This window comes from Pseudoroseicyclus sp. CXY001 (assembly GCF_041714655.1).
Classification (GTDB): domain Bacteria; phylum Pseudomonadota; class Alphaproteobacteria; order Rhodobacterales; family Rhodobacteraceae; genus Pseudoroseicyclus_A.
Map to the genome: position 1 here is coordinate 2036267 of NZ_CP168219.1, position 53726 is coordinate 2089992.

At 70.0% G+C, this 53726-nt stretch carries 58 protein-coding genes and 2 tRNA genes (1 of these 60 cut by a window edge); 21 read left to right on the forward strand and 39 right to left on the reverse strand.

Going from position 1 to position 53726, the window contains the following annotated elements; genetic code table 11:
* Positions 1–29 precede the first annotated feature (29 nt).
* The 5 genes from pdhA to ACAZ03_RS09945 are packed head-to-tail and all read left to right on the forward strand — an operon-like array spanning position 30 to position 4969.
* Positions 30–1052, forward strand: coding sequence for a pyruvate dehydrogenase (acetyl-transferring) E1 component subunit alpha (pdhA, locus tag ACAZ03_RS09925; protein WP_373353189.1), 1023 nt, complete (start codon positions 30–32; stop codon positions 1050–1052).
* Positions 1049–1627, forward strand: a complete 579-nt coding sequence (locus tag ACAZ03_RS09930) for a hypothetical protein (RefSeq protein WP_373353191.1) — start codon at positions 1049–1051, stop codon at positions 1625–1627. The genes pdhA and ACAZ03_RS09930 overlap by 4 nt, the downstream gene beginning before the upstream one ends.
* 4 nt (positions 1628–1631) lie before the next feature.
* On the forward strand, positions 1632–2225 hold the full coding sequence (locus tag ACAZ03_RS09935; protein ID WP_373353193.1) for a hypothetical protein: 594 nt from the start codon (positions 1632–1634) through the stop codon (positions 2223–2225).
* Complete coding sequence (locus ACAZ03_RS09940) at positions 2215–3609, forward strand: pyruvate dehydrogenase complex E1 component subunit beta (RefSeq protein ID WP_373353195.1); 1395 nt, start codon at positions 2215–2217, stop codon at positions 3607–3609. Before ACAZ03_RS09935 ends, ACAZ03_RS09940 begins: the two co-directional genes overlap by 11 nt.
* Before the next feature lie 13 nt (positions 3610–3622).
* Positions 3623–4969 carry a pyruvate dehydrogenase complex dihydrolipoamide acetyltransferase gene (locus tag ACAZ03_RS09945; RefSeq protein WP_373353196.1) on the forward strand — a complete coding sequence of 449 codons (1347 nt, stop codon included), beginning with the start codon at positions 3623–3625 and terminating at the stop codon, positions 4967–4969.
* A 94-nt stretch (positions 4970–5063) separates the two neighbouring features.
* Here ACAZ03_RS09945 and ACAZ03_RS09950 read toward each other — a convergent pair whose 3' ends face one another.
* Complete coding sequence (locus ACAZ03_RS09950) at positions 5064–5498, reverse strand: MarR family winged helix-turn-helix transcriptional regulator (RefSeq protein ID WP_373353198.1); 435 nt, start codon at positions 5496–5498, stop codon at positions 5064–5066.
* A gap of 116 nt (positions 5499–5614) precedes the next feature.
* Here ACAZ03_RS09950 and ACAZ03_RS09955 point away from each other — a divergent pair, with 116 nt between their 5' ends.
* Positions 5615–6046, forward strand: coding sequence for an organic hydroperoxide resistance protein (locus ACAZ03_RS09955; protein ID WP_373353200.1), 432 nt, complete (start codon positions 5615–5617; stop codon positions 6044–6046).
* Positions 6047–6106: 60 nt separating this feature from the next.
* Here ACAZ03_RS09955 and cysE read toward each other — a convergent pair whose 3' ends face one another.
* The 25 genes from cysE to ACAZ03_RS10080 all read right to left on the reverse strand — a co-directional run bounded on the left by cysE (position 6107) and on the right by ACAZ03_RS10080 (position 26962).
* Entirely contained in the window at positions 6107–6910 is an 804-nt protein-coding gene (gene cysE, locus ACAZ03_RS09960; RefSeq protein ID WP_373353202.1) for a serine O-acetyltransferase, read from the reverse strand.
* A gap of 78 nt (positions 6911–6988) precedes the next feature.
* Positions 6989–7267, reverse strand: a complete 279-nt coding sequence (locus tag ACAZ03_RS09965) for a hypothetical protein (protein ID WP_373353204.1) — start codon at positions 7265–7267, stop codon at positions 6989–6991.
* 11 nt (positions 7268–7278) lie between these two features.
* Positions 7279–11163 carry a glycoside hydrolase/phage tail family protein gene (locus ACAZ03_RS09970; RefSeq protein WP_373353206.1) on the reverse strand — a complete coding sequence of 1295 codons (3885 nt, stop codon included), beginning with the start codon at positions 11161–11163 and terminating at the stop codon, positions 7279–7281.
* Between the two features lie 4 nt (positions 11164–11167).
* On the reverse strand, positions 11168–11593 hold the full coding sequence (locus ACAZ03_RS09975; protein ID WP_373353208.1) for an NlpC/P60 family protein: 426 nt from the start codon (positions 11591–11593) through the stop codon (positions 11168–11170).
* Entirely contained in the window at positions 11590–12477 is an 888-nt protein-coding gene (locus ACAZ03_RS09980; RefSeq protein ID WP_373353210.1) for a DUF2163 domain-containing protein, read from the reverse strand. Before ACAZ03_RS09980 ends, ACAZ03_RS09975 begins: the two co-directional genes overlap by 4 nt.
* Positions 12474–13103 carry a TIGR02217 family protein gene (locus ACAZ03_RS09985; RefSeq protein WP_373353212.1) on the reverse strand — a complete coding sequence of 210 codons (630 nt, stop codon included), beginning with the start codon at positions 13101–13103 and terminating at the stop codon, positions 12474–12476. The genes ACAZ03_RS09980 and ACAZ03_RS09985 overlap by 4 nt, the downstream gene beginning before the upstream one ends.
* Positions 13104–13114: 11 nt before the next feature.
* The gene (locus tag ACAZ03_RS09990; protein WP_373353214.1) at positions 13115–13768 is read right to left on the reverse strand and encodes a phage tail tape measure protein; all 654 of its coding nucleotides are present in this window, start codon (positions 13766–13768) and stop codon (positions 13115–13117) included.
* Positions 13755–14018, reverse strand: coding sequence for a phage tail assembly chaperone (locus ACAZ03_RS09995; protein WP_373353215.1), 264 nt, complete (start codon positions 14016–14018; stop codon positions 13755–13757). Before ACAZ03_RS09995 ends, ACAZ03_RS09990 begins: the two co-directional genes overlap by 14 nt.
* On the reverse strand, positions 14015–14329 hold the full coding sequence (locus ACAZ03_RS10000) for a gene transfer agent family protein (RefSeq protein WP_373353216.1): 315 nt from the start codon (positions 14327–14329) through the stop codon (positions 14015–14017). The genes ACAZ03_RS09995 and ACAZ03_RS10000 overlap by 4 nt, the downstream gene beginning before the upstream one ends.
* Entirely contained in the window at positions 14329–14745 is a 417-nt protein-coding gene (locus ACAZ03_RS10005; protein WP_373353218.1) for a phage major tail protein, TP901-1 family, read from the reverse strand. Before ACAZ03_RS10005 ends, ACAZ03_RS10000 begins: the two co-directional genes overlap by 1 nt.
* A 26-nt stretch (positions 14746–14771) precedes the next feature.
* Positions 14772–15176: a DUF3168 domain-containing protein gene (locus ACAZ03_RS10010; RefSeq protein ID WP_373353219.1), complete on the reverse strand. Its 405-nt coding sequence runs from the start codon at positions 15174–15176 to the stop codon at positions 14772–14774.
* Positions 15173–15508 carry a head-tail adaptor protein gene (locus tag ACAZ03_RS10015; RefSeq protein ID WP_373353221.1) on the reverse strand — a complete coding sequence of 112 codons (336 nt, stop codon included), beginning with the start codon at positions 15506–15508 and terminating at the stop codon, positions 15173–15175. The genes ACAZ03_RS10010 and ACAZ03_RS10015 overlap by 4 nt, the downstream gene beginning before the upstream one ends.
* A complete protein-coding gene (locus ACAZ03_RS10020) occupies positions 15505–16095 on the reverse strand; it encodes a hypothetical protein (protein ID WP_373353223.1) in 591 nt (196 codons plus the stop codon). Before ACAZ03_RS10020 ends, ACAZ03_RS10015 begins: the two co-directional genes overlap by 4 nt.
* 66 nt (positions 16096–16161) lie before the next feature.
* Positions 16162–17334 (reverse strand): phage major capsid protein, encoded by a 1173-nt coding sequence (locus tag ACAZ03_RS10025; protein WP_373353225.1) that lies wholly within the window; start codon positions 17332–17334, stop codon positions 16162–16164.
* Between the two features lie 27 nt (positions 17335–17361).
* The gene (locus ACAZ03_RS10030; RefSeq protein ID WP_373353227.1) at positions 17362–17904 is read right to left on the reverse strand and encodes an HK97 family phage prohead protease; all 543 of its coding nucleotides are present in this window, start codon (positions 17902–17904) and stop codon (positions 17362–17364) included.
* A complete protein-coding gene (locus tag ACAZ03_RS10035; RefSeq protein ID WP_373353229.1) occupies positions 17904–18143 on the reverse strand; it encodes a hypothetical protein in 240 nt (79 codons plus the stop codon). The genes ACAZ03_RS10030 and ACAZ03_RS10035 overlap by 1 nt, the downstream gene beginning before the upstream one ends.
* Positions 18133–19332, reverse strand: coding sequence for a phage portal protein (locus ACAZ03_RS10040; RefSeq protein ID WP_373353231.1), 1200 nt, complete (start codon positions 19330–19332; stop codon positions 18133–18135). Before ACAZ03_RS10040 ends, ACAZ03_RS10035 begins: the two co-directional genes overlap by 11 nt.
* A gap of 260 nt (positions 19333–19592) precedes the next feature.
* Positions 19593–20936, reverse strand: a complete 1344-nt coding sequence (locus ACAZ03_RS10045; RefSeq protein ID WP_373357068.1) for a DNA-packaging protein — start codon at positions 20934–20936, stop codon at positions 19593–19595.
* A complete protein-coding gene (locus ACAZ03_RS10050; RefSeq protein ID WP_373353233.1) occupies positions 20884–21219 on the reverse strand; it encodes a hypothetical protein in 336 nt (111 codons plus the stop codon). The genes ACAZ03_RS10045 and ACAZ03_RS10050 overlap by 53 nt, the downstream gene beginning before the upstream one ends.
* Positions 21220–21403: 184 nt before the next feature.
* Positions 21404–22561 (reverse strand): endolytic transglycosylase MltG, encoded by a 1158-nt coding sequence (gene mltG, locus ACAZ03_RS10055; RefSeq protein ID WP_373353235.1) that lies wholly within the window; start codon positions 22559–22561, stop codon positions 21404–21406.
* A complete protein-coding gene (fabF, locus tag ACAZ03_RS10060; RefSeq protein WP_373353236.1) occupies positions 22561–23820 on the reverse strand; it encodes a beta-ketoacyl-ACP synthase II in 1260 nt (419 codons plus the stop codon). The genes mltG and fabF overlap by 1 nt, the downstream gene beginning before the upstream one ends.
* Positions 23821–24009: 189 nt before the next feature.
* Positions 24010–24243 carry an acyl carrier protein gene (locus ACAZ03_RS10065; RefSeq protein WP_163891702.1) on the reverse strand — a complete coding sequence of 78 codons (234 nt, stop codon included), beginning with the start codon at positions 24241–24243 and terminating at the stop codon, positions 24010–24012.
* A 223-nt stretch (positions 24244–24466) separates the two neighbouring features.
* Positions 24467–25204, reverse strand: coding sequence for a 3-oxoacyl-[acyl-carrier-protein] reductase (gene fabG / locus ACAZ03_RS10070; RefSeq protein WP_373353239.1), 738 nt, complete (start codon positions 25202–25204; stop codon positions 24467–24469).
* Between the two features lie 5 nt (positions 25205–25209).
* Positions 25210–26151 (reverse strand): ACP S-malonyltransferase, encoded by a 942-nt coding sequence (gene fabD / locus ACAZ03_RS10075; protein ID WP_373353241.1) that lies wholly within the window; start codon positions 26149–26151, stop codon positions 25210–25212.
* Between the two features lie 151 nt (positions 26152–26302).
* The gene (locus ACAZ03_RS10080) at positions 26303–26962 is read right to left on the reverse strand and encodes a hypothetical protein (protein WP_373353243.1); all 660 of its coding nucleotides are present in this window, start codon (positions 26960–26962) and stop codon (positions 26303–26305) included.
* Positions 26963–27208: 246 nt separating this feature from the next.
* Here ACAZ03_RS10080 and rpsF point away from each other — a divergent pair, with 246 nt between their 5' ends.
* The 4 genes from rpsF (at position 27209) to ACAZ03_RS10100 (ending at position 29857) form a co-directional block, all read left to right on the forward strand.
* A complete protein-coding gene (rpsF, locus tag ACAZ03_RS10085; protein ID WP_373353244.1) occupies positions 27209–27568 on the forward strand; it encodes a 30S ribosomal protein S6 in 360 nt (119 codons plus the stop codon).
* Positions 27569–27591: 23 nt separating this feature from the next.
* On the forward strand, positions 27592–27819 hold the full coding sequence (gene rpsR, locus ACAZ03_RS10090; protein ID WP_018301115.1) for a 30S ribosomal protein S18: 228 nt from the start codon (positions 27592–27594) through the stop codon (positions 27817–27819).
* A 10-nt stretch (positions 27820–27829) separates the two neighbouring features.
* The gene (gene rplI, locus ACAZ03_RS10095; protein ID WP_373353247.1) at positions 27830–28450 is read left to right on the forward strand and encodes a 50S ribosomal protein L9; all 621 of its coding nucleotides are present in this window, start codon (positions 27830–27832) and stop codon (positions 28448–28450) included.
* Between the two features lie 339 nt (positions 28451–28789).
* The gene (locus ACAZ03_RS10100) at positions 28790–29857 is read left to right on the forward strand and encodes an HWE histidine kinase domain-containing protein (protein ID WP_373353248.1); all 1068 of its coding nucleotides are present in this window, start codon (positions 28790–28792) and stop codon (positions 29855–29857) included.
* Positions 29858–30025: 168 nt separating this feature from the next.
* Here the strand turns inward: ACAZ03_RS10100 and ACAZ03_RS10105 are convergent, their stop codons facing one another.
* Positions 30026–31288, reverse strand: coding sequence for an Hsp70 family protein (locus ACAZ03_RS10105; RefSeq protein WP_373353250.1), 1263 nt, complete (start codon positions 31286–31288; stop codon positions 30026–30028).
* A gap of 142 nt (positions 31289–31430) precedes the next feature.
* Here ACAZ03_RS10105 and ACAZ03_RS10110 point away from each other — a divergent pair, with 142 nt between their 5' ends.
* Positions 31431–33392 (forward strand): bifunctional 2',3'-cyclic-nucleotide 2'-phosphodiesterase/3'-nucleotidase, encoded by a 1962-nt coding sequence (locus ACAZ03_RS10110; RefSeq protein ID WP_373353252.1) that lies wholly within the window; start codon positions 31431–31433, stop codon positions 33390–33392.
* A gap of 241 nt (positions 33393–33633) precedes the next feature.
* Here the strand turns inward: ACAZ03_RS10110 and tig are convergent, their stop codons facing one another.
* Positions 33634–34968, reverse strand: a complete 1335-nt coding sequence (gene tig / locus ACAZ03_RS10115) for a trigger factor (RefSeq protein WP_373353253.1) — start codon at positions 34966–34968, stop codon at positions 33634–33636.
* A 26-nt stretch (positions 34969–34994) separates the two neighbouring features.
* A tRNA-Leu gene (locus tag ACAZ03_RS10120) sits at positions 34995–35079 on the reverse strand.
* Positions 35080–35299: 220 nt separating this feature from the next.
* Here ACAZ03_RS10120 and ACAZ03_RS10125 point away from each other — a divergent pair.
* On the forward strand, positions 35300–35776 hold the full coding sequence (locus ACAZ03_RS10125) for a Hint domain-containing protein (protein ID WP_373353254.1): 477 nt from the start codon (positions 35300–35302) through the stop codon (positions 35774–35776).
* On the opposite strand, the gene ACAZ03_RS10130 is transcribed toward ACAZ03_RS10125, so the two are convergent.
* A complete protein-coding gene (locus ACAZ03_RS10130) occupies positions 35777–37264 on the reverse strand; it encodes an NAD(P)H-hydrate dehydratase (protein WP_373353255.1) in 1488 nt (495 codons plus the stop codon).
* A gap of 181 nt (positions 37265–37445) precedes the next feature.
* Between ACAZ03_RS10130 and ACAZ03_RS10135 the strand changes: the two genes are divergently transcribed.
* From ACAZ03_RS10135 to ACAZ03_RS10145, 3 genes are all read left to right on the forward strand, one after another.
* Entirely contained in the window at positions 37446–37784 is a 339-nt protein-coding gene (locus tag ACAZ03_RS10135) for a P-II family nitrogen regulator (RefSeq protein WP_373353256.1), read from the forward strand.
* A 57-nt stretch (positions 37785–37841) separates the two neighbouring features.
* Complete coding sequence (gene glnA / locus ACAZ03_RS10140; RefSeq protein WP_373353258.1) at positions 37842–39248, forward strand: type I glutamate--ammonia ligase; 1407 nt, start codon at positions 37842–37844, stop codon at positions 39246–39248.
* Between the two features lie 307 nt (positions 39249–39555).
* Positions 39556–40401 carry a hypothetical protein gene (locus ACAZ03_RS10145; RefSeq protein WP_373353259.1) on the forward strand — a complete coding sequence of 282 codons (846 nt, stop codon included), beginning with the start codon at positions 39556–39558 and terminating at the stop codon, positions 40399–40401.
* Here ACAZ03_RS10145 and ACAZ03_RS10150 read toward each other — a convergent pair.
* Positions 40398–41108: a DUF3445 domain-containing protein gene (locus tag ACAZ03_RS10150; RefSeq protein ID WP_373353260.1), complete on the reverse strand. Its 711-nt coding sequence runs from the start codon at positions 41106–41108 to the stop codon at positions 40398–40400. The two genes, ACAZ03_RS10145 and ACAZ03_RS10150, sit on opposite strands and share 4 nt — an antisense overlap.
* A gap of 115 nt (positions 41109–41223) precedes the next feature.
* Between ACAZ03_RS10150 and dddP the strand changes: the two genes are divergently transcribed.
* Positions 41224–42582, forward strand: a complete 1359-nt coding sequence (dddP, locus tag ACAZ03_RS10155) for a dimethylsulfonioproprionate lyase DddP (protein WP_373353262.1) — start codon at positions 41224–41226, stop codon at positions 42580–42582.
* Between the two features lie 311 nt (positions 42583–42893).
* Here the strand turns inward: dddP and ACAZ03_RS10160 are convergent, their stop codons facing one another.
* Complete coding sequence (locus ACAZ03_RS10160; protein ID WP_373353264.1) at positions 42894–43502, reverse strand: biotin transporter BioY; 609 nt, start codon at positions 43500–43502, stop codon at positions 42894–42896.
* A gap of 65 nt (positions 43503–43567) precedes the next feature.
* Positions 43568–43978: a DUF6314 family protein gene (locus ACAZ03_RS10165; RefSeq protein ID WP_373353266.1), complete on the reverse strand. Its 411-nt coding sequence runs from the start codon at positions 43976–43978 to the stop codon at positions 43568–43570.
* 85 nt (positions 43979–44063) lie between these two features.
* On the opposite strand from ACAZ03_RS10165, the gene purB reads away from it, so the two are divergent.
* Positions 44064–45365, forward strand: a complete 1302-nt coding sequence (purB, locus tag ACAZ03_RS10170) for an adenylosuccinate lyase (protein WP_373353268.1) — start codon at positions 44064–44066, stop codon at positions 45363–45365.
* Positions 45366–45514: 149 nt separating this feature from the next.
* Here the strand turns inward: purB and ACAZ03_RS10175 are convergent.
* Positions 45515–45590, reverse strand: a tRNA-Thr gene (locus tag ACAZ03_RS10175).
* Positions 45591–45758: 168 nt separating this feature from the next.
* Positions 45759–47417 (reverse strand): ABC transporter permease, encoded by a 1659-nt coding sequence (locus ACAZ03_RS10180; RefSeq protein ID WP_373353269.1) that lies wholly within the window; start codon positions 47415–47417, stop codon positions 45759–45761.
* Positions 47418–47520: 103 nt separating this feature from the next.
* On the opposite strand from ACAZ03_RS10180, the gene ACAZ03_RS10185 reads away from it, so the two are divergent.
* Positions 47521–48393, forward strand: a complete 873-nt coding sequence (locus tag ACAZ03_RS10185) for a hypothetical protein (protein ID WP_373353271.1) — start codon at positions 47521–47523, stop codon at positions 48391–48393.
* A 39-nt stretch (positions 48394–48432) separates the two neighbouring features.
* Here ACAZ03_RS10185 and ACAZ03_RS10190 read toward each other — a convergent pair whose 3' ends face one another.
* A complete protein-coding gene (locus tag ACAZ03_RS10190; RefSeq protein ID WP_373353273.1) occupies positions 48433–49533 on the reverse strand; it encodes a GGDEF domain-containing protein in 1101 nt (366 codons plus the stop codon).
* Positions 49534–49748: 215 nt separating this feature from the next.
* On the opposite strand from ACAZ03_RS10190, the gene ACAZ03_RS10195 reads away from it, so the two are divergent.
* Positions 49749–51923, forward strand: a complete 2175-nt coding sequence (locus tag ACAZ03_RS10195; protein WP_373353275.1) for an RNA degradosome polyphosphate kinase — start codon at positions 49749–49751, stop codon at positions 51921–51923.
* Positions 51924–52100: 177 nt separating this feature from the next.
* On the opposite strand, the gene ACAZ03_RS10200 is transcribed toward ACAZ03_RS10195, so the two are convergent.
* Positions 52101–52388, reverse strand: coding sequence for a DUF2312 domain-containing protein (locus ACAZ03_RS10200; protein WP_373353276.1), 288 nt, complete (start codon positions 52386–52388; stop codon positions 52101–52103).
* Between the two features lie 173 nt (positions 52389–52561).
* Here ACAZ03_RS10200 and ACAZ03_RS10205 point away from each other — a divergent pair, with 173 nt between their 5' ends.
* A complete protein-coding gene (locus tag ACAZ03_RS10205; RefSeq protein ID WP_373353277.1) occupies positions 52562–52777 on the forward strand; it encodes a hypothetical protein in 216 nt (71 codons plus the stop codon).
* A 7-nt stretch (positions 52778–52784) separates the two neighbouring features.
* Here ACAZ03_RS10205 and ACAZ03_RS10210 read toward each other — a convergent pair whose 3' ends face one another.
* Positions 52785–53132 carry an ArsR/SmtB family transcription factor gene (locus ACAZ03_RS10210; RefSeq protein WP_373353278.1) on the reverse strand — a complete coding sequence of 116 codons (348 nt, stop codon included), beginning with the start codon at positions 53130–53132 and terminating at the stop codon, positions 52785–52787.
* A gap of 95 nt (positions 53133–53227) precedes the next feature.
* On the opposite strand from ACAZ03_RS10210, the gene ACAZ03_RS10215 reads away from it, so the two are divergent.
* The gene (locus ACAZ03_RS10215; RefSeq protein WP_373353280.1) at positions 53228–53641 is read left to right on the forward strand and encodes a TIGR01244 family sulfur transferase; all 414 of its coding nucleotides are present in this window, start codon (positions 53228–53230) and stop codon (positions 53639–53641) included.
* A gap of 75 nt (positions 53642–53716) precedes the next feature.
* On the opposite strand, the gene ACAZ03_RS10220 is transcribed toward ACAZ03_RS10215, so the two are convergent.
* A protein-coding gene (locus ACAZ03_RS10220; RefSeq protein WP_373353282.1) for a FliM/FliN family flagellar motor switch protein crosses the window boundary here: on the reverse strand, positions 53717–53726 show its 3' end. Its footprint extends 1169 nt past the window's final position; the window shows 10 of its 1179 coding nt (coding positions 1170–1179); the start codon falls outside the window, past its right edge; it ends in the stop codon at positions 53717–53719.

Below are 53726 nucleotides of genomic sequence, written 5' to 3' on the forward strand. Positions count from 1 at the left end.
TAAACTATGTGTTAACGGGAGGAGCCACGATGGCGACACGCAAGGCGGCCGCCAGGCCCAACGTCTCCGCCGAGGAGCTTCTGCATCACTACCGCGAGATGCTGCTCATCCGCCGCTTCGAAGAGAAGGCCGGCCAGCTCTACGGCATGGGCCTCATCGGCGGCTTCTGTCACCTCTACATCGGCCAGGAGGCCGTCGTCGTCGGGCTCGAGGCCGCGGCCGACGAGGGCGACAAGCGCGTCACCTCCTACCGCGACCATGGCCATATGCTGGCCTGCGGCATGGACCCCAAGGGCGTCATGGCCGAGCTGACCGGCCGCGAGGGCGGCTATTCCGCCGGCAAGGGCGGCTCGATGCACATGTTCAGCCGCGAAAAGCATTTCTACGGCGGCCACGGCATCGTCGGCGCCCAGGTGCCGATCGGCGCCGGCCTCGCGATGGCCGACAAGTATCTCGGCAACGACCGGGTGACCTTCGTCTATTTCGGCGACGGCGCCGCCAACCAGGGCCAGGTCTACGAGACCTACAACATGGCCGAGCTCTGGGACCTTCCGGTCGTCTTCGTGATCGAGAACAACCAGTACGCCATGGGCACCTCCACCAAGCGCTCGACCAAGTCGAAGAGCTACTGGGAGCGCGGCGTCGCCTACGGGATCGAGGGCGAGGAGGTCGATGGCATGGATGTGCTCGCCGTCCAGGCCGCCGGCAAGAAGGCCGTCGAATACTGCCGCTCCGGCAAGGGCCCATACATCCTCGAGGTGAAGACCTATCGCTACCGCGGTCATTCGATGTCCGACCCGGCGAAGTACCGCACCCGCGAAGAGGTGCAGAAGATGCGCGACGAGCGCGACCCGATCGAGAACGTCCGGCAGCTTCTGCTCACCGGCAAGCACGCCTCCGAAGATGACCTCAAGGCCATCGACAAGGAGATCAAGGACGTCGTCAACGAGGCGGCCGAATTCGCTAAGGACAGCCCCGAGCCCTCCACCGACGAGCTCTGGACGGACATCTACGCGAAGGAGATCCCGCAAGGCGAGGCGATCGAGGCGTGATCGGCCCGGGCCGCCCCTCCGCGATGCTGCTGGCCGGCGGGGCGATGGCCCTCGCCGGGGCGGGTGCCGCGCAGGATCTGCCCGGTCTTGCGGGCACGGCGGCGTATATCGACAGCTTCGCGCTGGAAGCGGACAGCGTCGAGCTTGGCTCCGGCTATGGCGCCCTGTCGAACAGCAGTTTCGCGATCAACCCCGAGAGCTGCCTCTTCACGTCCACGCGCTTCCATTCCGGTGCGTTCGTCACATCCCAGGCCTTCGGCGCGGATCTGGATCTCAGCCGCGTTGAGGCTGTGGCGTCGCCGGCCAGCGGCTATCAGGCAATTTTCGCCTACCCGGTGCCGGGCCGAAGCCGCCCGCATGAATCGAACATCGTCCTCCCGGAGGCGCCGGGCTTCGCTGAACTGCAGCCGGGCCCGGGTGTCACCTGCACGTCTGAAAGTTGCATGATCGAAATGGATGCGCCGGTCTTCACTTTCTTCATGCGCGGTGACGAGGAGGATGCCGCCCGCGCCGTCCGGGCTCTTGAGCACGCCATTTCTCTCTGCGGCGGCATCGCCGACCCCTTTGCCGGGTGAAGCCATGCAGATGACGCTTCCCTCCGCCGCGTTCCCCTCCGCCATCCTGGCCGGTCTCGCGCTCGCCCATCCGGCGCTGGCGCAGCAGAGCGCCGAGGAGGTCGCCGCCTACGAGCTGCTCGACCGCATGCTCAACCGCGCCGATGCCGAGGGGCCCTATGGCACCGGCTTCCGCCCGCTCGGGCCCTGCCGCGTCGAGCTGCGCCTGTCGCAGCGCTATGCGCCCGGCACCGCCGTCGATGTCTTCACCGAGGTCGATCTCGGCGATCTCGACATGGCGGCAAGGAATGTGGAAACCGCGCATCCGCTGATCCACGCGCTTGCCGTGCCGCTGCGCGCCGGCGCGCCGGATATGACGAACACGCTCGAGCTCTTCGACCTCTCCGGCGAGGGGCGCGGCCCCTTCACCGAGAAATACGACGCCACCTGCGACGAGGCCGGCTGCTCCGCCAGCCAGCCCGCGCGCGAGGCGATCTTTGCCACCGTCGGGGCCACCGCCGCCGCCGACATGAAACTGGTCGAGCCGGCGCTTGTGGCGCTGGCCGCCGCCTGTGCCCCACAAGACGACAACAAGGGAGATGCCTCCGATGGCGAGTGAAATCCTGATGCCGGCCCTCTCCCCCACGATGGAGGAGGGCACGCTGGCCAAATGGCTGGTGAAGGAGGGCGACACCGTCTCCTCCGGCGACATCCTGGCCGAGATCGAGACCGACAAGGCGACGATGGAATTCGAGGCCGTGGACGAGGGCGTGATCGGCAAGATCCTCATCGCGGAGGGCACCGAGGGCGTGAAGGTCAACACCGCCATCGCCGTGCTTCTGGAAGAGGGCGAAGATGCCTCCGCCGCCGACGAGGTGTCGAGCGCGCCGGCCGAGGAGAAGAGCGAAGACACATCCGAAGAGAAGAGCGAGGAGGCGCCGAAGGAGAAGGCCCCCGCAGAAGCGAAGGCCCCCGAGACGCCGAAGCCCGACCGCTCCCCCGACTGGCCCAAGGGGACGGAGGTGAAGAGCACCACCGTTCGCGAGGCGCTCCGCGATGCGATGGCGGAGGAGATGCGCGCCGACGAGAACGTGCTCGTCATGGGCGAGGAGGTCGCCGAATACCAGGGCGCCTACAAGATCACGCAAGGCCTGCTCGACGAATTCTCCGCCAAGCGGGTGATCGACACGCCGATCACCGAGCATGGCTTCGCCGGCATCGGCGTCGGCGCAGCGTTTGGCGGGCTGCGGCCCATCGTGGAGTTCATGACCTTCAATTTCGCCATGCAGGCGATGGACCAGATCATCAACTCCGCCGCCAAGACGCTCTACATGTCCGGCGGGCAGATGGGCTGCCCCATCGTCTTCCGCGGCCCCAACGGCGCCGCGGCGCGCGTCGGCGCCCAGCACAGCCAGGATTACGCCGCCTGGTACATGCAGGTCCCGGGGCTCAAGGTGGTGATGCCCTATACGGCAGCGGACGCGAAGGGCCTCCTCAAGAGCGCCATCCGCGACCCCAACCCGGTGATCTTCCTCGAGAACGAGATCCTCTACGGCCGGTCGTTCGACGTGCCGGTGATGGATGACTTCACCATCCCCCTCGGCAAGGCCCGCATCGCCCGCGAGGGCAGCGACGTGACCATCGTCAGCTTCGGCATCGGCATGACCTATGCGCTCGAGGCCGCAGAGAAGCTGGCCGAGGACGGCATCGATGCCGAGGTGATCGACCTCCGCACGCTCCGCCCGATGGACCTGCCGGCGGTGATCGAGAGCGTCAAGAAGACCAACCGCTGCGTGACGGTGGAGGAAGGCTGGCCCCAGCCCTCCGTCGGCTCCTATATCGGCAGCCAGGTGATGCAGCAGGCCTTCGACTATCTCGACGCGCCCGTCATCTCCTGCACCGGCAAGGACGTGCCGATGCCCTATGCCGCCAATCTCGAGAAGCTGGCGCTGGTGACCACCGACGAGGTGGTGCAGGCTGTCCACGACGTGACCTACCGCTGAGAGGGGACTTCAGATGCCGACAGAAATCCTGATGCCCGCGCTCTCGCCAACCATGGAAGAGGGCACGCTGGCCAAGTGGCTCGTGAAGGAGGGCGACACCGTGTCGTCCGGTGACCTTCTGGCCGAGATCGAGACCGACAAGGCGACGATGGAATTCGAGGCCGTCGACGAGGGGGTGATCGGCAAGATCCTGGTCGCCGAGGGCACCGAGAGCGTGAAGGTCAACCAGCCCATCGCCGTGCTTCTGGCCGAAGGCGAGAGCGCCGACGATATCGGCAAGAGCTCCGCCCCGAAGGAGGAGCCGAAGGACGCGCCGAAGGAAGAGCCCAAGGCCGAGGAGGCCGAGGCGGCTCCCGAGACGCCCCCGCAAGGGGGCGGTGAGAAGGCCCCTGCCCCGGCGCCAGAGAAGGACGGCGAGCGCGTCTTCGCCTCCCCCCTCGCCCGGCGCATCGCGGCCGACAAGGGGCTCGACCTCACGCAGGTCAAGGGCTCCGGGCCCCGCGGACGGATCGTCAAGGCCGATGTCGAGAAGGCCGAGCCCGGCAAGGCCCCGGCCGCCGAGGCGAGCACCGCTGGGGCAAAGGCCCCCGCCGCCGACAAGGCCCCGGTTGCGGCCGCCGCCCCGGCCGGCGCCTCCGCCGACGCCGTCAAGAAGATGTACGAGGGCCGCGCCTATCAGGAGATCAAGCTGGACGGCATGCGCCGGACCATCGCCGCCCGCCTCACCGAGGCGAAGCAGACGATCCCGCATTTCTACCTCCGCCGCGACATCAAGCTGGACGCGCTCCTCAAGCTCCGCTCGGAGCTCAACAATCAGCTCGAGGGAAGGGGCGTGAAGCTTTCGGTCAATGACTTCATCATCAAGGCCTGCGCCCTGGCGCTGCAGAAGGTGCCCGCCGCCAATGCCGTCTGGGCCGGCGACCGGGTGCTGCAGCTCGAACCCTCCGACGTCGCCGTGGCCGTCGCCATCGAGGGCGGGCTCTTCACGCCGGTCCTGAAGGATGCCGAGGTCAAGACCCTCTCCACCCTCTCGGCGGAGATGAAGGACCTCGCCACCCGCGCCCGCGACAAGAAGCTCGCCCCGCATGAATATCAGGGCGGCAGCTTCGCGGTGTCCAACCTCGGCATGTTTGGCATCGACAATTTCGATGCCGTCATCAACCCGCCGCATGGCGCGATCCTCGCGGTCGGCGCCGGGGTGAAGAAGCCGGTGGTCGGCGCCGATGGCGAGCTGACGGTCGCGACTGTGATGAGCGTAACGCTCAGCGTCGATCACCGGGTCATCGACGGCGCGCTCGGGGCGGAGCTTCTGGCCGCCATCGTCGACGGGCTCGAGAACCCGATGCTCATGCTGGCCTGAGAGGACAGCGGGGGGCGCTCGCGCCCCCCGTCGGCCCTGAAGGGCCGACTCCCCCCGAGGGTTTTCGGGAGCAAAGACTGGGGGGGCGCCGCGCTCAGGCGGCCTTGCCAAGGAGCTTGCCCAGAAGCGCGTGGAGCGTGGTGAGCTCGCCGATGTCGAGGCCGGTGCCCTCGACGATGCATTGCCCGAAGCCCGCGGTCTGCCCCTCCATCGCCCGGCCGGCCTCGGTGAGGCTGACCCGCACCCGCCGCTCGTCGGCGCCGTCGCGGGCGCGGGCCACGAGGCCGCGGGCCTCCAGCCGCTTGACCAGAGGCGTCAGCGTCGAGCTCTCGAGCCCGAGCGCGCTGCCGATGGCGCCGAGCGAGCGGCCGTCCTCCTCCCAGAGCGCCTTCAGGACGAGAAACTGCGGATAGGTCAGGCCGAGCGGGTCGAGGAGCGGCTTGTAGAGCCGGTGCATGGCCAGATTGGCGGCGTAGATCTCGAAGCAGACAAGCTGGTCGAGCGTCGGCTCGGGCAGAGCGGCGGGCATGGGGGCCTCCTGACGTGGCGTGCAAGAGAAGTATATCGCGCGCGATGGGATCGCAAGGCTTGCAAAATTTCTATCGCGCGATATCTGATCGCTAACGATACAAAAGGAGAGACGATATGCCTGCCAGCAAGGTCCTTTATGCCGCCCATGCCACCGCGACCGGCGGCCGCGACGGCCATTCCGCCACCGATGACGGCGCGCTTGATGTGCGCATGGTCACGCCGAAAGAGCTCGGCGGCGCCGGCGGCGACGGGGTGAACCCCGAGCAGCTCTTCGCCACGGGCTATGCCGCCTGCTTCCTCGGCGCGCTCAAGGCCTATGCGCGCGGCAAGAAGATCGCCGTCCCCGATGACGCGTCGGTGAAGACGACGGTCGGCATCGGCCCGCGCGAGGATGGCGGCTTCGGCCTTCAGGTCGAGATCGAGGTGTCGCTGCCGGGCGTCGAGCCGGAGGTGGCCGACGACCTGATCGCCGGCGCGCACCATGTCTGCCCCTATTCGGATGCGACGCGCAATTCGCTGGAGATCACGCCGACCCGCGCGGCCTGATCCAGCGCCTCCCTGGCCCTTTGCGTAACGAGTGCGGCCCGCCCTTCGGGGCGGGCCTTTTCACATGCCGAGAAGCTGGTCCATGGCGACGGAGGGCTGGTCGCAGCCCGCCTCGCCCACGATCTTCGCCGGCACGCCGGCGACCGTCTTGCAGGGCGGCACGTCGCGCAGCACCACCGAGCCGGCGGCGATTCGGCTGCAATTGCCGACATGGATATTGCCGAGCACATGCGCGCCGGCGCCGATGAGGACGCCATTGCCGATCTTGGGGTGACGGTCCTCCGTCTCCTTGCCCGTGCCGCCGAGCGTGACGGAATGGAGCATCGAGCAATTGTCGCCGACCACCGCCGTCTCGCCGATGACGATGGAATGCGCATGGTCGATCATCAGCCCCCGGCCGATGCGGGCCGCGGGGTGGATGTCGACGCCGAAGGCCTCCGACGTGCGCATCTGGATGAAGAAGGCGAGGTCCTTCCGGCCCTGGGTGAAGAGCCAGTGGCCGACGCGATACGCCTGCAGCGCCTGGAACCCCTTGAAGTAGAGGAGCGGCTGCATCAGCCGGTGGCAGGCCGGGTCGCGCTCGTAGACGGCGGCGATGTCGGCGCGGGCGGCGGCGCCGAGGTCGGGGGCGGCGGCATAGGCCTCCTCCGCGATCTCGCGCAGGATCTGCTCGCCCATCTCTCCTGAGGCCAGCTTCAGGGCGATGCGGTGCGACAAAGCCCGCTCCAGCGTCGCGTGGTGCAGGACGGAGGTGTGGATCATGCCGCCGAGAAGCGGCTCGGCGGCGATCGCCTTCTCGGCCTCGTCGCGGATACGGCTCCAGACCGGATCGATCTCGGCGAGTTTCGGCAGGGTCTTGGGCATCGGGCCGCTCCTTCGGTGCTGCCCCTGAGGTAGGACGGGCGGCGGGCCTTGCCAAGAAGAAAGCTCTGATGCCGCCTATCAGCCGCCGCGATGAGTCCGCCGGGCCGCAATGGCGGTGAGGAGCGTTTGCAGCGCCGCGAGGTAGGGGCCGGCATCGAGCGCCGGCCCCGGGGCGCGCGGGCGGCGAAGCGCGGCATCGGCCAATGTGCCGGCGCCGAAGGTATGGCGCCGGCCGAGGCGCTTGGAATAGCGGTCGGCCAGCGCCGCCTCGGCGAGGAGCGTTTCGGCGAGGGGCGCGCGCTCCGGCGGGGGGACCGCGAGGAGCGCGCGGGTGGCGAGGTCGAGATCGCCCGGCATGATCGGCCTCATCAGGGCACCAGCTTCGCCGCCGGGCCCCAGCCCCAGAGGTCGGACTTCTGCTGCACCTCGACCTGATAGCCGGCCCCTGCCCCGTCAGCCGCCTGTGCGGCGGCGCCATAGGTGAAGGCCGGGGTGGTGACCTCGGCAATGCGCACGGGGTCGCCCCCGGTGAGCAGCCGGATTCGCACCCGGTAGCGCTCATAGGCCTCGCCGAGCGGGATCTCCTCCGCCTCCCAGGGGTCGCCGCCGACGCGCGCGCGGCGGATCCAGGTGATCTCGGTCGCGCCCCCGGCGCCCGGCCGGGCGCGGAGCTGGCAGGGGGCGTAGGGGCGCAGGCCCAGCCCCGAGACAGACAGGTCTGTCTCGCGGTAGCTGGCGTGATCCAGCGGCTTGGCGGCCGGTCCCCAGCGGTAGCTGCGGGTGAGGCCACGCTCGGCCAGCGTCATCGGCAGCTGCTCGGGCCGCCCGTCGAGGAGGACGAAGAAGCTCCCCTCCGGCCAGACCTCCGGGATCTCGCCCTCGGTGCCGGCCTGCCCGCGGAGGCGCAGGCCAAGGTCATAGGTCCGGGGCCCGGAGAGCACGGCATCGCGGAACTGGATGACCTCCCACCCCGCGCCATGGCCGGAGCCGATGGCGGCGAGATTGGCGCCGCTCAGAAGCGCCCTTTCGGTGACGGAGGAGAGCTGGCCGTTGACCAGCTTGACCCGCACCGGTGCGGCCCTGTCCCAGCGGCCGGGGGCGGCGGCGGCCAGCGGCGTGACCAGCCGGCCGATGAAGGCCGGGCGGCGGAGGATCTGGGCGGGGCCGAACGCGTCCCCCTCCCCCACATGCACCGCGATATGGCCCGGCCAGGGGCGGGCGCAGGTGGCGATGTAGGGGCTCTGGGGGGATTCGCCGCCGGTCAGGAGCGGCAGGTCGAGCACCAGCCCCTCCACCGGCACGGGCACCACGGGGGCGGCGGAGCCCGGCAGATCGTCGGCCGCCTCCTGGCCGCGATAGCTCTCGGGCTCGATGCGCTGCGCCTCGGCGCGGAGGAACCCCACATCCTCCAGCCGGTCGAGCCGGAAGCGGCGGGGCCCGAGCTTCACCACGTCGCCCGGCCCCAGCCCGGTGACGGAAGGCGGCAGGGCGAAGCTCACCCGCTCGCGCGTCAGCCGCGCCTCGGCCAGCCAGCGCTCGGCCATGTTCCGCGCCTCGCCTCTGGTGAGCGCCAGCGGCAGCTCGCTTTCGGCGGCGTTGAGCGAGGGATCATCGGCGAAGACCGCCTCGGCCGCGCCGGCCTGATAGTCGCCCTCGCCCTCGATGAAGCCGAGCCGCACCCGGCCGAGCCGCTCGGCTTCGCCGAGGCGGATGTCCTCTCGCGAGGCCTCCGCCTCGGGGTCGAAGACGAAGCGCTCGGGGTCGAGCTCCACCGCGCCGGTGCCCGTCCGGGTGATGAAGGCCAGCGTGCCGCCCCGCTCGACCGCGTCGAAACCATAGGCCAGCATCAGCACCTGAAGCGCGGCGCGGGCGGTCGTTTCCTCGCCGATGTGATAGCCGCGCACGAGCCCGTGGAGGCGCGAGGTATCGACCTCCGTCACCCCGGCGCGGGCGCAGATCTCGCGGACGACGGCCGAGAGCGGCCGGGCGGAGCTGCGCCCCGTCAGCCAGTGGCCGCGGGCGTAATTGCCGCCATCCGTCCAGAGATCGCCGCGCTGCGGGAAGGCCGGGAAGGGCCGGGCGTCCCAGGCCCAGACATGGGCGCGCGACCAGTCGACCATCGGCCCGCCGTAGATATGGCTCACCGGATTGTTGGCCGGGTTTCGCCAGTGGCGGTCATGGGCGCGGAGGTATTGCAGTTGGATATACTCGTCCCGCCGCCCGTCGGAGAAATAGGGGATCGCGCTTTCCGAGCTCTTGGGGTCGCGGAACTTGTTCGGCTGGTTGGTGCCCTTGTCCACCGCCGCGCAGCCGAGCTCGGTGAAGCGGATCTGCTTGGCGCGGGGCTGCCAGAGGTTGGGCTGCGCCTGGCGCACGCCCTCGATCCGCTCGTAATGCAGCGTCGACCACCAGGAGCGAAGGTCCTTCGGCCGCCAGACCCAAGGCTCCGCCTCGCCATCGGTGACGGGGGTGCGCAGTTGCGCGGCGCGGTCGGCCTCGCTGGCATAGTACCAGTCGTAGAGCTCGCCGCCGGAGACGTTGGCCTCGAGGTAGTCGAGGTCATAGATCGACCCGGCCCCGGCATCGGCATGGCTCTCGCCATCCCGCCAGTCGGAGAGCGGCATGTAATTGTCGATGCCGATGAAGTCGATATTCGGGTCCATCCAGAGCGGGTCGAGATGGAAGTAGCGGTCGGCCGTGCCGGCCGGCTGGTAGCCGAAATATTCGCTCCAGTCGGCGGCATAGGTCAGCTCTGTCCCGGCCCCGAGGATCGTGCGCACTTCCGCCGCAAGCGCGATGAGGCGGGTCACCGCGGGAAAGCTGTGCCCCGGCCCCCGGATCGTCGTCAGCCCCACCATCTCGGAGCCGATGCAGAAGGCATCGACGCCGCCCGCCGCCACGCAGAGCATCGCCTGATGGAGGATGTAGCGGTTGAAGCCCCAATCCTCCGGATCGCCGGTATAGGAGACCTCGCCGCCCGCCAGCCCGAAATCCGCCGCCGTGGCGCTGCCGAAGAAGGCGGCGACCTGAGCCTCGGCCGTGCCGGTGCCGTCGGGCGAGCCGGGGCGGCCCGGCGCCTCCGACAGGGTGATCCGGCCGCGCCAGGGCAGGACGGCCTGGCCGGTCTCGGCAGAATAGGGGTCGGGCAGGCTGTTGCCCGCCATCTGATCCATGAGGATGAAGGGATAATACATCACCTCCACCCCCGCGGCCTTCAGCGCCGTGATCGCCTCGATCACCGAGGCGTCGCAGGGCGTGCCGCCATAGACCGGGCTGCCGTCCTTCTTCGGCACCTCCAGCGCCTCGGCGCGGGTGAGCGGGCCGACCGTCCAGGGCATCGCCTCGGCATCCTCCCCGGTCTGCTCGACCTTGGGGCGGATGCTGCACTGCCCGCAGCGGAGGTCGTCGCCGAACCAGCTCACCACGAGGCTGACGCTCTTCAGCGCCGGCAGCTCGCCGGTCAGCGCCTCGAGCGAGGCGGAAAAGTCCGTGCCGCCGCCGGCGGTGGAGAGGTTGACGGGCCGCGCCTCGCCATAGTCTCCACCGAGCCAGACGGGGCTGGTGGCGAGCGCGTATTCTCCGGTGCCGGGGATGAGCGCGACGCCCGTGGTCAGGCGCGCGAAGTCGTCGGCCTCCGAGGGCGGGCCGGGGCGGAAGACCTCGAAGGAGAATTGCGGCACCCGGTTGCCGTAGGGCCCGAGCGGCAGATCCTCGAAGACCACATAGGCCGTGCCGCGATAGGCCGGCGCCGCGCCCTCGACGGCGGCGATCTTCGGGTCGGGGCCCTGTGCCTCGTCGCCCAGATAGGTGCGTATCGTGAGGGTGGTACGGTCCACCTCCTCGCCATCCGCCCAGATGCGGCCGACATGGGTGATCGGCCCCTCGCAGAGCGCCACGGCGAGCGAGACAGTATAGGCATAGCCCTCCGGCGCGGCGCGGTTGCCGCCCTTGCCGCCGGTCTCGCCCGCGACCTCCGTCTCGAGGAAGCGCGAGGCCCAGATGACCTGGCCGCCGATGCGCATCCGCCCGTGCACCTGCCCGATGGGCGCGCCGAGGCTGGCGCCGGTGACGCGGAAGCGGTCGATGCGCCCCGTGGGCGCGGGGGCGGAGCCGCCGAGGAGCCGCTCGTCGATCAGCCGCCCGGCCGTGGCGCCAACCGCCTGGCCGATGGTGGCGGCGGAGAGGCCGAGAACCGTGCCGCCGACAGAGCCGCCGATGGCCGCGCCGGCGGCGGAGAGAAGGAGGGTGGCCATGGCGTCAGTCTCCTGCTGGAAAGGCGAAGCGCGCCGCGATGCGCCGCGCCCAGGGGGCGGTCAGCGCGCTCTCAACGACGCCGTGGCCCTGGTAGGAATGGATGAAGGTCGGCGCCGCGCCCGTTTCCGCCGCGAGGCCCACATGCTTGGCGATGCTCCCCGCCCGCATCCGGAAGAGGAGCACGTCGCCGGGCGCCGGCGTGGTGGCCGGCCTCAGGTGGCGGAGCGCCGCCTGAAGGAGCAGCTCCTCGCCCCGGACCTCGCCCCAGTCGGGCCGATAGGCGGGGACGGCCTCGGGGAGCTCCCCATGGATCTCGCGCCAGAGCCCGAGGAGCAGGCCGAGGCAATCGGCCCCCGCACCCCGGCAGCTCGCCTGATGGCCATAGGGCGTGCCGATCCAGGCCCGCGCGCGGGTCACCACCTCGCTCATGCCGACCCGCCGGTCAGCGAGCCGCCGTCCTCACGGCCGCCGCCCTTCGGCACGGCCATCATCCAGTCTTCACCCGGGATCTGAGGAAAGCCCCGGAAGTTGTTGAAGTTGGAGAATTTGTTGCGGCAGGTCTCCGCCCTCTTGTCGCAGCCGGCGGTGACCCGCAGGCTGTCGCCCGGCAGCACCTGCGCGGCCAGCGGCGCCCAGAGCTCCAGCTTGCGCATGCTCCCCGGCGCCGGGCTGTCACGCTTGACGACGCCGGCAAGGCCGGCGGCCGCGCCGTCCAGCATCTCCAGCCGGCCCTTGGCGAACCAGCCCTCCTCATAGCCCGGCGGCTCGTCGATCAGGAAGACCTGCGCGGCGTTCACCGCCGTCACCTCCGCCTCCACCCGATAGGCGCCGAGGCCGAGGTTCACCTTGCAGCGCCCGTCGCCCAGCACCGCCGGGCAATCGCGCTGGAAGCTGCGGGTCTGCACCTGCCCCAGCCGGTCGGTCAGCCCCCTGAGTTCGGCATGGAAGGCCCCCGCCCCGGCGCGCACCTCGCCGATGCGCCCCGCGAAGCGCAGGGCGCGCTCGCCGGGCGTCGCCCAGTTGACGACCCAGGCCCGCACCATGGCGCCGTCATAGCGGCCGGCCAGCAGATCCTCCTCCGAGATCGCGGCATCGCTGAGCGCCCCCAAAGCCTCGGCATTGTCGGTGGCGAGGCCCGTCGCCTGCACGAGTGCCCCAGCCCCGAGGCCGGAGGCGGCGCGGTAGGTCCGCCCGCCGAAGCTTAGGTCGGCGTCATGGTCGGTGAAGGCGAGCGCCGTGCCATCGGCGCGCGTGATGTCCCAGCAGCGGCAGAGCGTCGTCGTGCCGCTGGCGAGGTGGCTCTCGAAGCTCACAGGCGCAGCTCCACCACCGGCACCGAGGGCAGCTCCCCCGCCCGGAAGGAGGCGACGGAGACGGCGATCCGGTCGGTGTCGAAGCGCACCGGCACGTCGAACTCGAAGCCGGCGGTGATCTGCGCGTCCGCCGCCGGTGGCACCGCGAAGGTCACGAGGCCGGTGGCGGTGTCGACCTCCCAGTCGACGCCCTCCAGGAGCTCGTCGCCGGAGAGGCCGATGCGCACGCTCCCCGCCACCGGCTTGCGGATCGGGCGGAGGTATTCCGCCGGCCCCGAGCGATAGGCCTTCACCAGCTGAAAGCTGGCCGTCGCATGGTCGCCCACCGCGATCAGCTGGTCGCCCGGCCCCACCGCCGCCGCCTGCGCGGCGGAGCGGTAATCGGCCCAATCCTTCCAGCGAAAGCCGTGGAGCTGCCCCTGCCGCGCCTCGAAGAAGGCGATGAGAGCTTCCAGGTCATCGAGGCTCCTCAGCCCCATGCCGGCGTCGTAGCGACGGCGAGCGTGGGCCCAGGGCGCGTTGCGCTCCTCGAACCCGTTGGCGAGCGTGACGATCTCCGTCCGCCGCTCGGGGCCGCCGACCGAGCCGAAGCTCAGCGAGGCGGGAAATCTGACGTCATGGAACATGGGGGTCCCCTTCAGCGGTTGCGCTGGCCGCGCTCGAGCGCGCGGGCCATCTCTGCGGCGATCTGCGTGCGGGAGCGGCGGAAGCCGGCGACATCGGGCGTGGTGACGTGGATCGACACCTGCACCGGCCGGCCCCCCTGCCCGGCCCGCACCCCGAGCCGCCCGTCGGCGCCGCGGGCGAGCGGCAGGATCGCCTCCGGCCCCGCCTCGCCCATCAGCCCGGTGCCCCCCCGCATCGGAAAGGTCGTCGGCGCCGTGACCACGCCGCCGCGCGCGAAGGGCATGACCCGCCCGCCGGCAAAGCCGTTGCCGAGCGCGCTGGCGGTCACCCCGCCGAAGAGCCTTGCGACCCCATCGGCCACGAGCCCGCCGAGCCCGTCCGTCACCGGCTTCAGGGCCGCGTCATAGGCGGTATCGGCAATCGACCGCCCGAGGCCGCGGAGCGCCTCCCCCAGCCGGTCGCCGTCGAAGATCACCCCGTCGAAGGCCCGCCGGATGCCCGTTGAGAAACCCGAGGCCAGCCGCCCCACCTCCCCGCCGGTGAGCCTCAGCCCCTCCTGCATCCGCCCGAGCTCGGCGGAAAACGCCGCCCCCATCTCGCGGGCCGTGCCCAGGGCAGCGGCCAGCTCGTCCATCTGGGGCTCCAGCCCCTCAAACTCGTCCATCTGCCTCTGCCCCTTTCAAAATACCGTCGGGGGGTCCGGGGGGCAGACGGCTCCCCGGCCTCTCCGCCTGCGCCACGTCCGGGAAGCGTGCGGCGAGATCGGCCAGCCGCTCCCGCCCCATGGCGCCCCCGCCCTCGATGCCCAGCATCACCATCAGCTCCGCCGGGCTCAGCGCCCAGAACTCGGCCGGCTTCAGCCGGAGCCGCCCGAGCCCGAGCCGCATCAGCCCCGGCCAGTCGAGTGCGCTCACTCCGGCACCCGGAAGGCCAACGCCAGCATCCGCGCTGCAGCCTCGGCCGCGCCCACCGGGCCGCCCTCGATCTCGGCGGTCAGAAGGTCCTCCGCCCGGCCCTGCCACCCGCCGCCGCGGAGCCCCGCGGTGATGAGCAGCATGAGGTCGCGGCCGGAGAAGGCGCCGCTCTCGAAACGCCCGACGAGCTCCGCCAGCGTCCCGGTGCCCAGCCCCGCCTCCAGCTCGGCGAGCGCGCCGAGCGTGAGTTTCGCGGGCAGCCGCGCGCCATCGACGCAAAGCTCCACCTCTCCGGCGAACGGGTTCGCCATCAGACCAGCGGCTCGAAGGTCAGCGCCCCGGCGGAGGCCATGGCCATCTCGTAGCTCGCCTCGCCATTGTAGCTGCCGGCATATTCGATGGCGGTGATCTGGAACGCGCCCTCCACCGTGCCGAAGCCCGGGATGATCACCTGGAACTCGGGCACCAGCCCGTCGAAGAAGATCTGCCGGCAGCGCTCGTCCGTCGCCTCGTCCTTGAAGACGCCGGAGCCGGAGATCGTGGCGCTCTTGACGCCCGCGCCGCCGAGAAGCTCGCGCCAGCCGCCGGCGCTTTCGAGCGAGGTGACATCGACACTCTCGGCGTTGAAGGCGATGCGCGTCGCGCGCAGGCCCGCGACGGTCTCGAAAGCGCCGCTGCCGTCCATGTCGATCTTGATGAGAAGGTCCTTGCCGTTCTGGGCCGCCATGTTTGTCACTCCTTGAGGATTAGGGCTCAGTCGTCTTCCAGACGGGCCCGGAAGATCAGGTCGATGCGGCGGCGGTCGTCGGTTTCCACCCGTGCCGCCCTGGCCTTGTGGAAGGTCAGGTAGACGATCCGGCCCCGCGCCAGCGCCGGCGGCGTGCCGCCGATCGCATCGCAGATCGCTGCCGCCAGCGCCTTGGCGCCGCCGAAGCCGGGCTGCCGCGCGAGGATCGAGATCGTGAGCTCGTGCTCCGCCCCGGTGCCGGTCTGGTCCGACCGGTCGCGCACCTGCTCGGGGCCGATCAGCGCATAGAGCTCCGGCTCGTCGCCGGGTGGCAGCGCGTCATGGACCTCGGCGAGGGCAGAGACGCCCGCATCCGCCGAAAGGAGCCCGTAGAGCGCCGCCTGCAGTTCCGCCGCCATCACATAGCTCATGCCAGCCGCTCCTCTTCGGTCAGAAGGGTCAGATACCGTTGGGCATTCTCCGCCTCGGCGACGGAGAGGATGCGGAAGACCCGTGCCCCCTCGCGCAGCCGCTGGCCAGGCTCCGGCCGGCTCGGCGCCCCGAAGGGCGCGGCGCGCACGGTGATCTTCACCCGGCGCCGCGCCAAGGGCGCCCCGCCGCCCGCGGCCGCGCCGAGGCTGCCGGAAGCGATCTCGGCCCAGAGCGTGCCGCGCACGGCCCAGCCCTCGGTGTAGCCGCCGGCGCCGTCGGAGGCGCGCTCGGGCGCCTCCAGCACCAGCGAACGATTGAGGCGGGGCGTCATGTCCGGCCCCCGAAGAGGCGGACATTGCGGTAGCGCTCGATCAGGGTCGAGACGCCGAAGGGCATGCAGCCGGCGCCCAGCGTCGTGTCATGCCGGAATTCGTAGAAATGCGCCGCCAGCATCAGGACGGCCTGGGCGAGATCCGCCGGCAGGTCGGTGATCTCCGCCCCGAAGCCGGCGCGGAGCCGGATCGCCACATGGCCGCCCGAGGGGATGGCGGGCAGCGCCCCGCCCCGCGCCTCGAGCACCGGGCGCGAGGCATCCTCGATCAGCCGGTAGCTGCCGGGAGAAACGGTGACGCCCGCGCCCGCGCCGTCCACCAGCTCGACCGAGAGGATCTCGCTCACCGGCGCCACCGGCAGCGGCTGGCGGCCGTAGTCGCCCCAGTTCTCTCGCTGCCACAGGAACTCGCGCTTGAGCAGCACCTTGCCCGTCCGCGCCTCGATGGCCGCGAGCGCGGCGCGCAGGAACCCTTCGAGCACAACGTCCTGCAGCCCGTCATCGGCAAAGCCCGTCCCCAGGCGCAGATGCTCCTTCAGCGCCGCCACCGGCACCTCGGCCACGCCCGTCTCTTCCACCAAAATCATCGCCGCTCTCCGCACCAGGGCCTCGGGGTCGGACCGGCCCGAAGGCCGGCCCGGTCACATGCCGCCTCAGGCGGTGCCGAACTTCAGCAGCTTGATCGCCGCGAAGTCGGAGACGCCACCGCCCACGCGCTTGGTCGCGTAGAAGAGCACATGCGGCTTGGCCGAGAAGGGATCGCGCAGGACCCGCAGGTCCGGCCGCTCGGCGATGGTGTAGCCGGAGTGGAAATTGCCGAAGGCGATGGCGCAGGCATCGGAGCCGATGTCGGGCATGTCCTCGGCGACCAGCACCGGATAGCCCATCAGCCGCGCCGGCTCGCCGGCGGCGAGCCCGTCGGACCACAGGAACCGGCCGTCATTGTCCTTCAGCTTGCGCACCGCGCCTGTGGTGCGCGAGTTCATCACGAAAGTCGCCCCGGCCCGGTATTCGGCGCCGAGCGCGTAGACGAGATCGACGATGGCGTCGGAGGCGTTGGTGGAGGCGAAGGCGCCATCCGCCCCCGTCATCACATAGCCGAGCTCGCCCCAGACGGCGCCGGCATTCACCTCGCGCGGGTAGTCGAGGATGCCGCGCGGCATGTCCTCGCCATCGCCGTTGATGAAGGCCGCCGCTTCGGAGCGGGCGAACTTCTCGGCGATGCGGGCGGCGAGCCAGCCCTCGATATCGAAGGCGCTGTCGTCCAAGAGGCGCTGCGAGGCCTTCGGCATGGCTGAAAGCTCGTGCAGGTCGATGGAGATCCGGTCGATCGACGGCGTCGCCGTATCGGCGATGGTCGAGGTCTCGGTCGTCCAGCCGGCGCCGAGCTCGGTGTGATCCACGAGCACGTCGTAGGAGGTCGCCTCGACATGCACCACATTGGCGATGGCGCGGATCGAGGCGGTGGCGTTGAGCACGCTCATCACCGTCGCCGAGGTCTGCGGATCGACGAGATAGCCGCCGTCGCCGGTGGTGGCGAGCGCCTTGCCCTCGATCTCGAGATGGCGGAGGCCGTCGTCGTCGCCGGAGCGCAGATAGGCGTTGAACGCCTTCTGGTGCGGCGCCTCGAGATCGTCGCCCCGGGCGAGCGCCGGGCGGCGCCCCGGCAGGGTCATCTTGCGGTCGAGCTTGGTCATGCGGTCATCCTGCTCTTGAAGTTTTGCGTGAATGTCGTCGGCGAAGCTCTGGAATTCACTCAGGAACCCGGCCACCTCGCCCTTCAGGTCCACCTCGGCGGCCAGCGCCTTGGTCTCGTCGTCGCTCATCTCATCCCCTCTCGATGATCGGCCGGGTCAGTCCCGGGCCAAGGCCTCGCGGGCGCCCCGGAAGGCCTCCGCCAGATCGCGCAGTGCCCGCGCCTCGGGCGCCTCGCCCTTGGCCCCGACCCGCGCCTCGGGGAGCATCGGGAAGGTGACGAGCGACACCTCCCAGAGCTCCAGCTCCGCCAGGCGGCGCCGGCCGCTCTGATCCTTGGTGGCGCGGAGCGTCCGGTAGCCGATGGAGAGCCCGTCGATGGCCCCCGCCTCAATCAGCGCCGCCGCCTCGCGGCCCCGGGAGACGTCGGTGAGCAGGCGCCCCTTGACCCTCAGGCCCTTGCCGTCCTCCACCACCTCGTCCCAGATGCCGATCACCTCGCGCGGGTCGTGCTGCCAGAGCATCCGCACCCGGCCGCCGGCGGCGCCGAGGCGCTTCAGCGAGGCCGCATAGGCCCCGGGCTCGACGACATCGCCGCCCTTGTCGGTCTGGCCGAAGAACGAGGCATAGCCCTCGATCCGGTGCCCCTCGGTGAGGGACACACTGGCCCCCGCCCCTGCGAATTTCCGTTCCAGTTCCATCACCCTGTCCGCTCCATGATCGACAGAAAGGCCTGCGCGAGGACCGTGCCGAGGACGCCGAAGACCGTCAGCCAGAGCCGCCGCTCCAGCCGCTCGATGCTCGCCTCGATGCGCGCGAGATGCTCGGCCACCTGGCCGAACTGCACCGCCGAGAGCCGCTCCAGCGCATCGACGCGGAGGCCCGGCGCGCAGGCGAAGGGCTCGGCCCAGCTCCGCTCCGTCATCCGGTCATCCGCCAAGGCTCGCCTCCCGCGGCGGCAGGCCGAGGAGCCGCCGCTTCTCGTCCTCGGAAAGGAAATCCGCCGCCGCGATGCGCTTCCACTGGCTCTCGCGCTCGGCGCTGAGCGCCGCGATCTGGTCGAGATCGGGGCGGAGCTCGAAGCGCTCGCCCGCATGGTCGCCCAGCCAGTCGGCAAGCGCCGCGAGGAGCTTGGCGGCGAGCGGTAGGACCGTCAGCCGGTAGAAGGCGCGGTTGGCCTCCTGGTAATTGGCGTAGGTGGCGTCGCCGGGGATGCCGAGGATCATCGGCGGCACGCCGAAGGCGACGGAGATCTCGCGCGCCGCGGCCTCCTTGGTCTTCTGGAACTCCATGTCCGAGGGGCTGAACCCCATCGGCTTCCAGTCGAGCCCGCCTTCCAGCAGCATCGGCCGCCCGGCGTTCCGCGCGCCCTGGTGCTGCGATTCCATCTCGAAGAGCAGCCGGTCGTACTGATCCTGGCTGAGCGCCGCCTGCCCGTCTGCGCCCCGGTAGACGATGGCGCCCGAGGGCCGCGCGGCATTGTCGAGAAGCCCCTTCGACCAGCGCGAGGCGGCGTTGTGCACGTCGATGGCGGTAGCGGCGGCCTGCAAGGGCGAGAGCCCGTAGTGATCGTCCTGCGGATGGAAGCTCTTCACATGGCAGATCGCCGCCGGCCCCTCGCCGAGGGTGAAGCGGTGTTTCTTGCCGCCGACGGCATAATCATAGGCCACCGGCCAGCCATCGGCGCCGGGCAGCAGCGACATGCGGTCGGAGCGCAGCACATGCAGCTCCTCCGGCAGGCCGCCGGGGCCGACCGCCTCCAGATAGGCGTTGCCGGTGAGGAGGAGCTGCCCATAGGCCGCCTCGAGGAATTCCGCCCGCCCCTGGGCGGCGTTCGGCCGGGCGAGGAGGCTGAGGGCGGGATGGGCCTCGAAGCGCTGCGCCGCGTCCTGCAGAACGAGCGGCAGGGCGGCGGCGGCCTCGGCGATGAGCTTCACGGCGCGGAAGCCGACGGGGTTGGCGGTGAAGCCGGTCTTCGTCAGCGAAACGGTGTCGCGCGGGCTCCAGGCCACGCGCCCGCCCCCGGCCCAGGCGATGAGTCCGCCGGCGGCGGATGCCTTGGCCTCGAAGCCGCCGGGCGCCTTGGCCGCCGGCACGTCCTTCGCCACGCGCTTCTTCTGTCCGAACATCGCCCGCTCCTCGCTTGCTTGGGGGCAATCTGGGGCGGAAAGATTTCGGCCTCTCTGCGGCACCGCGCGCTCGGGCGGCGGGGCGCAACGGCCCCCTGAGGATGTCCCTGGAGCAAAGACGACAAAGCGGCGCGCCCTCGCTGGAGAGCGCGCCGCCTGCATGTCTTTGCTCCCAAAAAATCCTCAGGGGGGATCTCGGGGGGCGCGAGCGCCCCCCGAGGCAGGGGGACCGGGGGGCGGCAGCCCCCCGCACGCCCCCCTCAGAGCGCCCGCAGCCTCGGCCGCCGCCACGCCGCCGCCGGCACGAGGATCGCCTCGGTCAGCGCCCAGACCAGCGCATCGACCCGGTCCGGCGAGCCGCGGCCCTCGAAGCCCGTGCGCGTCATGAGCGCCATCTGGTCCTCGAGGCCGGAGAGCCCGGCCAAGTGCTTCACCCGCCCCTGCTCGTAGAGCGTCGCGACGGGTTCGGCGCGGGCGGCCTTGCCGGCGTGGGCGCGGACGGCGCGGTAAGGGATGAGCGGGTCGATCTGCCGCAGGATCGTCTCCACCATCTGGCCGCCCTGGTTCACCTCCGCGACGATGCGCTCCGCCCCGTGCCGCTCCCGCGCGGCAATGGCGGCGCGCGCCCAGTCCAAAGGCGAGGCGCCGGAGAGGGAGGCATCCTCCAGCACATAGGCGCGCCAGTCCTGCGGGGGGCCGTCGGTCACCGCGCCGACCACGACGATGCCGCATTCGTCCGACCCCGCATGCGCCGTCACCGGCGGGTCCACCGCCACGACGATGCGGCTCATCGCCGGCGCCTCCGCCACCCGCGCCCCCTCGATCAGCTCTGTCGGCCAGAGCGCGCCCTCGGCCTCGGCCAGCATCTCGCCCTCGATCTCCTCCCGCCCCCGCCGCGTGCCGGCATAGCGGCGCTGGACCTCCTCAAGGAAGCCGGCGGCGAGGTTGGCGCGGTTGGCCATGGTCGGCGCATGGGTGCGCCGGGTCGTCGGCTGGGCGAGGAGCGCCTTCAGCGCCTGCGAATTGCGCGGCGTCGTCGTCACGCAGACCCGCGGGTCATCGCCGAGGCGGAGGCAGAACTGCAGCATGTCCCACGCCTCCTCGCCCTTCTTCCATTTCGCCAGCTCGTCCACCCAGGCGGCGTCGAACTGGGGGCCGCGGAGCGCCTCGGGCTCATGCGCCGAGAAGAGCCGCGCCTCGGCGCCGTTCGGCCAGCGGAGCATCCGGCGGGTGGCGATCCAGTCCGGCCGCCGGTCGGGCGGGGCGCAGGCCATGATGCCGCTCTCGCCGAAGACCATCACCTCGCGCGCCTGGTCGATGGTCTCGCCCACCAGCGCCACGCGGCGGGCGCGGCCAGGGCTGTCGGCTCGCGGCCCCTCGACCATGGAGCGCACCCATTCGGCGCCGGCGCGGGTCTTGCCCGCCCCCCGCCCACCGAGGATCACCCAGCCCCGCCAGTCGCCCTCGGGCGGCAACTGATGCTCCATCGCCCAGAAGTCGAAGAGCCAGGGCAGCGCCCGGAGCTCGGCCTCGCTCAGCCCGTCGAGGAACTCAGCCTGCACCGCCGCAGGTTCTGAGGCGAGCCAGGCGGCAGCCGATCTGATGGCGGATGTCGGCGAGATCGAGGGCGCCGTCGGCCCCGGCGCCGGTCTGTTTGGCAAGCCAGTCATCGAATTTCTGCTCCGTTCTGAAAGCCCGGTCGATGGCGTCCATGAGGCGGGCATGTTCCGCCGCCAGCGCCTTCGTACCGTCCGTGTCACCGTGATCGACGCTCTCGAGGAGATCGCAGAGCACGGACCGCACCCTGCCCATCACCCGGATCGCATCGGCGAATTCCTTCGCGACGCCGCCCTCCTTTTGGAGATGCGGCGGAAGTGCCTTGTCCATGCTGCCTCTCGTCCGGGCGTGACCCGGGTCAGCCTCAATGAGCGAAGGGGGCTGTGGCCCCCTCCCCGATCTTGTTGTTTTGCCCGGCAGTCTTGGCCCCAAACGCAAAGATACCGCCCCCGCCGCGCGCGGGCGCGGCAGGGGTGGTTAACCAGTCGTGAGGAAAGTGGGCGCGGCGGGCGGCCTACTGGCCGCCGCTCTCCGCCTCGATCTGCCGCCAGCGGGCGACATTCTCGTTATGCTCGTCGAGGGTCTCGGCGAAGGCATGGCCGCCCGTGCCGTCGGCCACGAAGAAGAGGTAATCGCTCTCCGCCGGGTTGAGCACCGCCTCGATGGCGAGGCGGCCGGGGTTGGCGATGGGCGTCGGCGGCAGGCCGTCGATCACATAGGTGTTGTAGGGCGTCTCGCCGCGAAGCTCGCTCTGGCGGAGCCCCCGGCCGAGGACGCCGCGCCCCTCCGTCACCCCGTAGATCACCGTCGGGTCGGTCTGCAGGCGCATGCCCTGCCGCAGCCGGTTCTCGAAGACGGAGGCGACGAGCGGCCGCTCTTCGGGCACGCCGGTTTCCTTCTCGACGATGGAGGCGAGGATCAGCGCCTCCTCCGGCGTCTCGATCGGCAGCCCGTCCCGGCGTTCGGCCCAGGCTTCGGCGAGGATCGCAGCCTGCGCGCTTTCCATGCGGCCAAGGACGCTCTCGACCGTGTCGCCGGGGACGACCTCGTAGCTGTCTGGCGCGAGCGTGCCCTCGGCGGGGATCTCGGTCACCGGCCCCTCGAGCACCTCCACTGCGTTCAGCCCCTCGACCACCTGCCAGGAGGTCAGCCCCTCGGCCAGCGCGATGCGGTAGCGCGTGTCGGCGGCGGCGCGGACCTCGGCATAGGCCTCCGGTGCCTCGGGCTCGACGCCCGGGTCCCATTCCGCCAGCTCGACGAAGCGGTTGGTCTCGGGATCGAGCGCGCGCACCTCGGCGAGCAGCCGGCCCAGCCCGACGCGATAGACGATCTCAGTCCCGCAGGTGGACTGGCCCCCGCGGGTGACGATGTCGAGGATCTCCTCCATCGACGCGCCGGCGGGGATGAGGAAGGCGCCGGCCTTCAGCTGCGCATCCTTCTCGGTGTAGTCGGAGGCGATGCCGTAGACCATCGGCGAGGAGATCGCCCCCTGCTCCGCCAGATCGTCGCGCACCCGGCGCATGTTGCTGCCCGCGGGCACCCGCAGGCAGATCGCCGTCTCAAGCGGCCCCTCGGCGCTGTATTCGCGGCTGCCCCAGGCGACGATGCCGCCGAGAAGGAAGAGGATGACGATGAAGAGCGTCAGGGCGTTGGACGCGATGGCCTTCCACATCAGGGCGCTTTCCCGAAGATGACGCTGGCATTGGTGCCGCCGAAGCCGAAGGAGTTCGACAGCGCATAGTCGATCTTCCGCTCGACCTTGGCATTGGGGGCGAGGTCGACCTTCGCCTCCACCGCCGGATTGTCGAGGTTGATCGTCGGCGGCGCCACCTGGTCGCGGATGGCGAGGATAGAGAAGATCGCCTCGATGGCCCCCGCGGCGCCAAGGAGGTGCCCGGTCATCGACTTGGTGGAGGACATGGTGACCTGGCTCGCCGCATCGCCGAGCATCCGCTCGACGGCGCCGAGCTCGATCGTGTCGGCCATGGTCGAGGTGCCATGGGCGTTGATGTAGTCGATCTGATGGGGCTCAAGCCCGGCATCGGCCAGCGCGGCGAGCATCGAGCGCTCGCCGCCGTCACCGTCCTCCGAGGGGGCGGTGATGTGATAGGCGTCGCCGGAAAGGCCGTAGCCCTTCACCTCGGCATAGATCTTGGCGCCCCGCGCAACCGCGTGCTCGTATTCCTCGAGGATCACCATGCCGGCGCCCTCACCCATGACGAAGCCGTCGCGATCCGTGTCCCAGGGGCGGGAGGCGGCCTTCGGGTCGTCCTCGCGCTTGGTGGAGAGCGCCTTGCAGGCGTTGAACCCCGCGATGCCGATCTCGCAGATCGCCGCCTCGGCGCCGCCGGCGACCATGACGTCGGCGCGGCCGAGCTGGATCATCGTCGCCGCATCGCCGATGGCATGGGCGCCGGTCGAGCAGGCGGTGACCACCGCATGGTTCGGCCCCTTGAAGCCGTAGCGGATCGAGACCTGACCGGAGATGAGGTTGATGAGCGAGCCGGGGATGAAGAAGGGCGATACGCGCCGCGCCCCCTTCTCCTTGATCTGCACGGCCGTCTGCGCGATCCAGTTCAGCCCGCCGATGCCGGAGCCGATGAGCACGCCGGTGCGCAGCCGGTCTTCCTCGGCCTCCGGCATCCAGCCGGAATCCTCGACCGCCTGCTGCGCGGCGGCCATGCCGAAGAGGATGAAATCGTCGACCTTGCGCTGGTCCTTCGGCTCCATGTAGCGGTCGGGATTGAACGTGCCGTCACTCCCGTCGCCGCGGGGAACCTCGCAGGCGTATTTCGTGGTGACGCCCGAGGCGTCGAAGCGCGTGATGGGCCCGGCGCCGGACTGGCCGGCCAGAAGCCGCTCCCAGCTCTTTTCCACGCCATCTGCAAGCGGGGTGACAAGGCCCAATCCGGTGACCACGACACGGCGCATCTGCTCTCTCCCACGTCTTCTTCGTTGGCCGACCTCTACCTCAGGGGCAAAGAGCGGGGCAAGAGCCGGTGGCCCATGCTCCTTTCGGGGGCCGGTCGCCGCCCGCCCCCGTCACCTGAATGGCGGCAGGCCCAAAAGCAAAACGGCGCCCCGGGGGGCGCCGCTCACCAATCGACCTTCGAGAGGCGCTTACTGCGCGCCCTCGATGAACTTCACGGCATCGCCGAAGGTCTGGATCGTTTCGGCGGCATCGTCCGGGATCTCGATCCCGAATTCTTCCTCGAAAGCCATGACCAGTTCGACGGTGTCCAGAGAGTCGGCGCCCAGATCGTCGATGAAGGAGGCATTCTCGGTCACTTTGTCTTCTTCGACACCGAGATGCTCCACCACAATCTTGCGCACGCGGTCAGCGACGTCGCTCATATCTATCCCTCACGTTTCGGGCTATCGCCCTGCTCTATAGCCCCTGTCGGGCGGTTTCGACAGCCCCCCAAAGGGCTTCCCCTCACGGGGCGGCGGGAACCGCCCCGGCAAATCTCGTCGGCCTATACCAGAGTTTCAAGGGCAGGCAAACGCTTTCCCTCGGGCTCTTTCGGGCCGTTTTCGCGGCCGGCCGGGCGGGCGGAAATGGCCCGCCCGATCGGCGTCAGAGCATTGCCATTCCGCCGTTCACATGCAGCGTGGCGCCGGTCACATAGGCCGCTTCCTCGCTGGCGAGATAAAGGACGGCGGCGGCAATATCCTCGGGCGAGCCCATGCGGCCGAGGGGGATCTGCCCCATGATCGCCTCCTGCTGCGCCTCGCTCAGCTTGTCGGTCATCGGCGTCGCGATGAAGCCGGGCGCCACCGCGTTGACGGTGATGCCGCGGCTCGCCACCTCCTGCGCCAGCGCCTTGCCGAAGCCGATCATGCCGGCCTTGGCGGCGGCGTAATTCGCCTGCCCCGGATTGCCGGTGGCGCCGACGATGGACGAGATGTTGACGATCCGCCCCCAGCGGGACTTCATCATCCCCCGGATGGCGCCCCGGCAAAGCTTGACCGTGGCGTTGAGGTTCACTTCCAGCACCTCCGACCATTCCTCGTCGCTCATGCGCATGAAGATGTTGTCGCGGGTGATGCCGGCGTTGTTGACGAGGATGTCGAGGCTGCCCATCGCCTCCGCCGCCTCTTTCGGCAGCGCGGCCACGGCCACGGGATCGGAGAGGTTGCAGGGCAGCACATGCGCCCGCTCGCCGAGCTCGCCCGCGAGCGCCTGCAGCGGCGCCTCGCGGGTGCCGGACAGCCCGACGGTGGCGCCGGCGCCGTGCAGCGCGCGGGCGATGGCGGCGCCGATGCCGCCCGAGGCGCCTGTGACGAGGGCGGTCTTGCCGGTGAGGTCGAACATCGGGATCACTCCTTGAGGCTTTGCGCGGCCGCGGCCGCCTCGTCGGGCGTGCCGACGGTCTTGGTCTCGATCTCCTTGGCGATCCGGCGGATCATGCCGGTCAGCGCCTTGCCGGCGCCGATCTCCCAGGTCTCCGTCACGCCGGCCTCGGCCATGTGCATGACCGATTCCCGCCAGCGGACCGACCCGGTGACCTGCGCGACGAGAAGGTCGCGGATCTCGGCCGGCTCGGTCACGGGCCGCGCCGTGACATTGGCGACGAGCGGCACATTCGGCGCCAGGATCTCCACCTCCGCCAGCGCCTCGGCCATCCGCTCGGCGGCGGGCTGCATGAGCGCGGAGTGGAAGGGGGCGGAGACGGGCAGCGGCAGCGCCCGCTTGGCCCCCGCCTCCTTGCAGAGCGCCATGGCCCGCTCGACGGCGGGCGCGTGGCCGGAAAGGACGACCTGCGCGGGGTCGTTGTCATTGGCGGCCTGCACGATCTCTTCGGGGCTGGTCGCCTTGGCAGCGATTTCCGCCACCTGCTCGAAGGACAGGCCGAGAATGGCGGCCATGGCGCCGACCCCGGCGGGGACGGCCTCCTGCATGGCATCGCCGCGGATGCGCAGAAGCCGGGCGGTGTCTTTCAGGCTGAGCGCGCCCGCGGCGGCGAGCGCCGAATATTCGCCAAGCGAATGGCCGGCGACGAGCCCGGCGTCGGAGATGTCGACGCCCTCGGCCTCGAGCGCGCGGAAGGCGGCAAGCGAGGTGGCCATGAGCGCCGGCTGGGCGTTGCGGGTGAGGGTCAGCGTCTCGATCTCGCCCTCCCAGATGAGGGCGGAGAGCGGCTCGCCGAGCGTGTCGTCGACCTCGTCGAAGACGGCGCGGGCCTCGGGATAGGCCTCGGCCAGGGCCTTGCCCATGCCGATCACCTGGGCCCCCTGCCCCGGAAACACGAATGCCCGCATCATCTTCTCCCGTTTGCCACGACTGCCCGCCGGTCTAGCGAAAGCCGGGATGGGCGACAAGGAAAGGGAGCGCGGATGATCCGCGCCGCAGGTGGAGGTCGATCTGGAAATCTCAGGCGGAGACCTTTGGTCCCCGATCCGGCGTGAGCCCTCAGGCGGCCGGCTGGGCCAGCGGCGGCAGGCGGGCGGGCCGCGGGCTGCCGGGCGCATTGGCGGGCTCGGGCCGGCTCTGCCGGGGGCGGACCATCAGGTCCCGCCCGATCCGGTCGCGCAGCGCCAGAAGCGCATCCTCCGGCCCCTGCGCCACATGGATGAGCCGCGTCGAATTGCCGAGCCGCAGCACCAGCGTCGCCCGCTGATCGCCCCGCTCGGGCCGGCGGGTCAGGAAGACGCCGCCGACATCGGCAAAGGCCACGCGCCCCGCCAGCGTCGGCAGGCCGGCGCGGTTGCGCAGCACCTCGCGCACCTCGCCCTGGGCGATGTCGATCTGCACCTCGGCCCGCGTGCCGCGGCTGCCGACCCACAGGAGCGTCGCCCCGAACCCGGCGAGCACGACGGAGGCGATGAGCCGGAAGGCCACCAGGGTCGCGCTGTCGCCGCCCATCGGCATGAGCCAGAGCCCCGCCGTCAGCGCCAGCCCCAGGATGCCGCCGCTCGTCGCCAGCACCTGCAGGGCCGCCATCAGCTCCGTCATCGGCGTGACCTTGCGGATCACATAGCCCCAATAGGCCTCCTCCACCCGATGCCGGGCGGCGGGGGCGCGCGCCGCCTTGCGGCGGCTGCGGGCGACGGGTTGCAGGACAGTGGTCATGAGACGCGGCCTCTCTTCGCGGTCGATGCCGCATCTGACGCAGCGAATGGGGCCGAAACCGGGCAGGCTCGTGGTGAGGGCAGGGAAAATGGGCCGGGCGCGCGGCCTTGCCACGCCGGCCCTGATCTGTATAAGGCCGCATTCCTTCCGCGAGACGTTCTTAACCGCGCAGTCTCTCGTGGGGTGGCCCGCGGAAGGTTCTTGGCCCCCCTTTGAAATGCGCCGCGACAAGAGAAGTGGAGAGTCATGCCCCTTTACGAGCATGTCTTTATTGCGCGTCAGGACCTGTCCAACACGCAAGCCGAAGGCCTCATCGAGCATTTCGGCACGGTCCTCAGCGACAACGGTGGCCAGGTCCTCGATACCGAGTATTGGGGCATCAAGACGATGGCCTACAAGATCAACAAGAACCGCAAGGGCCACTACGCCTTCATGCGCACCGACAGCCCGGCCAATGCCGTGCAGGAAATGGAGCGCCTGATGCGCCTGCATGACGACGTCATGCGCGTGCTGACCATTAAGGTCGAGGCACATGAGGATGGCCCCTCGGTGCAGATGCAAAAGCGCGACGACCGCGACCGCGGCGACCGCCGCGACCGCCGCTGATCTCGTAGGAAAGGACCGGACACATGGCCGCCAAACCGTTTTTCCGCCGCCGCAAGACCGACCCGTTCGAGGGCGAGGGCGCACCCGTCATCGACTACAAGGACACGCGTCTGCTGCAGCGCTACATCTCCGAGCGGGGCAAGATCGTCCCCTCCCGGATCACCGCCGTCGGCTCCAAGAACCAGCGTAAGCTCGCCCAGGCGATCAAGCGTGCCCGGTTCCTGGCGCTGCTCCCCTACGCCGTGAAGTAAGGAGACCGACATGGATGTCATCCTGCTCGAACGCGTCGCCAAGCTCGGCCAGATGGGCGAAGTGGTGAAGGTGAAAGAGGGCTACGCCCGCAATTTCCTTCTCCCCCAGGGCAAGGCCCTGCGCGCCAATGACGAGAACATGAAGCGGTTCGAGACCGAGAAGGCCCAGCTCGAGGCCCGCAATCTCGAAACCCGCAAGGAAGCCGAGGCCCTCGCCACCAAGCTCGACGGCGAAGCCTTCGTCATCATCCGCTCCGCCTCCGACGGCGGCGCGCTCTACGGCTCCGTCACCCCGCGTGACGCCGCCGAGGCCGCCACCGCCGAGGGCTACTCGATCGACCGCAAGCAGGTCGTGCTCTCTCCGATCAAGGAGCTGGGCCTGCACGAGGTGACCGTCGTCCTCCACCCGGAGGTCGAGGTGACGATCAAGCTCAACGTCGCCCGCTCGCCGGAAGAGGCCGAGCTTCAGGCCTCCGGCAAATCCATCCAGGAGCTTGCCGCCGAGGAAGAAGCCGCCGCCGAATTCGAGATCGCCGAGCTCTTCGACGATCTCGGCTCGGCCGGTTCGGACGATTACGACGATCCGCGCGACGCCCGCCCCGAAGAGGCGAGCGAAGAGGAGCGCGACTAGGCACCCCTTTTCAGGGACCAGCGAAGGGCCGCACCCTTGTGGTGCGGCCCTTTTCATTCGGCCCCACGCCCCCGGCACATGCGAATCTTGGCGACAATCCGCCAAGGCTCCCCTGCCCGCTCGGCGCGATCCCGCTTCCCCGCGATCGGGGCCCCGGATAATTTCAGGCAGCGGCTTGTCTGAATTTACCAATCATTCATCTTTCTGCCGGCTCCGCCTATCGAATGATCTCTTGGCCTTGTACCGCCGGCATGGCACCATCGAATCACCTCCGGTCAGGACTTGAACTTGGACACCAGCATTCCCGTTCTTCCCCCTTTCCTGCGCGGACGCGGCGAGATGCCCTCCGCCATCGGCACGAAGGATTGGTCCTCGACACCGATCGGCGCGCCGGAGGATTGGCCCGCCGCGCTGAAGATCGCCGTCTCGATGATGCTCAACTCGGCCTTTCCCAAGTGCCTGTGCTGGGGCGACGAGCTGGTCATGATCTACAACGACGCCTTCATCTCCATACTCGGGGGCAAGCATCCCTGCCTCGGCCGGCCCTTCTTCGACGTCTGGAGCGAGGAGGAGGAGACGCTGCGCCCCATCTCCGCCGCCGCCCTCGCCGGCGAGGCGACCTTCATCGAGGATTTCCCGCTCGAGACCAACCGCAACGGTGCCTTCGAGACGGCCTATTTCACCTTCTGCTACAGCCCCGTCTGTGACGAAGAGGGCGTGGTGCGCGGCATGCTCGACACCGTGATCGAGACCACCGGTAAGGTCCGCGCCGAGCAGATGGCCACCTTGCGCAACCGCGAGCTCGTCCACCGCTCGCGCAATGCCTACGGCCTCGTCTCGGCGCTGGTGAACCAGACGATCCGCGGCCGGACGGATGTCGCCGAGATCAAGGTGGCGCTGCAGAAGCGCATCGCCGCGCTGGTGCGCGCCCAGGACGTGCTGATGGAGGCGCCGACCTCGCTCGGCCATCTGGAGAATGTCGCCCAGCGGGCCCTCATGCCCTTCGACGATCACGTGAGGCGCATCAGTCTCGAGGGCCCGGAGGTGCTGATCGGCCAGGATCAGGTGACGACCCTCAGCCTCGCGCTGCACGAGCTCGCCACCAATTCGGTGAAATACGGCGCGCTCAGCGTGGACGATGGCCGCGTCGACATCTCCTGGGATGTGGCCGCCGGCGCCACCGGCACGCTCCTCACCTTCACCTGGTGCGAAAGCGGCGGCCCGCCCGTCACCATGCCCTCCAGCACCGGCTTCGGCAGCCGCATCATCGGCGAGGTGCTGCCGCAGAGTTTCGGCGGCGATGTCACGGTCGATTATGCCGAGACCGGCCTGACGCTGACCTTGGTCGCCGATCTCGGCCTGCCGGGCGACCGCCTGCCGGTCGAGGCGCAGGCCCCCGCCGCCTGACCCGGCGCGCCGCCGGCCCCCTGCCCGTCGTCCCCCTGTCTTTGCTCCCGGGCATCCTCGGGGGGAGTCGGCCCCCCCGGGGCCGGCGGGGGGCAGACAGCCCCCCATGCCCGCTCTCCGCCCGGCGCCCGGCCCGGGGCAGCGCCCAATATTCTTCGCAGAAGAATTTTAGGGCCCCCGCCCTCTGCCGCGCGCCGCCGACTCCATCGCCAGCCCCGCTGCGACGGCGGTGAAGACCTCGCTGAAGACGTGCTCCGCCTCCGGCAGCGCCGCCTGCATGGCGCCCTTCACCTGGCCGAGGAGCGAGGAGCCCCCCACATAGGTGACCCGCGCCACGTCGCCCGGGCTTGCCCCCGCCATCTGCAACGTCTCCATCGCGCCGGCGCGGATGCGCTCGGCGAAGGGCGCCAGGATCGCCGCCAGCGCCATCTCCTCGATCGCCACCTGAAGCCCCGGCTCGATTACGCCGAGATCGGCGCTGCCGCGGCGCTCGCGGCCGTTGGCGGCGATCTTGCCGGCCTCGACGGCGAAGGCGATGTCATGGCCGAGCTCGCTCACCAGCACCTCCTCCAGCCGCGCGAAGGGGCGGGGCTCGACGGCGAGCCCCTTCATGTCGCGCACCATGCGGAGCGTCTGGGGGCTGTAGAGGAAGGGGATCTTCTCCCATGTCGCCAGCTCGGCGAAGAGCGCCGTCGGCGCCTCGAGCAACCCCTCGCCCATCTCGCGGCGGAGCATCCCGCCCCGGCCGAGATGCGGCATGACCAGCTCGAAGGAGAGCGCCCGGTCGAAATCCGTCCCGCCGATGCGGAGCCCGTGGCTGACGAGCGTGCGGACCCCGCCCTCCCCCGCCTCGTAGAGCGAGAAGTCGGAGGTGCCGCCGCCGATGTCGACGACGAGCCCCAGCCCGCGCTCCGGCGGGCCGCCGGCGATGGCCGCCGCCTCAGGCTCGGGGAGGAAGTCCACCTGCCCGAACCCCGCCGCCTCGTAAGCGGCGCGGAGGTCCGCCTCCGCCGCATCGTCGCGGGCGGCATCGGCCTCGTGGAAATGCACCGGCCGGCCGGAGAGGACGCGGGTGACGGGCTGGCCGAGCTCCGCCTCGGCAGCGGCGCGGAGCCGCCCGAGGAACCGGCCGATGATCTCGACGAAGGTCAGCCGCTCGTTGAGGAGCTGCCGTGGTTCGTGCATGAGCGGCGTGCCAAGCACGCGCTTCAGGGCGCGCATGTAGCGCCCCTCCCGCCCCTCGATCAGCGCCGCGCCGGCGGCATGGCCGATCAGCGTCTCCCGGCTGTCGTAATCGAAGAAGAAGGCCGTCGGCAGCGTCTCGTCGCCGCCCTCCACGGGGATCATGCGCACGGCGCCGTCCCGCAGCACGGCGGCAGCGGAATTCGAGGTGCCGAAGTCGATTCCCAGCGTGATGTCACCACCGCCCATGCGCGCGTTCCCTGCCCGAAAGGCGGGCGCAATAGGCGGCGGGGGCAGCGAGGTCAAGCCGACCCTGGCACCCTCGCGACGGCACGGTTGTCACAAAGATCGGCTTGGCTGCATCCTGACAGGATCAATGGGGAGAACCGACATGCCAATCCGCCTGACACGCCGCGGCTTCATCGCCGGCACCGCCGGGGCCTTCGCGCTCCATCCCTTCTCCGCCCGCGCCCAGGCCGGCCAGGCGCATCTGCGCCTGATGGAGACGACCGACATCCACATGCATATCTGGCCCTACGATTATTACGCCGACCGGCCGATCGACACGGCTGGCCTCAGCCGCACCGCGACGCTGATCGAGGCGGTCCGGGCCGAATCGACCAATTCGCTCCTACTCGACAACGGCGACTTCCTGCAGGGCAATCCGATGGGCGATTACATGGCCTATGAGAAGGGCATGGAGGACGGCGACGTCCACCCGATCATGAAGGCGATGAACACGCTTGGCGTCGATGCCTCGACGCTCGGCAACCACGAGTTCAACTACGGGCTGAGCTTCCTCGAGAAGTCGCTCGCCGGCGCCGACTTCCCGATCGTCACCTGCAATGTCGTCACCGCCATGGGCGCCACGCCCACCGAGGACGAGACGCTGATCCCGCCCTATGTGATCCTCGAGCAGGACATCACCGACGGCGCGGGCGAGACCTTCCCCTTGAAGATCGGCATCATCGGCGTCGTGCCGCCGCAGATCATGCAATGGGACCGGGGGCATCTGGAGGGCAATGTCGAGGTCCGCGACATCGTCGAGGCGGTCTCCGCCTATGTGCCGAAAATGAAGGAAGAGGGCGCCGAGATCATCATCGCGCTCTCGCATTCGGGCATCGGCTCGGCCGAGCACGAGATGATGATGGAGAACGCCGCCGTGCCGCTCGCCGCCATCGAGGGCATCGACGCGATCATGACCGGCCATTTGCATCTCGTCTTCCCGGGCCCGAACTACGAGGGCTGGGAGGGTGTAGATGCCACCGCCGGCACCATCTCCGGCAAGCCCGGCGTCATGGCCGGCTTCTGGGGCAGCCACATGGGCCTCATCGACCTCATGCTCGAGCGGCAGGGCGATGCCTGGGTGATCGCCGGCCATTCGGTCGAGGCGCGGCCGATCTCGATGCGCAACGAGGCCGGCGAGACCGTGCCCACCGTCGAGAGCTTCGAGCCGGTCGAACAGGCGGTCGCCGCTGAGCATGAGGAGACGCTGGAATACATCCGCCGCGCCGTCGGCGAGACGGATGCGCCCTTGCATTCCTACTTCGCCCTGGTGGCCGACGACCCCTCGGTGCAGATCGTCTCCAACGCGCAGATGTGGTATCTGGAGGACCAGCTCGCGGGGACGGAATATGCGGACCTGCCGCTCCTCTCCGCCGCCGCGCCCTTCAAGGCCGGCGGCCGGGCGGGGCCGGATTACTACACCGACGTGGCGACCGGCCCGGTGGCCATCAAGAACGTCGCCGACCTCTACCTTTACCCCAACACCATCCGCGCGGTGAAGATCACCGGCGCCGAGGTGAAGGACTGGCTGGAGCGCTCGGCGGGGATATTCAACCAGATCACCCCCGGCGAAGAGGGTCAGGTGCTTCTGAGCCCCGACTTCCCCTCCTACAATTTCGACGTGATCGACGGGGTGACCTACGAGATCGACCTCAGCCAGCCCTCGAAATTCGACCGGGACGGCAATGTGATGAATGCGGAGGCGAACCGGATCGTCAACCTGGAGTTCCAGGGCGAACCCATTGATCCCGAGCAGGAATTCGTGGTCGCCACCAACAATTACCGCGCCTCCGGCGGCGGCAGCTTCCCCGGGGCGGATGGCTCGACGATCATCTTCGAGGGGCCGGACACCAACCGCGACGTCATCGTGCGCTACATCGTCGATCAGGGCACGATCAGCCCCTCGGCCGACGGCAACTGGAGCTTCGCGCCGATGGAGGGCACGAGCGTGCTCTTCGACACCGGCCCGGCGGGGGCGGACTATGCGGACAGCGTGCCCGGCGTCACCATCGAGCCCACGGGCGAGATGACGGAAGAGGGCTTCGGCCGCTACCGCATCCCGCTCTGAGCGGGAATGCGCCTCAAAAGACTTCTGCGAAGAATTTTAGGGCGCTCTGCGGCGGGCGGGGCGCCAGGTTGAGACCGGGTCACGGGGGGCTGTCTGCCCCCCGTCGCCTTTGGCGACTCCCCCCGAGGATGCCCGGGAGCAAAGACATGGGGGGCCGGGCGCCGGGAGGCGCGCCGCGCGCATGGAAAAGGGCCGGCGGGGTCACCCTCGCCGGCCCTTAGCACGATCCCTGAGGCGGGGCTCAGACCTCGTCGTCGAGCGCTTCCACGGCCTTTTGCAGGTCGTCCTTGCTGACGGATTTCTCCGTCACGTCGGCCTCGGTGAAGATGTGATCCACCACCTTGTCCTCGAAAATCGGCGCCTGGATCTGCTGGCGGGCGCCGGAATTCTGCTGGACGTAGTCGAAGAACTGCCGCTCCTGCCCCGGATATTGCCGGGCCTGGTTGAGGATCGCCTGGGTCAGCTCGCTGTCGGAGACCTTGACCTCGGCCTTCTGGCCGATCTCGGCGAGGAGCAGGCCGAGCTTCACGCGGCGGACGGCGAGCTTCTTGTGCTCGTCGGTGGTCTCGATCGCATCATGGTCATGGCCGTGATGGTCGGGATTGTCCTCGTGCCAGAGCTGGTGAGCGATCTGGTTGGCCTCGGCCTCGACGAGGCTCGGCGGCAGATCGAATTCCACGGCCTTGTCCAGCGCATCGAGAAGGGCGCGCTTGGCGACGGCGCGGGAGGCGCCGGCATATTCGCTCTCGAGCCGCTCGGTGACCTGGGCCTTGAGGGCGTCGAGGTCGTCGGCGCCGTATTTCTTGGCGAGCTCGTCGTCGATCTCGGCGGGCTTGGGCTCCTTCACCGCCTTGACGGTGACGGAGAAGACGGCCTCCTTGCCGGCGAGATGCTCGGCCTGGTACTGCTCGGGGAAGGTGACGGTCACGTCCTTCTCTTCCTCGGCCTTCACGCCGACGAGCTGGTCCTCGAAGCCGGGGATGAAGGAGTTGGAGCCGAGCACGAGAGGATAATCCTCCGCCGCACCGCCCTCGAATTCCTCACCATCCACGCGGCCGACGAAGTCGATGACCACCTGGTCGCCGTCCTTCGCCTTGGAGCCCTTGCGGCGATCCTCGAAGTTCTGGGCGGAGCCGGCGAGGTTTTCCAGCGTCTCCTGCACGGCGGCGTCATCGGGCTCGACCACGAGCCGCTCGAGCTTGATCTTGGAAAAGTCGACCTCGGGCACCTCGGGCAGCGTCTCGTAGCTGACGGAGACCTCGACGTCGTCGCCTTCCTTCCAGTCCTCGTTGGTCATCTGGACATCGGGCTGCATCGCCGGGCGGTCGCCGCTCTTCTCGAGATGCTCGCTGAGGGCGCCGTCGATGCTCTCCTGCATCGCCTCGCCCATCAGGCGGGGGCCGAACTGCTTGCGCAGGAGCGCAATCGGCACCTTGCCCTTGCGGAATCCCTTCATCTCGATCCCGGGCTGGGCCTCCTTGAGCTTGCCCAGCACCTTCTCGTCCAGCTCGGCGGCGGTCAGCTTGATCTGGTAGCCGCGCTTCAGCCCGTCGTTGAGGGTCTCGGTGACCTGCATGTTCAGTCCTTCTACTCCAGTTCTCGTGGTGCGGGTGGAGGGACTTGAACCCCCACGCCTTGCGGCGCCAGAACCTAAATCTGGTGCGTCTACCGGTTCCGCCACACCCGCCCGTCTCGGGGCCGGGGCTCCCCGGCCGAAATCTCGGGGCTCTCTAGCAGGAGCGAGGGGGGGATGCGAGCCCAGAATGCAGGGGGCCGCGGCCTTGCGCGGGCCGGCTCCGGCGGCTGCCCGGGCCGCCACTCGGCGGCGGGGACGGCTGGCCCCAAATCTTGCCACAATCCTCTGGTTAACTTGAGATTGGAGACAGAACGTCCCCAACCGGATTCCGATGCGCGACGCGACCAATCCCATACCCCCCGCCCGCCCCGAGGGCGACGCGGCGGAGGACCAAACCGGGGACCACACCGGAGACCACGCCGAGGGCCTGCCCGCCGGCGCGCTCGTGCTCACGCTCGAGGGCGAGCGGCCGATCGAGACGCTGATGCCAGGCGAGCGGATCATCGCCTACAATTCCGGCACGGCGCGCCTGAAGGAGCTGGAACTTCTGCCCGGCCCCCACGCCCCCGTCTGCATCCGGGCGGGCGCGCTCGGGGAGTTCCGCCCGGCCTCCGATGCGGTCGTCGGCGCCGGTACGCGCGTGCAGCTTCATGGCGAGAGCAAATTCCGCCCGCCGCCCCTGCCCGCCTTCCGGCTCATCGACGGCGGCATGATCACCCGCGGCGCGCTGGCGCCGCTGGCGCTCTACCGCCCGCGCTTCCACCATCAGGAGGTGATCTATGCCGGGGGGCTGCTCCTCGCCTTCTAGTCAGGCGAGGCTGCGCAGGACGGCGGGCAGCGCCTCCGGCAGATCCTCCGCGATCAGCCCCGGCCCGACATGGCGGGCGGCGGCCTGATGCGCCCAGGCGGCGGAGGCGGCGGCGGCGAAGGGATCCCAGCCGCGCGCCAAGAGGCCGCCGATGATGCCGGCGAGCACGTCGCCGGCGCCGGCGGTGGCGAGCCAGGGCACCGCGCCCTCCCCCGCGGCGGCACTGATCGCGGCCCGGCCGGCCGGATCGGCGATCACCGTATCCGGCCCCTTGAGGAGGAGGACAGCCCCGAGCCGCGCCGCCGCCGCCCGCGTGGCGGCGAGCTTGGAGCCGCCGGCCGCCAACTCCTCCGCCAGATCGGGGCAGAGCCGGGCGAATTCGCCGGCATGGGGGGTGAGGACGCAGCGGGCGTGAAGCTGCGCCCGGAGGCTCTCGTCCTCCGCCAGCGCGGTCAGCGCATCGGCGTCGAGGACGGCCGGGCAGCCGCGCCCCAGCGCGACGGGAAGCAGCTCCGCCGCCCGCTGCACCCCTAATCCGGGGCCGAGGACCAGCGCGTTGATGCGCGGGTCGTCGAGCAGCGCCGCCGCCTCCTCCGCCCCCGCCGCCTTGCGCAGCATGATGGCGTCGAGCCGGGCGGCATTCTCCTGCAGGGCCGCCGGCGGCACGGCAATCGTCACCGCCCCGGCACCGATGCGCAGGCCCCCGCGAGCGGCGAGCCTAGCGGCGCCGCCCCGGCCGACGCCGCCGGCGAAGACCATCAGATGCCCGTGCTCGTATTTGTGCCCCTGCGCCTTTGTCGCGATGCCGCCCGGGCCGGCGAGCCGCACGGCCCCCTCTTCGGGCAGCCAGGGGCCGAGCCCGATGTCGGCCACGACAAGGGGCCCGGAGAGCGCGGCCCCCGGCGCCAGCACATGGCCGAGCTTCGGGGCGGCGAAGGTGACGGTCAGGTCGGCCGGCGCCTCCGGGAAGGGCCCCTCGGTGAGCACCTGCCCCGTCTCGGCGCTGAGGCCGGAGAGGATGTCGACCGCCACCAGCCGCGCCCCCGCCTCCTGCGCGAGGCCGAGCGCCCGCCCCACTGCGGCGGAGACGGGGCGACCGAGCCCCAGCCCGAAGAGCGCGTCGATGACCAGCGCCGCGCCGCGCAGGTCCTCCGGCTCCAGCGCCTCGAAGGGCCGGGGCGCGCCGCCCCAGGCGGCGGCCATGGCGTCCGCATCGCCCTTCGGCGGCCCGAGCGCGAAGACGTTGACCTCCCAACCGCGCTCCGCCAGCAGCCGCGCCACGACATAGCCGTCGCCGCCATTGCCCCCCTGCCCCGCCAGAACCACGGCCCGGCCCGGGGCCGCGGCAAGCTCCGGCCAGCGCGCCTGGGCGGCCGCGACCACCGCCGCCCCCGCGCGGGCCATGAGCTCCGCCCCCGTGACGCGGCCCGAGCCCATCGCGGCCGCCTCTACGTCACGCATCTGATCGGGGCTCAGAACGACTTGCATGGCGCCGCGACCTCCTTCATCCTCAATCCGCCCAATTCTTCATCAAGTGGCTGACCGATTGGGCAAAGGCGGCAGTTTCTCCCGGGAATGCCCGGCGCCGCCTCAGCCACACAAAGCTGCCGAATTGTGCAGTCCGCGCAAGCATGGTCTGCCACCGGGGGCGAGGTCCAGGGAGTCGTGCATGAAAAAGATCGAGGCGATCATCAAGCCGTTCAAACTCGACGAGGTGAAGGAGGCCCTGCAGGACGTGGGCGTCTCCGGGCTCTCGGTGGTCGAGGTCAAGGGCTTCGGCCGTCAGAAGGGCCATACCGAACTCTACCGCGGCGCTGAGTATGTCGTCGACTTCCTGCCCAAGGTGAAGGTCGAGATCGTGCTGTCCGATTCCCAGGTCGAGGCGGCAGTCGAGGCCATCATCGGCGCCGCGAAGACCGACAAGATCGGTGACGGCAAGATCTTCATTTCCCCCGTGGAGGAAGCGATCCGCATCCGCACGGGCGAGACCGGGGAAGAGGCGCTCTAGGCGCCCGACCGGACGACAATCTCCGAGCGAGAGACAACTTCAAGGGAAGGAACAGGAATGAGCAACGCTTCGGTTCTCAAGACCATCAAGGATGAGGACGTCGAATACGTCGACATCCGCTTTACCGATCCGCGCGGCAAGCTGCAGCACGTCACCGTCATGAGCGATCAGGTCGACGAGGATTTCCTCGACGAGGGCTTCATGTTCGACGGCTCGTCCATCGCCGGCTGGAAGTCCATCGACCAGTCCGACATGAAGCTGATGCCCGACCCGGACAGCGCCTACATGGATCCGTTCTACGCGGAGAAGACGCTGTGCCTGCATTGCACCGTCGTCGAGCCCGACACGATGGAAGCCTATGACCGCGACCCGCGCGGCACCGCCGAGAAGGCCGAGGCCTATCTCAAGGAAAGCGGCATCGGCGACACCGCCTACATGGGCCCCGAGGCCGAGTTCTTCGTCTTCGACAACGTCCGCTATGCCGTGTCGATGAACAAGGTCTCCTACGAGGTCGATGCCATCGACGGCGCCTGGAACACCGATACCGATTTCGAGATCGGCAACATGGGCCACCGCCCCGGCATCAAGGGCGGCTACTTCCCGGTGAACCCGGTCGACGACGCCCAGGACATGCGCGCCGAGATGCTCTCGACCATGAAGCGCATGGGCATGAAGGTCGACAAGCACCACCACGAGGTCGCCTCGTGCCAGCACGAGCTCGGGCTGATCTTCGGGACCGTCACCAAGCAGGCCGACGAGATCCAGAAGTACAAGTATGTCATCCAGAACGTCGCCGCCGCCTACGGCAAGTCGGCAACCTTCATGCCGAAGCCGATCGCCGGCGACAACGGCACGGGCATGCATGTCAACATGTCGATCTTCAAGGACGGCAAGCCGCTCTTCGCGGGCGACAAGTATGCCGACCTCTCCGATGAGGCCCTGTGGTACATCGGCGGCATCCTGAAGCACGCCAAGGCGCTCAACGCCATCACCAACCCGGGCACCAACAGCTACAAGCGCCTGATCCCGGGCTTCGAGGCGCCGGTGCTGCGCGCCTATTCCGCCCGCAACCGCTCGGGCTGCGTGCGGATTCCGTGGGCGGAGAGCCCGAAGGCCAAGCGTGTGGAAGCCCGCTTCCCCGACCCCTCGGCGAACCCCTACCTGGCGTTCTCGGCGCTGCTGATGGCCGGCCTCGACGGCATCAAGAACAAGATCGACCCGGGCCCGTCGTCCGACAAGGATCTCTACGATCTGCCGCCGGAAGAGCTCGCCTCGATCCCGACGGTCTGCGGCTCGCTCCGCGAGGCGCTGACCGAGCTCGAAGCCGATCACGAGTTCCTGCTCGCCGGCGACGTGTTCACGCGCGACCAGCTCGAGGGCTACATGGATCTGAAGTGGGAAGAGGTCTATGCCTACGAGCATTGCCCGCACCCCATCGAATACAAGATGTACTATTCCTGCTGATCCACTTTCCCGGGATCCGGCGGAAGACGAGGGGCGCCTTTCGGGGCGCCCCTTTTCGTTGGGCGATGGGCGCCCGCCCGGCGGCGACTCCGGGCCGCCCACCAAAAGCTCCGACCAAGCGCCATTCACGGCCGATTTTAGCAAAACTGGCGCAGACTCCGGGCAAACTCCGCGCAGCGCCAGATCAAACCCTTGAAACGCAACGTAAAACTTATGCCCCTCGGTGCCTCCCCGCCTTAAACATTCCTAAATCCCATCCCAGAGAAACCGGATTTGGAGGTAAATCATTAACCTAGTTGTTTATGGGATGCTGAATATGCCAGTCGCGCCGCAGAACCGCAGCAAGGTCGCCCAGTTCCTCTACCATCGCCGCGAGGCGCTGGAGTTCCGGCCGCTTGCCGAAGCCCTGCTTACCGTTCTCGAACGGCAGGCCGGCTGCGCGGCCGAGACGGAGTTCGGGGCGCGCCATGCCGTCTTCGTTCTGCCCGAGCTGACCGTCAGCCTCTCCTATGCGCCGAGCATCGTCGGGCCCTGGCAATCGGCGTTGACGCTCTGGCTCGACGGCGCCGAATGCCCCTCGCCCGCCGCGCCGCATCTGGGCTCGATCCGGGGCCTCATGATCTCTGCCGTCAACGCCGGCAACACGCCCGACCGGGTGATCCGCCACGAGGTGCAGGGCCCGGCGACCGAAGAGCTCATCGCGCAGCTTCAGGCCGCCCTGACGACCGCCGCCGCCCCGCCCCCGGTGAACGGGGCCGTGCCGATCCGCCCCGCGAGCGCCACGCCGCGCCGCCGCGATGGCGACGACAGCGGCCCGGGCACCCCCGGCGCGCGCGCCCCGATGCCGCCCGCCAATCGCGAGCCCGAGATGGAGGAGAACAGCCTCCAGACCGCAGACCAGCTTCGCCGCGCGCTCTATGCCGACGAGGATACGGAGGCCGAGGACGCGCCGCCCTCGAAGGTCCTGCGCCTCGCCGCCCATACGATCAACGCCTCGGTGATGGTCATCGCCCTGCCGGTCGGCGCGTCGCTGATGGTCTATTCGTGCCTGCGCGGCGAGAACCTCACGCTCTCCGCCCGCGCTATGGCGATCACCGGCATTACCGTCGGGCTGATGCGCATGGCGCCGGATCTGGCCGTCGTCGGCTTCTAGGCGCCGGGGAAGGCCTCGTTGCGCACCATCGCGGTGTGGATCGAGAAGAGGATCGCCCCCGTTTGCGGCAGACGCATCAGCGTCTGCCTTTCGCTTCTGAGATAGGGCTGCGCCCCGCCCGGATGCCGCGCCTTGCGGCTCATCGCCTCTGATTCCGGCCGGTGCAGGCGGAAATCCCGGTGCGGGTTGAGGTTCGCCCGCCAGACGATCTGCCCGGCGCGGAGGTTGGTGAACATCCGCTCCACCCGGAGGTTGACCCCCTGGTCATAGGGCGGCACCGGCACATGGATCCGCGCCATCGTCCGCCCCAGCTTCTCCGCCAGCGTCCAGCCGGAGGGGAAGGCGAGCGCCGCCGCCACCAGCACATGCTCCCCCTCCACCTCTTCCAGAAGGCAGATGTCGGCCTGGGTGATCCGCACGAGGCGCTGGAGCGGCGTGCCCTCGGGCGCGAGCCCCGTCTCGGCCCCGACAACCGCCAGCGCCTCGTCGATCGCCGCCTCCCGCCCCGGCAGCGCGCCCAGCACCAGCTCCGGCCGCTCGGCCAGAAGCCGCTCCTTCAGCGCCATCTGCGCGTCGAAACAGGCATCGGGCCAGAGCCATCTGCCCTCGATGCGGCGGAGGCGCGGCAGCGGGTCGCGTGCGGCCTCGAGCTGTTCCGGCGGCAGGGAATCGAGGAGGATCGGGGCGGGCTGGTCGAAATCGTGCATGGCGGCAGCCTTCCACGCGGCCGGCCGAAGCGCACCGGGAAATGTCGCGGACGGGCAGGATTTCGGCACCGCCGCCGGTGATCCTGCCCGCGATATGACCTCGGGGGGCTCCCGCATGAGCGAGCATTACGCCGACCGCCGCAAGATCGACCCCGCCCGCATCCTGCCGGGCGGCACCGAACTCCTCCCCGACGGCACGCCGAATGACGGCGACCGGGTGGAGATCGGGCCGACCGCCCTCGCCTTCGCCGAATGGGATGCGGCGGGGCTGCTGCCGCCCGACCTTGCCGCCATGCGCCGCTACCGGTGGGAGCGGCTGACGGCGGGGATCGTCGCCGCCGGCTGCGATGCGCTCCTGATGTTCGACCCGCTCAACATCCGCTACGCGACCGACAGCACCAACATGCAGCTCTGGAACAGCCACAACCCGTTCCGCGCCTGCCTGCTCTGCGCCGACGGGCATATGGTGCTCTTCGATTACAAGCATGCGCCGTTCCTGTCGTCCTTCAACCCGCTGGTGGCGGAGGTGCGGGGCGGCGCCTCCTTCTTCTACGCGGTGACGGGCGACCGTGGCGAGGCGGCGGCCGATGCCTTCGCCGGCCAGATCGCCGAGATCATGGCCGCGCATTGCGGCGCCGGCCGGCGGCTCGCCATCGACAAGATCCAGATCGCCGGGCTCCGCGCGCTCGAGGCGGCCGGCTTCACCGTGACCGAGGGCGAGGCGGTGACCGAGCGCGTCCGCGCCATCAAGGGGCCCGACGAGATCCTGGCCATGCGCTGCGCCATGCTGGCCTGCGAGGCGGCCATGACCGAGATGGAGGCCGCCGCCCGCGCCGGCGTGCCGCTCGGCTCGATGAGCGAGGATGACATCTGGGCCGTACTTCATGCCGAGAACATCCGCCGGGGCGGCGAATGGATCGAGACGCGGCTCCTCGCCTCCGGCCCCCGGACCAACCCGTGGTTCCAGGAATGCGGGCCGCGGATCGTCCGGCCGAACGAGATCGTGGCCTTCGACACCGATCTCATCGGCGCCTACGGCATCTGCGTCGACATCTCGCGCACATGGTGGATCGGCGACGCCCCGCCGCGCGCCGACATGGTCGCCGCCTTCGCCCATGCCCGGGCGCATATGGACGATCACATCTCCCGCCTCCGCCCCGGCGTGACGGTGGCGGAGCTGACCTTCGGCGGCCACCGGCTGGCGCCGGAGTTCTGGCGGCAGAAGTACTCCTGCAAGCTCCACGGTGTCGGGCTCTGCGACGAATGGCCCTTCGTCCCCTATGAGGACGGCCATGTCGAGGGTGCCTTTGACGTCGTGCTGGAGCCCGGCATGGTGCTCTGCGCCGAGGCGCTGGTCAGCCCCGAGGGCGGCGACTTCTCGATCAAGCTCGAGGATCAGGTGCTGATCACCGAGGACGGCTGCGAGAACCTGACGCACTACCCGTTCGATGCGGCGCTCTCCGCCATGGCGTAGGGTGGGTTTGCAACCAACCGCCCCTTCGCAACAGGCCTGACGGCGCCGCGCAGGGCGAGCGCCGGCCCGGGGGATGGCGCCCCGACGGTTCCGCGAGGCGCTTTATGGCGCAAGCCCGCCTTCGCTCCGAGCTATTGCCCAGCCTCACCAGAGCGCCAGCCCGCGGGCCGGGCCGGCGCTCGCCCTGCGCCTTCGGCGCACCGGGCGGGGGCACCGCACGACCGTCGGGACGCCCCGCAAACAAAAAGGCAGGGGATTCACCCCCTGCCCTTCGCGAGCCCGCCCGTCAGGGCGGGTCGAGCCTGCCGCCCTCAGCGGCCGGAGAGCTTCCAGGCCGCCGGCAGCATCACCGCGGCCAGCGCCAGCTTCACCGCGTCGCCCAGGAGGAAGTTGGTGAAGCTGTACTGGATCACCCAGTCCGCGCCGCGCTCGGCGAGGAAGAGATAGGCCATCCACGGCACGCCGAAGGCGTAGATCACGATATTGCCGAGGAGGAGCGCGCCGACCATGCCGCGCACCGACCGGCTCCAGCCGCGTTCGGCCAGCCAGCCGACCAGCGCGCCGGCGACCGCGAAGCCCACGAGGTAGCCGCCCGTCGGCCCGGCGAAATAGGCGAGCCCCGCCGCATCGCCGTTGAAGACGGAGACGCCCGCCGCGCCGACCGCCAGCCATGCGAGCAGCGTCAGCCCGCCGAGGCGGAACCCGAAGGCCGCGCCCACCAGCAGCGTCCCGAAGGTCTGCATGGTCAGCGGCACCGGCCAGAAGGGCACGCGGATCTTCGACATGACCGCGAGGAAGACGACGCCCAGCGCCACCAGCGCCACCTGCTTGGCGATCCGCCCCCGGCCCTCGGTCAGGCCGAAGGCCTCCGCCAGCGCCCTGTCTTCGCTCATCGTCACGGCCATGTCTGTCGTCCTCATCTCTGCCGGGCCCTGCCCTTTGCCAAGTCATGCCACGCTCCGGGGGGGCACGACAAGCCGCGGCCTCAGAGCCGGCGGTAGCGCGTGTCCATCCGGTAGTCCTTCCGCGGCCCCGAGACCTCCCAGACCGCCCGCCACTCGGGCCATTGGGCGAAGTTGTAGCGCACGCGATAAAGGTCCTCGCCGCAGGGATGCAGGGCCGCCGGCGCCTCGCCCGTCACCTCGTGAAAGGCCCGCCCGTCCTCAAAGAACATGCGGAGCCGGCCGCCGGAGAGCTCCCAGAGGTAGACCCGCGCCGCCTTGAGCGGCGCCCGCCCGCCGAGGGTCAAAAGCCCCTCCTCCCGGTAGCGCAGCGCTTCGCCCTCGCCCGTCAGCACCGCCTCGCCGGTGAAGCGCCCGGCCTCGCCGGCGCGGCGGTCGTCGATCGCCCGCTCCAGCGCCCAGCGCCCCCGGAATGCCTCCGCCGTCAGCTCCATCGCCCCCGCCTTGCCGATCTCTCCCCCCGATCCTATACGGGCCGCACCTCCCCGATCCAACCGCTCGTCCAGCAAGAGGCCGCCGATGATCCCGCGCTATTCCCGCCCCGAGATGACCACCATCTGGGAGCCGGCGACGCGCTTCCGGATCTGGTACGAGATCGAGGCCCATGCCTGCCAGGCCATGGCCGATCTCGGTACGATCCCGCAGGAGAACGCCGCCGCCGTCTGGAAGGCCGAGGGCGTGACCTTTGACGTCGCCCGCATCGACGAGATCGAGGCGGTCACCAAGCATGACGTCATCGCCTTCCTCACCCATCTGGCCGAGCATATCGGCTCCGACGAGGCGCGCTTCGTCCATCAGGGGATGACCTCCTCCGACGTGCTCGACACCTCGTTCAACGTCCAGCTCACCCGCGCGGCGGACATCCTCCTCGCCGATCTCGACCGGCTGCTCGCGGCGCTGAAGGCCCGCGCCTTCGAGCACAAGGATACGGTGCGCATCGGCCGCAGCCACGGCATCCATGCCGAGCCCACCACCATGGGCCTGACCTTTGCCCGCTTCTATGCCGAGATGGCCCGGAACCGCGCCCGGCTCGAGGCCGCCCGCGCCGAGATCGCCACCGGCGCCATCTCCGGCGCCGTCGGCACCTTCGCCAACATCGACCCGCGGGTGGAGGACTACGTCTGCGAAAAGCTCGGCCTCACGCCCGAGCCGATCTCCACCCAGGTGATCCCCCGCGACCGCCACGCGATGTTCTTCGCGACGCTCGGCGTCATCGCCAGCTCCATCGAGAATGTCGCGACCGAGATCCGCCACATGCAGCGCACCGAGGTGCTGGAGGCCGAGGAGTTCTTCTCCGCCGGGCAGAAGGGCTCCTCCGCCATGCCGCACAAGCGCAACCCGGTGCTGACGGAGAACCTCACCGGCCTCGCCCGTCTGGTGCGCTCGGCCGTGGTGCCCGCGCTGGAGAACGTCGCGCTCTGGCACGAGCGCGACATCTCCCATTCCTCCGTCGAGCGCGGCATCGCGCCGGATGCGACGGTGCATCTCGACTTCGCGCTGAACCGGCTTGCCGGGGTGGTGGAGAAGCTGGTCGTCTATCCGGAGAACATGCTGGCGAACCTGCACAAGTTCAAAGGCCTGGTGATGTCGCAGCGGGTGCTGCTGGCGCTGACGCAGGCGGGCGTCAGCCGCGAGGATTCCTACCGGCTGGTGCAGCGCAACGCCATGAAGGTCTGGGAAGAGGGCAAGGATTTCAAGGAAGAGCTCCTTGGAGACGCCGAGGTAACGGCGGCGCTGTCGCCCGCCGAGATCGAGGAGAAGTTCGACCTCTCCTACCACACCAAGCACGTGGACACGATCTTCAAGCGGGTCTTCGGCTGAGAGGGCGGCGTGGGGACCAGCCCCCACACCCCCGCGGTATTTGGAAAGGGGCAGAAGGCAAGGTGGCCGAGGAGGCCAGGTGGTGCGGCTTCGCGCAGGGACCCTGCGCCTCGCGCTCAAGCAGCCGAAGGCGGTAGCGCAAGGAAGAATGGTGCCCCCAGAGAGACTCGAACTCCCGACCCTCTGATTACAAATCAGATGCTCTACCAGCTGAGCTATAGGGGCGCCTGACGCGATCCCTAGCCAAGCGGGGAAGGTCGCGCAAGGTTCTGCGAATGCGGCCCGGGAGGACGGTGGGTTGGAAACCCACCCTACCCCGCGGGATCAAGCGATTGCAGCGACGCACCGCCGGGCGCAAACCGCGTAGGGTGGGTTTTCAACCCACCTTCCCCGTCAGTCCCGCTGCGCCCGCGCCAGGAGCGCCACCGCCACCAGCCCCACCGCCGTCAGGATCAGCCCCGGGGCGGCGGCGCCGGCGATGTCCTCGAGGCTGGCCTTGGCATGGGCGCGGGTGGCGAGCGTGTCGAAGGAGAAGGGGCGAAGGAGCAGCGTCGCCGGCAGCTCCTTCACGCAATCGACGAAGACGAGGAGCAGCGCCGAGCCCATCGAGGCCCGGATCATCGGCAGGTGGACGGCGCCGAGCACCTGCCCGCGCGACCGCCCCAGCGAGCGCGCCGCCATCGGCAGCGAGGGCGGCACGCGGCCGAGCGCCGCATCCGCCGCGCCCTGGGCGATGGCGAAGAAGCGCACGGAATAGGCGAAGACCAGCGCCGCGGCGCTGCCGGTCAGGATCAGCCCCGGGTCCGTGCCCGTCAGCGCCAGCCAGCGGTCGGCGATCCAGTTGTCCACCCCCGCGAGCGGGAAGAGGATGCCGAGCGCCAGCACCGCACCCGGCGCCGCATAGCCGATGGTCGTCACCGGCAGGAGCAGCACCGGCAGCCGCCGGCCGGAGAGCCGCGCCGCATAGACGATGTAGAGCCCCGCCGCGACGGTGATCAGCGCCGCGAGCCCACCCGTCGCCAGCGAATGCCAGAGCGCGAGGAAGAGCCCCGGCGCCGCCCAGGCCTGCGGCCCGATGGCGTGGCTCAGAAGCACGCCCACCGGCAGCGCGAAGCCCGCCAGCACCGGCAGGAGGCAAAGCGCGAAGGTGCCCCAGGCCCGCCAGCCGGTCAGCCGCTCCGCCTCCGCCGGGCGGATCGCGCGGGCGGCCCCGAAGCTCCGCGACCGGGCGCGGGAGATCTTCTCGAGCGTCACGAGGAGCACGACGAGGCCGAGGACGAGCGTCGCGATCTGTGCGGCGCCGCTGAGGTTTCCCGCCTGCAGCCAGACCGAAAAGATGCCTGTCGTCAGCGTCTGCACCGCGAAGAAATCGACGGTGCCGAAATCGTTGACGACCTCCATCCCCACCACCGCCACCCCGGCGGCGATGGCGGGCCGGGCGAGCGGCAGGCCGACGCGGAGGAGCCGCCCCCAGGCGCCGGCGCCGAGGGCGCGCGCGACCTCCCAGGCGGCGCCCGACTGCTCGCGGAAGGCGGCGCGGGCGAGGATGTAGACGTAAGGATAGAGCGCGGCGGAGAGGACGATGATCGCCGCCCCGCGCGTGCGGATCTCGGGGAACCAGTAGTCCCGCGGGCTCTGCCAGCCGAAGGCGGCACGAAGCCCCGTCTGCACCGGCCCCGCATATTCGAGGAAATCGACAAGCGCATAGGCGCCGAGATAGGCCGGCACCGCCAGCGGCATGAGCAGCGCCCATTGCAGCCAGCGCCGGCCGGGGAAGCTGTAGAGCGTCACCAGCCAGGCGGCGCCCGTGCCCACGGCGGCGGTCAGGAGCCCCACCCCGCCGAGCAGGATCAGCGTATTGCCGAGGTAGCGCGGCAGCGTGGTGGAGACGAGATGCGGCCAGAGGTTGTCCGACGGATGCGCGGCCAGCCAGAAGACCGCCACGACCGGCCCCAGAACCAGCGCCGCGATCAGCGCCGCGCCCGGGGTCCAGAGATCCCAGTTCCGGGCCGGTGCGGCGCCGGGAACGGGCGGTTGTGCGCTGTCGGACATGGCCCGGCGCTAGCCGAAACCGGTTTGCCTGTAAAGCGTTGGGCACCTATGATCGACCGGCCCGGGGCCCATCAGGGCGCCCCGGCGAGGCAGGAATGGCAGCATGAACATCGTCTTTCACATCGGCGCACATTGCACCGACAACGAGCGTCTTCTGCGCTGCCTTCTCCGCGATGCCGCCATGCTGGCAGACCATGGCGTCGCCGTCCCGGGCCAGGGCCGCTACCGCAAGCTCTTCCGCGACACGTTCGAGGGGCTGGGCAGCGCCACGGCAAAGGAAGGCACGCGCGAGCTTCTCCTCGATGCGGTGCTCGACGGGCGGATCGCCGAGCGGGTGATCCTGTCGAACCCCTCCTTCCTCTGCCCGCCCAACCGGGTCTTCGAGGAAGGCGCGCTCTATGCCATGGCCAGCGAGCGGCTGGGCGCGCTCGGGCGGATCTTCGCGGAGGACCAGCTCGAGATCTTCCTCGCGCTCCGCAACCCGGCGAGCTTCATCCCCGATGTCTTCGCGCAATCGACCGGCATGGCCTTTCTCGATTTCATCGGCGGCAGCGACCCAAGGCAGATCCGCTGGTCGGATCTCGTCCGCCGCATCCAGGAGGCGCTGCCGGGCGCGCGGCTCGTCGTCTGGGCGAACGAGGACACGCCACTCCTCTGGGGCGAGATCCTCGCCCGCCTCGCCGGGGTCGAGGGCGCTGCCTTCGCCGGCGAGTTCGACCTTCTGGAGACGATCATGTCCGCCGAGGGGCTGACGCGGCTCAAGGCCTATCTGGAGCAGCGCAAGATCACCGGGCTCAGCCAGCGGCGGCGCGTCATCGCCGCCTTCCTCGACAAATATGCGCTGGAAGAGGCCGTGGTGGAGGAGGTCGACCTGCCCGGGCTCGACGATGCGCTCGTGGCCGAGCTCACTGCCAGCTACGAGGCGGATTGCGCCCGCATCGGCAGCATGACCGGCGTGGAGTGGCTGGCGCCCTAAAGGGCTCCCCTGCCCGGCCCGGCGATGGCTGCTGCGCCGTCAGGCGGCCTCGCTCATCACCGTGCAGTTCCGGCCGGCGGCCTTGGCGGCATAGAGCCGCTTGTCGATCATCGGCAGGGCGGCCGCGAGATCGGGCACCGTCCGGGTGAAATGGCCGCCGCCGATGCTGGCCGTCACCGCGACCCGTTCGCCGCCGTCGACGATCGCCAGCTCCTCGATCGAGCGGCGGAGCCGCTCGGCGATGCGCCGCGAGTCGCGCTCGGTGACGTTGCGCAGGATCACGGCGAATTCCTCGCCGCCGAGCCGCGCCACGCAGTCGCCTGGGCGGACTTCCGACAGCAGCACCGCCGCCACCTGCACCAGCACCTCGTCGCCCACGGCATGGCCGCGCGTGTCGTTGATCGTCTTGAAGCGGTCGAGATCGATCAAGAGCATGGCGATCCCGGCCGGCATGGCCTTGCCGGCGCCCTGTGCGCCTGCCGCCTCCGACATCACCTCCAGCCGGCGTTCGAAGCCGCGCCGGTTGAGACAGCCCGTCAGCGGGTCGTGATTGGCGGTGTCAGCCAGCGTCCGCTCGCGCCGGGCGATCTGCCGCTCGCGCTGGATGAAGAGCCCGAAGGTCAGCGTGCCGACGATATGGGCGCCGAGGAGCGTGGCGGTGACCGCAAGGCTCCTCTGGAGCGGCGCCCCGGGAATGAGCAGGATCGTCAGGACCGGCAGCGTCATCATCACGCCGAAGAGGATGGAATTGCGCGGCTTCTCGGCCCAGTCGCGATGCGACGGGCGCGCCCAGGCGAGGCCGAGAAGCGCCGAGAGGATCAGCGCGATGACCCCATAGGGCGCCCCGAGCCCGCCGATGAGGAAGCGCACGCAGCTGATGATGACCAGCGCCACGGCGGCACCGATGGGGCCGGTGAAGGCGGCGGCGAAGCCGATGACGAGGTTGCGCAGGTCGACGAAGATGCCCTCGGCGACCGGGATCGGCTCCAGCATCATCACAACGGCGGCGGCGCCGAAGACGCCCCCGATGATGACATGGCGCACCGGCCGGGACAGGGCTTTCCGCTGGACCGTGCCGTAAAGCATGGTCGCCAGAGCCATCAGGCCCACGGAGTGAATGATCGTCAGAAACGCAGTCATGGTTAACCTCCACCTCCCTTCCGGTCTCACAGCGTCTTGGCGAGATTAAGGCAGCGCGGCGTGGGGCCATCCCTTCAGCCGGGGCGGGGTGGCCCCGCTGCAAGGGGCAGCGGAGCGGCGCGAATCTGCCGTCAGGCGCCTCTGCCGACCGGGCGCCGCCCCGGGGAAGGCCGGCGCCGCTGGACAAGCCCCCGCGAAGCGCGGAGATATGGGCCATGCAGGCGAACTTTCTCGAAGCGCCCTTCCCGGCTCCCCAGCCGGCGGAGGTGGACATCACCGGCCCCGGCCGCTTCTTCAACCGCGAGCTGAGCTGGCTCGGGTTCAACTGGCGCGTCCTCTCCGAGGCGGAGAACGACCGCGTGCCGCTCCTTGAGCGGCTGCGCTTCCTCTCGATCTCCGCCACCAATCTCGACGAGTTCTACACCGTGCGCGTCGCGGGTCTGCGCGAGCTAGCCCAGGCCGGCGCCGCCACCCCCGCCGCCGACGGGCTCACGGCCGCCGAGCAGCTCCGGCTGATCGACAGCGAGGCCCGCGCCCTCATGGATCGCCAGCAGGAGGTCTTCCTGACGCTCACCGCCGAGATGGAACAGGAGGGAATCCACATCCTCTCGCGGCAGCAGGTGACCGAGGGCGACATGCCCTTCCTCGCCCGGCACTTCATGGCCCAGGTCTTTCCCGTCGTCTCGCCGCTGGCGGTCGACCCCGCCCACCCCTTCCCCTTCATCCCCAACGAGGGCCTCGCCCTCGCCGTCGAGCTCGAACGCCGGCAGGACAAGCGGCCGCTCCGCGTGCTCCTGCCCGTGCCCGGCCAGATCGACCGCTTCGTGCGACTGGAGGAGGCGGAGGGCGAGACGCGGCTGCGCTACCTGCCGCTTGAGGAGCTCCTCCTCCTCCATATCGAGGTGATGTTCCCCGGCTACCGGATGCTCGGCCATTGCGCCTTCCGGGTGCTGCGCGATTCCGACCTCGAGGTCGAGGAGGAAGCGGAGGATCTCGTGCGCGAGTTCGAGGTGGCCTTGAAGCGCCGCCGCCGCGGCGAGGTGGTCCGCATGAAGATCTCCGCCCGGGCGCCGCGGGCGCTGAAGGCGATGATCATGGAGGAGCTGCCGATCGAGGATTCGGAGGTGATCGAGGTCGAGGGCGTCATCGGCATCGCCGACCTCAAGGAGCTGGTGACCGAGGCGCGGCCCGACCTCCTCTGGCCGCCCTTCGCGCCCCGCGTGCCGGAACGTGTGACGGATCACGACGGCGACATGTTCGCCGCCATCCGCCAGAAGGACATGCTGCTCCACCACCCCTACGAGACCTTCGACATGGTGGTGCGCTTCCTCAAGCAGGCGGCCCGCGACCCCGATGTCGTCGCGATCAAGCAGACGCTCTACCGCACCTCGCGCAACTCGCCGATCGTCGAGGCGCTCTGCGAGGCGGCGGAGGACGGCAAGTCGGTGACCGCGCTGGTCGAGCTCAAGGCCCGCTTCGACGAGGCCGCCAACATCCGCCAGTCGCGCCGGCTGGAGCGGGCGGGGGCGCATGTCGTCTACGGCTTCACGCAGCTGAAGACCCACGCCAAGATCAGCCTCGTCGTGCGCCGCGAGGGCGAGCGGCTGGTGACCTATACCCATTGGGGCACGGGAAATTACCACCCGATCACGGCGCGCATCTATACCGACCTCAGCCTCTTCACCTGCAACGAGGGGCTGGGGCGCGATGCGGCCAAGGTCTTCAACTATGTGGGCGGCTATGCCGAGCCGCAGGGGATGGAGAACATCACGATTTCGCCCCTCTGCATGAAGGAGCGGCTGATCGCGCTGATCGACGCCGAGGCGGATCACGCCCGCGCCGGCCGGCCGGCGGAGATCTGGGCGAAGATGAACGCGCTGATCGAGCCCGAGGTGATCGACGCGCTCTATCGCGCCAGCCAGGCGGGGGTGGAGATCAGCCTCGTGATCCGCGGCATCTGCGGGCTCCGCCCCGGGGTGGCGGGCCTGTCAGAGACGATCCGCGTCAAGAGCATCATCGGGCGCTTCCTCGAGCATTCGCGCATCGTCTGTTTCGGCGGCGGGCGGGGCCTGCCCTCGGCCGGGGCGCGGGTGTTCTTCTCCTCCGCCGACTGGATGGGGCGGAACCTCACGCGGCGGGTCGAGACGCTGATCGAGGTGACGAACCCCACGGTCCGCGCGCAGATCATGGACCAGATCATGGCCGCGAACCTCGCCGATGTGGCGCAGAGCTGGGTGATGCGGCCCGATGGCAGCTTCGAGCGCGCCGAGCAGCCCGAGGACGGGCGCGCCTTTTCCTGCCACCGCTTCTTCATGCAGAACCCCTCGCTCTCGGGTCGAGGCTCGGCGGGGGCGGACGATGTGACGAAGTTGACGCATAGCCACGAGTGACGGGAGAGCCCTGGGAGGGCGAGAATTCTTCTGCGAAGAATTTTCGGCACCGCACCGGCCATGGCGCCTCCTGGCAGGCCGGGTGCCGGGGGGCTGTCTGTCCCCCGTCGGCCTGAAGGCCGACTCCCCCCGAGGATGCCCGGGAGCAAAGACATGGGGGGGCCGGCGCCCGGCCCGTCACATGCCGAGCGCGGCCTTGTAAAGTTCGAGCACCGCCTCTTCCTCGGCGAGGTCGTCGCTGTCGCGCTTGCGCAGCGCGATGATCTTGCGGAGCACCTTGGTGTCGTAGCCGCGCCCCTTGGCCTCGGCCATCACCTCTTTCTGGGCGTCCGCGATATCCTTCTTCTCGGATTCGAGGCGCTCGAAGCGCTCGACGAAGGCGCGCAGCTCGGCGCCGGCGACGCCGCCCTGATTGGCGGCCGGACCGTTGCCCGGGCTCGGGGTGGCAAGGACGTCGTCTTCCATGGGCGGGCACTCCTGATGGGATCGGGGCCTCTGACTAGCCGCGCCGGGGCAGGCTCGCAAGCCTTCGCCGCCGAAGCGACCGCCAGTCTCGCTGCGGGGGCTTGCGGGGGGGACTTGCGGGGTGGCGGCGCGCTGCGCTAGGGGCCGGGAACCTGGAGGGAAAGGGAGACCCGATGGCCCTACTCGTCTGGATCGGTGCGGCGCTGGCAGCGATCGGCCTTGCCGGCATCCTCTACAGCCTCGTGCGCGCGCTCGGCGCGCGGCGGGCAAGACTCGATGACGCGGCGCTGCGCGCCCGGCTGAAGCCGCTGGTGCCGATCAACCTCGCGGCCTTCTTCCTGTCGTTCCTCGGGCTCTGCCTCGCCGTCGTCGGCGTGCTCCTCGGCTGAGCCGGGCTCAGCCCCGGCCGGGCGCGTCCGGGGCGCAGAACGTATCGTAGAGCACGGTGAGGATGGGCTCGAGCCGGGGATCGTCGAGCCGGTAGCGGATCACCCGCCCGTCCCGCGTCGTCGCCACCAGCCCCTCCGCCCGCATCCGCGCGAGCTGGCCGGAGACATAGGACTGGCTGGCGCCGAGCGCCGCCTCGAGCTCGCTGACGCTGCGCTCGCCGCCGAGAAGCTCGCAGAGCAACAGAAGCCGCGCCGGGTTGGAGAGGACCTTCAGCACCTCCACCGCGGCCGCGGCGGCCTCGGCCATGGCATCGGCGTCGATCGCCGGAGGGGGGTCGCTCGCGGGGGGCACCATGGGATCGTGGTAGCGGCGCCGCCCTCGCATCGCAAGATTGCGATCGGCGCGTGAGCATCTGGACGGACGGCCCTCAGCGGGCTACCGCTTGGCCCATGGACATTCGCCCGATCACCGACCGCCATGCCGTTGCCCCGCAGCTCGCCCCCGAGGATTTCGAGGCGATTGCCGCAGACGGGTACACGACCATCATCTGCAACCGCCCCGACGAGGAGAACCCGCCGGAGCTGCAGTCCTCCGCCATGCGGGCGGCGGCGGAGGCGGCGGGGATGAGCTATCACTACCTGCCGGTGACGCGCCCGACGATCACGCCCGAAGTGGCCGCCGAGCAGGCGGCGCTGATCGAGGGGGCGGAGGGCAAGGCGCTGGCCTATTGCGCCTCGGGCACGCGCTCGTCGATGCTCTGGTCGATGGGCCAGGCGGGCCGGATGCCGGTGGACGAGATCCTCGAGAAGACCGGCCGCGCCGGCTACGACCTCTCGCCCCTTCGGCCGCTGCTGGGCGGCTGACGCCCGCGGCGCCGCGGCCCGGGTCCGGGCGGGCGCGTCTCCGGCCGAGCCGCTACCGGCTCGGCTCCTTTCATTTCAGCTCTCT

Bases quoted from the DNA above. Each gene is read 5' to 3' on its own strand.
- cysE (WP_373353202.1), bottom strand. From the start codon at position 6,910: ATGCCCAAGACCCTGCCGAAACTCGCCGAGATCGATCCGGTCTGGAGC.
- pdhA (WP_373353189.1), top strand. From the start codon at position 30: ATGGCGACACGCAAGGCGGCCGCCAGGCCCAACGTCTCCGCCGAGGAG.
- ACAZ03_RS10010 (WP_373353219.1), bottom strand. From the start codon at position 15,176: ATGAGCTATGTGATGGCGGCGGAACTGCAGGCGGCGCTCTACGGGCTC.
- ACAZ03_RS09935 (WP_373353193.1), top strand. From the start codon at position 1,632: ATGCAGATGACGCTTCCCTCCGCCGCGTTCCCCTCCGCCATCCTGGCC.
- ACAZ03_RS10000 (WP_373353216.1), bottom strand. From the start codon at position 14,329: ATGGCGAACCCGTTCGCCGGAGAGGTGGAGCTTTGCGTCGATGGCGCG.
- ACAZ03_RS09990 (WP_373353214.1), bottom strand. From the start codon at position 13,768: ATGGACGAGTTTGAGGGGCTGGAGCCCCAGATGGACGAGCTGGCCGCT.
- ACAZ03_RS10130 (WP_373353255.1), bottom strand. From the start codon at position 37,264: ATGCAAGTCGTTCTGAGCCCCGATCAGATGCGTGACGTAGAGGCGGCC.
- ACAZ03_RS10125 (WP_373353254.1), top strand. From the start codon at position 35,300: ATGCGCGACGCGACCAATCCCATACCCCCCGCCCGCCCCGAGGGCGAC.
- ACAZ03_RS10180 (WP_373353269.1), bottom strand. From the start codon at position 47,417: ATGTCCGACAGCGCACAACCGCCCGTTCCCGGCGCCGCACCGGCCCGG.
- ACAZ03_RS10020 (WP_373353223.1), bottom strand. From the start codon at position 16,095: ATGATTTTGGTGGAAGAGACGGGCGTGGCCGAGGTGCCGGTGGCGGCG.
- ACAZ03_RS10145 (WP_373353259.1), top strand. From the start codon at position 39,556: ATGCTGAATATGCCAGTCGCGCCGCAGAACCGCAGCAAGGTCGCCCAG.
- dddP (WP_373353262.1), top strand. From the start codon at position 41,224: ATGAGCGAGCATTACGCCGACCGCCGCAAGATCGACCCCGCCCGCATC.
- ACAZ03_RS10105 (WP_373353250.1), bottom strand. From the start codon at position 31,288: ATGGGCGGTGGTGACATCACGCTGGGAATCGACTTCGGCACCTCGAAT.
- ACAZ03_RS10040 (WP_373353231.1), bottom strand. From the start codon at position 19,332: ATGTTCGGACAGAAGAAGCGCGTGGCGAAGGACGTGCCGGCGGCCAAG.
- rplI (WP_373353247.1), top strand. From the start codon at position 27,830: ATGGATGTCATCCTGCTCGAACGCGTCGCCAAGCTCGGCCAGATGGGC.
- ACAZ03_RS10215 (WP_373353280.1), top strand. From the start codon at position 53,228: ATGGACATTCGCCCGATCACCGACCGCCATGCCGTTGCCCCGCAGCTC.
- ACAZ03_RS10190 (WP_373353273.1), bottom strand. From the start codon at position 49,533: ATGACTGCGTTTCTGACGATCATTCACTCCGTGGGCCTGATGGCTCTG.
- ACAZ03_RS09940 (WP_373353195.1), top strand. From the start codon at position 2,215: ATGGCGAGTGAAATCCTGATGCCGGCCCTCTCCCCCACGATGGAGGAG.
- ACAZ03_RS09955 (WP_373353200.1), top strand. From the start codon at position 5,615: ATGCCTGCCAGCAAGGTCCTTTATGCCGCCCATGCCACCGCGACCGGC.
- ACAZ03_RS09965 (WP_373353204.1), bottom strand. From the start codon at position 7,267: ATGCCGGGCGATCTCGACCTCGCCACCCGCGCGCTCCTCGCGGTCCCC.
- ACAZ03_RS10050 (WP_373353233.1), bottom strand. From the start codon at position 21,219: ATGGACAAGGCACTTCCGCCGCATCTCCAAAAGGAGGGCGGCGTCGCG.
- purB (WP_373353268.1), top strand. From the start codon at position 44,064: ATGATCCCGCGCTATTCCCGCCCCGAGATGACCACCATCTGGGAGCCG.
- ACAZ03_RS10165 (WP_373353266.1), bottom strand. From the start codon at position 43,978: ATGGAGCTGACGGCGGAGGCATTCCGGGGGCGCTGGGCGCTGGAGCGG.
- ACAZ03_RS10150 (WP_373353260.1), bottom strand. From the start codon at position 41,108: ATGCACGATTTCGACCAGCCCGCCCCGATCCTCCTCGATTCCCTGCCG.
- rpsF (WP_373353244.1), top strand. From the start codon at position 27,209: ATGCCCCTTTACGAGCATGTCTTTATTGCGCGTCAGGACCTGTCCAAC.
- ACAZ03_RS10005 (WP_373353218.1), bottom strand. From the start codon at position 14,745: ATGGCGGCCCAGAACGGCAAGGACCTTCTCATCAAGATCGACATGGAC.
- ACAZ03_RS10030 (WP_373353227.1), bottom strand. From the start codon at position 17,904: ATGGAACTGGAACGGAAATTCGCAGGGGCGGGGGCCAGTGTGTCCCTC.
- ACAZ03_RS09970 (WP_373353206.1), bottom strand. From the start codon at position 11,163: ATGGCCACCCTCCTTCTCTCCGCCGCCGGCGCGGCCATCGGCGGCTCT.
- ACAZ03_RS10210 (WP_373353278.1), bottom strand. From the start codon at position 53,132: ATGGTGCCCCCCGCGAGCGACCCCCCTCCGGCGATCGACGCCGATGCC.
- ACAZ03_RS10205 (WP_373353277.1), top strand. From the start codon at position 52,562: ATGGCCCTACTCGTCTGGATCGGTGCGGCGCTGGCAGCGATCGGCCTT.
- rpsR (WP_018301115.1), top strand. From the start codon at position 27,592: ATGGCCGCCAAACCGTTTTTCCGCCGCCGCAAGACCGACCCGTTCGAG.
- ACAZ03_RS10025 (WP_373353225.1), bottom strand. From the start codon at position 17,334: ATGAGCGACGACGAGACCAAGGCGCTGGCCGCCGAGGTGGACCTGAAG.
- ACAZ03_RS10185 (WP_373353271.1), top strand. From the start codon at position 47,521: ATGAACATCGTCTTTCACATCGGCGCACATTGCACCGACAACGAGCGT.
- ACAZ03_RS10135 (WP_373353256.1), top strand. From the start codon at position 37,446: ATGAAAAAGATCGAGGCGATCATCAAGCCGTTCAAACTCGACGAGGTG.
- ACAZ03_RS09985 (WP_373353212.1), bottom strand. From the start codon at position 13,103: ATGTTCCATGACGTCAGATTTCCCGCCTCGCTGAGCTTCGGCTCGGTC.
- mltG (WP_373353235.1), bottom strand. From the start codon at position 22,561: ATGTGGAAGGCCATCGCGTCCAACGCCCTGACGCTCTTCATCGTCATC.
- fabF (WP_373353236.1), bottom strand. From the start codon at position 23,820: ATGCGCCGTGTCGTGGTCACCGGATTGGGCCTTGTCACCCCGCTTGCA.
- ACAZ03_RS10195 (WP_373353275.1), top strand. From the start codon at position 49,749: ATGCAGGCGAACTTTCTCGAAGCGCCCTTCCCGGCTCCCCAGCCGGCG.
- ACAZ03_RS10080 (WP_373353243.1), bottom strand. From the start codon at position 26,962: ATGACCACTGTCCTGCAACCCGTCGCCCGCAGCCGCCGCAAGGCGGCG.
- ACAZ03_RS10065 (WP_163891702.1), bottom strand. From the start codon at position 24,243: ATGAGCGACGTCGCTGACCGCGTGCGCAAGATTGTGGTGGAGCATCTC.
- glnA (WP_373353258.1), top strand. From the start codon at position 37,842: ATGAGCAACGCTTCGGTTCTCAAGACCATCAAGGATGAGGACGTCGAA.
- ACAZ03_RS09945 (WP_373353196.1), top strand. From the start codon at position 3,623: ATGCCGACAGAAATCCTGATGCCCGCGCTCTCGCCAACCATGGAAGAG.
- ACAZ03_RS09975 (WP_373353208.1), bottom strand. From the start codon at position 11,593: ATGAGCGAGGTGGTGACCCGCGCGCGGGCCTGGATCGGCACGCCCTAT.
- ACAZ03_RS10200 (WP_373353276.1), bottom strand. From the start codon at position 52,388: ATGGAAGACGACGTCCTTGCCACCCCGAGCCCGGGCAACGGTCCGGCC.
- ACAZ03_RS10015 (WP_373353221.1), bottom strand. From the start codon at position 15,508: ATGACGCCCCGCCTCAATCGTTCGCTGGTGCTGGAGGCGCCCGAGCGC.
- fabG (WP_373353239.1), bottom strand. From the start codon at position 25,204: ATGTTCGACCTCACCGGCAAGACCGCCCTCGTCACAGGCGCCTCGGGC.
- tig (WP_373353253.1), bottom strand. From the start codon at position 34,968: ATGCAGGTCACCGAGACCCTCAACGACGGGCTGAAGCGCGGCTACCAG.
- fabD (WP_373353241.1), bottom strand. From the start codon at position 26,151: ATGCGGGCATTCGTGTTTCCGGGGCAGGGGGCCCAGGTGATCGGCATG.
- ACAZ03_RS10160 (WP_373353264.1), bottom strand. From the start codon at position 43,502: ATGAGGACGACAGACATGGCCGTGACGATGAGCGAAGACAGGGCGCTG.
- ACAZ03_RS10110 (WP_373353252.1), top strand. From the start codon at position 31,431: ATGCCAATCCGCCTGACACGCCGCGGCTTCATCGCCGGCACCGCCGGG.
- ACAZ03_RS09950 (WP_373353198.1), bottom strand. From the start codon at position 5,498: ATGCCCGCCGCTCTGCCCGAGCCGACGCTCGACCAGCTTGTCTGCTTC.
- ACAZ03_RS10100 (WP_373353248.1), top strand. From the start codon at position 28,790: ATGCCCTCCGCCATCGGCACGAAGGATTGGTCCTCGACACCGATCGGC.